Here is a 55222-nt window from a genome sequence, read left to right as displayed (position 1 = left end):
ACGGCTTGCGCGTGTTGCCCGGCCACAGCCGCTAGCACGGCGTTCGTGTCGTAGGCCTTATCGGCCACCACAGCGCCGGGCTTTTCGGGCAGGGCGGCCAGCAGTTCCGGTAGCACGGTGCAATCGGCTTGTTCACCTGGGGTGAGCTTCAGGATCAGACAGTTGCCCAGCGCGTCAACCACGGCATGCATCTTCGTCGAGAAGCCGCCCCGGCTCCGGCCTAAGCTTTCGGCCGCGGCCGTACTTTTTTTTGGCCGGCGGCGGCTTTGTGGGCTTTGACCGTGGTCGAGTCGACCAGCACCCAAGCATAATCCGGCTCCTGCACCGCCTGGAACAGGCCCTCCCAGACCCCAGCCAGCGCCCAGCGGCGAAAGCGTCGGGCTACCGTGTTCCAAGGGCCAAACCGTTCGGGCAGGTCGCGCCAGGCGCAGCCCGTGCGCACCCGGTAGACCACGGCGTTGACAAAATGGCGGTTGTTGCGGCCTGTGCCGCCTGCCGTACCGGCCTGCCCAAGTGTGTGCGGCTGAATCAGTTCCCATTCACGCTCAGTAAGTTCGTGGCGTCGCATCCCGCAAATTTAAACATGACTGTCCACACACTCTAGTAAAGCGCCACCGAAGCGTCTACCCGCCGGCTCCAGGCATCAATTCCGCCGCGCAGGTTTAGCAGATTGGTGTGCTCGTGGCGGTGCTGCAGGAACGCCAGCGCCTGCATCGAGCGCACGCCGTGGTGGCAGATGAGCACCACGGGCCGGTCGTCGGGTACTTCGTCGGCGCGGCGGGCCAGTTCGCCCAGCGGAATCAGTAAGCTGCCTTCGATGCGGCAGAATGCGTACTCCTCGGGCTGGCGCACGTCGATGAGGTGGAGGTTTTCGCCGCTTTGCAGGCGGGCGTGCAGGGCTTCGGGCGTGAGTTCGGGCAGCATCAATGGATAGGTAAAAAACCGGATCAACCGTAAAATTACCCCGCTGCTGGTTAGCTTTGGTCAATTGGCCCCAGGAGGGGCCGGCGCAATTCAGTCTTAACCATCAACTTGGAACAACTGCTCAGGTTCTGGACCGAAGCGGCCGGCAGCGGCCCGCTCGAATGGATAGCCGTGCTCACGGGCTTCGCCTGCGTGTGGCTGGCGGCCCGCGAGTCGCTCTGGAATTTCCCGGTGGCCATCGTCAGTTGCGGGCTCTACGTGTTCGTCTACCGGCAGAGCACGCTGTACGCCGATATGGGCTTGCAGGTAGTCTTTATAATACTGGCTTTGTACGGCTGGTACCAGTGGCTGCACGGTGGGCAAAACCGCGCCGAACTGCCTGTTTCGCGCACCACCCGGCAGGAGTGGGTTGGGTGCGCGGTTTTTGTGGCCGTCTTTACGCTGGCCGTCGGCTACTACCTGCAGCACCACACCGATGCCGCGCTGCCCCACTGGGATGCCTTCACGACGGCCGGCAGCCTGGCCGGGCAGTTTCTGCTCATCCGTAAGCGCCTCGAAAACTGGTTTATCTGGATAGTGGTTGACATTATCTACGTGCCCATTCTCTGGTACAAACAGCTCTACCCTACCAGCGCCCTGTATGCGCTCTACCTCGCCCTGGCGGTGTACGGCTACGTGGAGTGGCGCCGGGCGCTGCGCAAAAACGCTACTCGCTCTGTTCCTCTCTCTGCCTGACTTGCTATGAACCAGCCTTTCCGCCTTTTGCCAACCGATTTTCCGTTTTTCGGAGTAGTCCGCTGATGTTGCGCGTTGCCCTGACCGGTCCCGAATCGACGGGCAAAACCACCCTGAGCCGGCTGCTGGCCGAGCACTACCGCACGGCCTGGGCGCCGGAGTATGCCCGCGCCTACCTCACCGAGCGCGGCCCGCACTACAGCCTGGCCGACCTGGAGGACATTGCCCGCGGCCAGCTGCAGGCCGAGGAGCAGGCCGTGGCCGAAGCCCAACGCCAGGGCCGGCCGCTGGTATTCTGCGACACCGATTTGCTAGTAATAAAAATCTGGGCCGAGCATTCGTTCGGCTACTGCCCCGACTGGATTCTGCGCCGCATGGAGCAGCAGCACTACGCCCTGGTACTGTTGCTGAACGTGGACCTGCCCTGGGAACCCGACCCGCTACGCGAGCATCCGCAGCACCGTAGCCATTTTTATACCCTCTACCAGCGCGAACTCCACGGCCAGCTGTCGAACTTTACCGAAGTAAGCGGCCAGCCCGCCCAGCGCTTCGAGCAGGCCTGCTTCCACGTCGATGAGTTGCTTGGTCGGCAGCCCCGGCCTGGGCACATTCTGGAATAACTTTCTGGAGCGGCTGCCGTTTTGCCCGGTAGTGTATAGGTTTGCGTTCGGCAACGTCGCAATTAACTATATGATTATCAGGCAATAAATTATATGTTGAAATGATGCACACCCTCGAAAACAAGCACTGCCGCGTTCAGATAAACGCCCGCGGAGCCGAGTTGACCAGCTTTGTGCGCCTCGATGCGGCCGGCGAGCTGGAGTACCTCTGGCAGGCCGACCCCGCCCATTGGGGTCGCCACGCGCCGGTGCTGTTTCCGATAGTAGGTCGCCTGCCCGACAACCAGTACCTGCACCAAGGCCAGACCTACGCGATGGGGCAGCACGGCTTCGCCCGCGACCGGGAGTTCACGCTACTGCACCGCAGCGAGTTTGAACTGACGTTTGAGCTGCGCGATGATGCCGTCAGCCGGGTTAATTATCCGTTTGGGTTTGCGCTGCGCATTAGCTACCGGCTGGCCGGCGCCACGCTCACGGTGGGCTGGGAGGTCGAAAACCCGGATTCCGCCGAGCTGCTGTTCAGCATCGGGGCGCACCCGGCCTTCCGCTGTCCGCTGCTGCCCGGCGAAACGCTTGCCGACTACGATTTCGTCTTCGACCACCCCGTCAGCCTCGACCGGTACCTGCTGCAAAGCGGCCTGTTCAGTGGCGAAACCGAGCCGCTGCTGCGCCACGAAACCGTGCTGCCGCTCAGCTACGAGCTGTTTGCCCAGGACGCGCTGGTCTTTCAGCACTTCGATTTTACCAGCCTCACGCTGCGCAGCCGGCGCTCGGGCCACAGCGTGCGGGCCCGCTTCGACGGTTTTCCTTACCTGGGCCTCTGGACGGCGGGGCCGGGCGCCGGGTTCGTTTGCATCGAGCCCTGGCACGGGCTGGCGGGCCGTGTGGGTGGCCCCATCGAGCTGGCCGATAAACAGGGCATTATGAGCCTGGATACCGGTCAGCAGTTTATCACTTCTTACAGTCTCACCGTTGCCTGATATCACCACTTCCGACATTACCATCCGGGCCATTTCGGCGGCCGATACCTACGAGTTGCGCCACCAAGTGCTGTGGCCCAACGAGCCGGTTACCTACATCCAACTCGGCAACGACGCGGTTGGGTTGCACTTTGGCGCCTTTCGCCACGGCCAGCTGGTATCGGTTATTTCGTTGTTTATTGATGGCAGCGTGGCCCGGTTCCGCAAGTTCGCCACCCGCCCCGACTGCCAGGGCCAAGGCATCGGCTCGCAGCTACTGCGCCACGTCATCAACGAGGCCCGCCGCCACGGCGCCCGCCGCTTATGGTGCGACGCCCGCGCCCGTAACGAGGCCTTTTACCGCGCCTTCAAGCTGGAGCCTGAAGGCAACCGCTTCTACCGCGGAACCGAACCCTATATCCTGATGGCCAGGGATTTATAATGAATAGAGAACAGTGAATAGTGAATAGTGAATAGTGGGAAACGAGCCCAGCTGTCATCCTGACGAAGGAAGAACCTTGCCATGCTGAACGAGTCGTTTTACGGTTGTTCATAAGTAAAAAAGTCCTTACTTCGTCAGGATGATAGCCGGTTCCGTTTCCGCACTATTCACTATTCACTGGCCGACGGCAGTTGTAATCGGGCTCCCAGTCGTTGATGGGGCGGGAGATACCGGGGGGCAGGTCGAAATCGGGCAGGCCGTCGTCGAGCGGCTCACCACCGCCCTCATCGTCGTTGCCGGGGGCCGGGGGCTGGCGCAAGCGGCGGCCGGGCATCAGTAACACAAAGGCGGCGAAAATAAGCGCGACGAGCATATACAGGAGGCTGGGAACAGACATGGCGCGGGGGTGAAGAGGAACGGAGTTCCGAAACCGGACGGGCTACTGATTGCAACGGGTAGCCGCCCCACCTTGTTTTTGCCGGGTCCGGCTTTTTGGCTGGGCCGCCGCAATGGGCGGGCCATATTTCTAAGATAGCTGATTGCCAATAGAAAACGAAGCCGCTGGCCCTTTTTGCATTGGTTGGATGCGCCAGGCGGGCCGAAACCATATTTAGCGGCGTACCTTCGCCGTACAGTTTAGGGGTGCCCCAGGCTACGCGAGTAGCAATAAGGCTGAGATCATACCCATTGAACCTGATCCGGGTAATGCCGGCGAAGGGAACAAACGATCCGCGAACGAAACACCCGTGGGGGCCGACCCCTGGCCCTGGGTACGTTCCATTTTTCCATTTTTCACTTTTGAAAACTGTATTGACCACCGGACTGGCCCTGTTAGGGCTGTCTGGCGCGGCATGGGCCCAAGGGCCCGTAGCCGGCACCATCACCGACGCCCGCACCGGCCAGCCGCTGCCCGGTGCCACCATCCTGCTCGACGGCAGGCCCAGCAGCAGCACCGATGCGGCCGGCAGTTTCAATCTGGCCACTGTGCCGGCCGGCCGGCACGAGCTGCGCATCACGTTTGTGGGCTATGAAACCCTCGTGCAGACGTTGCAAGGACAGGCGCAAGCCCAGCGCGTAAGCGCCGGACTGCAACCCGGCGGCGTACTCACCGGCGACGCGCTCGTAACGGCCCAGCGGGCTTCCGACCGCACGGCCACGGCCTATACCAACCTGGGCAAGCAGGATATCGCCAAGCGCAATTTCGGTCAGGATTTGCCCTATCTGCTCGATCAGACCCCCTCGGTTGTCGTCACGTCGGATGCCGGGGCGGGCGTGGGCTACACCGATATCCGCATTCGGGGCACCAGCAACACGGGCATCAACATGACCATCAACGGCATCCCGCTCAACGATGCCGAGTCGCACGGCTCGTTTCTGGTGAACCTGCCCGATCTGGCTTCATCTATCAGCAGCCTACAGGTGCAGCGCGGGGTGGGCACGAGCCAGAATGGCGGGGCCGCTTTCGGGGCCAGCCTCAACATTTCTACCCTCGACAACCGCCGCGAGGCCTACGGCGAAACCAGCAACTCCTACGGCTCCTTTAATACCTGGAAAAATACTGTGCAGTTTGGTACGGGCCTGCTGGGCGAGCATTTCACGGTCGACGGCCGCCTCTCGCGCATCAGCACCGACGGCTACATGAACCGGGCGGCTTCCGATTTGAAGTCGTATTACCTGGCCGCCGGCTACCAGGCCAACAATACGCTGGTGAAGTTCATCACGTTTTCGGGCCGCGAGAAAACCTATCAGGCCTGGAACGGGGTGCCCGAGCCGGCTCTTACCGGCGACGCAGGCCTGCTGCAGCAGTTTATTGATAACGGCGAACTGAGTGCCGCCGACGCTGAACGGGTGCGCCGGGAAGGCCGCCGCTACAGCTATTACACCTACGACAACCAGACCGACAACTACCTGCAGAACCACTATCAGCTGCACCTTTCGCAGCAGCTGGGGCCCGACTGGAACCTCGGCGCGGCCCTGCACCTGACGCGTGGCCTGGGCTACTACGAGAGCTTCCGGGCCAACCGCAAGCTGGCCAATTACCAGCTGCCCAACATCACGCTCGGCGACACCACCATCAAGCGGACCGACCTGATCGACCGCAAGTACCTCGACAACTACTTCTACGGGGGCACTTTCGCGCTCAATTACCAGCCCAAGAACAACGACCGGCTCCAGGCGACGGTAGGCGGCGCCTGGAACCGCTTCATCAACGACCACTACGGCGAAATTATCTGGGCCCGGTATGCTTCCACGGGTAATATCCGTCAGCGCTACTATTTCAACGACGCCACCAAAACCGACTATAACGCCTACGCCCGCGCCACCTGGCAGCTGCTGCCCAGGCTGGGCGTGTACGGCGACGTGCAGGTGCGCCACATCGGGTACGGAATTGATGGCGTGGAACACAGTCCTGACGACCCGCGCGCCGTGAAGGGCGTGGTGGATGTAACTACCCGCGCCCGCTACACCTTCGTCAACCCCAAAGCCGGCGCCACGTTTGCGGTGGCCAAAGGGCAGCAGCTCTACGCCAGTTTCGCGGTGGGCCAGCGCGAGCCGGTGCGCTCCGATTTCACTGACCGCCCCGCCGGCGACGCGGGCGCCCAGGCCGAGCGTCTGCACGACTTCGAGGGCGGCTACCGCTTTACCCAGCCCAATACCAACCTGCTGGGACCCAATACGTCGTTGCGCTTCGAGGCCAACTACTTCTACATGAACTACCGCAACCAACTGGTATCGATTGGGCAACTCAATGATGTGGGCACGCCGTTGCGTACCAACGTAGCGCGCAGCTACCGTCGGGGCCTGGAGCTAACGGGTTTCGTGTCGGCCAACGACAAAATCAGCCTCAGCAGCACGATTACGCTGAGCCAGAACCGCATCCGGGACTACCAGGAAGCCACCACCGACAGCACGTTTATGCTGCGTACCAGTACTATTTCTTACTCGCCCTCGGTTGTGTCGGCGCACACGCTGGAGGTGCAGCCGCTGCGGGGCCTGCGGGCGGCGGTGCTCTATAAAACAGTGAGCCGCCAGTACCTCGACAATTCTACGAGCGAAGACCGCCGCATTCAACCCTACCAGGTGCTCGATTTTCGGCTACGTTACACCATCCGGCCCGTGTTCATGAAGGAAATCGAGCTGGGCCTGCTGGTGAATAACGTGCTCAACCGCCGCTACGCCGCCAACGGCTACACCTACGGCTACCCCGGCGCCGATGGCCGCCAGCAAACATTTAACTGGTATTTCCCGCAGGCTACCCGCAACTTCCTGCTTTCAGTAGGCGCAAAATTCTGACCACGGGTTAGCGCTAAAAGCAAAAGCCACCTCAGTTGAGGTGGCTTTTTTTGTCGGCTACAAAATCCGTGAAATCCGCTAAAATTCGCGCTAATCCGTGGTCAGATGATCAGGCGTACCCCGCCCAGCTCGGATATCTGGTAGGGGAACCGGTCGCCGGGCGAACCGATGAACATGAAGTTCTTGGGTACTTTCCACTCAGCCGACAGGCGGTCGATGAGCTCGGGACCGAAGTGACCGGGCATGGCCACGAAGTCGATGCGGATTTCCTCGTAAGCCCGGTCAAGCACCTCAATATCCTTGACCAGTTCCTGGGAGTAAGTTTCGCCCTCGCGAAGTAAGGTGACGATCTTGAGACGGTTGGTAAACTCGTTTTCCACCACGTAGGCCATTACTTTGTTCAGGTTCGAAACGTTGTCGCCCTTCGTGAAAAACACGAACTCCTGCTGGTGCAGCTCGCGGGTGGCCTTCTGCACCTGCAAACGGCTAAAGCGCGACACGCCGGGGTATTTGTCGGCAAACGACTTGGCAGCAACCAGAATCAGCTCCAGAATGGAGGCCCGGTTGAGCATGATGTACACAATGGCCATCGAGGGCAGGAAGTACTGCAGAAAGACGATCAGAAACTTGGGGTTCAGCTGCACGTTGCCGTACAGGGCCACCAGTACCCCGATGAGGGCTACCGTAACCGTTAAAATACCCGCGTACACCGGGCGCGGCAGGTTGGGACGCTTGCTCTTGAGCAGGAAGTTGCCAATCGCAAACAGCGCCATCACCGACAGAAACGAAATGGTGTACACGCCCGCCAGCGGCTTGATGTCGCCATTGGTGATAAAGAGCACTGAAGTACACAGCAGGAAAAAGGTAATCAGGATGACGTAGTTGCTCTGGCGGGCGTTTTCTTTGAGGAAAAACTGGGGCAGAATCCGGTCCAGGGCCATGCGTTTCATCAGGCCGCTCACGCCCACGAAGCTCGTGAGCACGGCTCCGCTGAGCACGGCCACGGCATCGACCGAGATGAGCGTACCCAGCCACTGGCCCCCGGCCACCGTACCGAGATACGAAAGTACTGTTTCGGCGTGCTCTTCTACCTGAATGATAGGCAGCGCGGCAATGGCCAGAAAGGCGATAACCGGGTTAAAGAAGCTCACCACTATCCACATGTTGCGCAGGGTTTTGGCAAACACGCCGGGGGCCTGCTCCTCCACAAAGTTGGCCGAGCTTTCGAAGCCCGAAATACCCAGCATGGCCGCACTGAAACCGAAGAACAAGGCGGTAACCAGGCTGCCACCGGGAATGGGGGCCGAGAAGTTGAGCGAAAGCGTGCTCAGGTCGTGGGTGAACAGGAACCAGATAACCGTGCCCACCAGCACCGTGAGCGAAACCAAGTGAGTCAGGAAAATGGCCACGGCCACTTTCGCCGACTCGGAGATGCCCAGAATGGTGAGCGCCAAAAACAGCCCCAGCAGCCCCAGCGTACCCAGGTTGATGTTGAACCCAGCCCAGAGCGTGTGCAGGTAGTGCATGGCCTCGGCCGCCGAAATAACGGCCGTAGCCATATACGAGAGGATGGTCAGGCAGGCGGCCATGGCGGCGTTGCGCTTGCTGGTGGTGTTGAGCAGTACGTTGTAGGCACCGCCATTAAGGGGCAGCGCGCCTACCACCTCACCATATATCTTGCGGAATAAAAACAGCACCGCCGCCACAATCAGCAGCGCTACGAAGGCGTACTGGCCGGCGTAGGCAATGGCCAGGGCCGATACGTAGAGGCAGGAAGAGGAAATATCGTTGCCGCAAATAGCGGTAGCTTCCAATTCGGTTAGCTTTTTGTGCTCACTCATGGGGAGGGTAAAACGTGTTTCGGTAGAGGTAGTGCAGAGTGGTACGGGGAAATTCCGGTTTGAAACGTATACGAGCCCAAGATACAGCTTTTCCTGCCTGACCAACCTGGTAATGCGGGCGTATCGGGTCGGCTTCGGCCCATCGAACCATCGGCCCGGCCAGACGGTTCCCCTTACTGAAAACCCTACCTTTACACCTGATTCCCACTTTATAAACGCACTCTGTATGTCTTCTGAAGCTGACGTTCTTTCGCCCCAGGCCAAAGCCCACTCCGCCCAGCGCGGCTCCACCAACGCGGCCGGTTTTACCGATTACTTCGACCTCGACGGCCTGCTGACCGAGGAGCACAAGCTCATCCGCCAGAGCATCCGCGACTTTGTGAAGAAGGAAATCAGCCCCAACATCGAGAAGTGGGCCCAGCAGGCGCATTTCCCGAGCGAAATCGTGCGCAAGTTCGGCGACGTGGGCGCGTTCGGCCCTACTATCCCTACCGAGTACGGCGGCGGCGGCCTCGACTACATCAGCTACGGCCTTATTATGCAGGAAATTGAGCGCGGCGACTCCGGCATGCGCTCTACGGCCTCAGTGCAGGGCTCGCTCGTGATGTTCCCCATCTACGCCTACGGCTCGGAGGAGCAGCGCCGCAAGTTCCTGCCCAAGCTGGCCAGCGGCGAGTGGCTCGGCTGCTTCGGCCTGACGGAGCCCGACCACGGCTCGAACCCCGGCGGCATGACCACGAACATCAAGGACATGGGCGACTATTACCTGCTTAACGGCGCCAAGCTCTGGATTTCCAACTCGCCCGAGTGCCAGGTAGCCGTAGTGTGGGCCAAAAACGAGGAAGGCCGCATCAAGGGCATCATCGTGGAACGCGGCATGGAAGGCTTCACGACCCCCGAAATCCACAACAAATGGAGCCTGCGCGCCAGCACCACCGGCGAGCTGGTGTTCGACAACGTGAAGGTGCCCAAGGAAAACCTGTTGCCCGGCATCGACGGCCTCAAAGGCCCCCTAAGCTGCCTCGACTCGGCCCGCTTCGGCATTGCCTGGGGCGCCATCGGCGTGGCTATCGACTGCTACGAGTCGGCCCTGAAATACAGCCTGGAGCGCGAGCAGTTCGGTAAGCCCATCGGCGGCTTCCAGCTCCAGCAGAAGAAGCTGGCCGAAATGATTACCGAAATCACCAAGGCCCAGCTGATGGTGTGGCGCCTCGGAGTGCTCAAAAACGAAGGCAAAGCCACCAGCGCCCAGATTTCAATGGCCAAGCGCAACTCCGTCGAAATTGCCCTGCACATTGCCCGCGAGGCCCGCCAGATTCATGGCGGCATGGGCATCACCGGCGAGTACCCCATCATGCGCCACATGATGAACCTCGAATCGGTCATCACCTACGAAGGCACCCACGACATCCACCTGCTGATTACGGGCGCCGATATTACCGGCATACAGGCGTTCAAGTAAGCCAATTTCAGTTGCCGCCAGAAAAAGGGCACTTTACGCGAGTAAAGTGCCCTTTTGGGCTTGCTATGAAGCAGCAAACTAACAATCTTTACGAGGCTGCGGGGGCTGCGAACCTACTTTTCCAGCACGTATATGGTCTCGTTGATAGTGCCCGCGCCCACGCTTATCTGCGTCGAGTTAACGACCCGCCAGCCATTTTGCCGTAGCTCGTTCAGCTTCTTGAGCTCTTCGAGGTGCATCAGGTCGAAGGAGTTAGCCACTTTCTTGATTGTGCCGCTTTTAGCATCGGTTTCCTGCACTTGCACCTCGCCGTTGGGCATGATGATGGACAGCGTGTTTTTGGCATTCAGGGCCGAGCCCGAAAAGCGGCTGATGACCATTGCATAGCCAGTCGGCTCGGCGGGCTTGGGGTAAAATGCCCAAGAGCAAGCGGCAGCCAGCAGTAAACCGGCGAAGGGAATAATCTTTTTCATGTGGGTTGATAGGTAAGCGTTGTTTGGATATCCTGGAGCAATATCACGCAAATCTCCCTACAGTTGACTTATTAGGTGCACAATTCTGCCAGTTCTACCGCAATTCATCAAACGCGTACTGCCCCGTGCTCCAGAACTCATCCAACGCCACCAGCCGGGGCTTGAAGAAGGGGATGAGCCGGGCCCAGTCGTCGCGCGAGAACAGGTTGGCGGGGCGCAGCTCCTGGTAGATGCGGGCCAGGGGCTGGCCGCTTTCGTTGATGGCGGCCGGCTCCCAGGTCCAGGTTTCGCCGGTCGCCTCTTCCAGCATGGGCCGCAGCTCCCGGAACTGCTCGAAAAACAGCTCGCGCAGCCCTTCGTCGGGGTGCGTGATTTCGATGCCGATAGTGGCGTGGCGGTTGTCGGCGTGCAGGCGGAAATACACGTGCTTGAGGCCGGTTTTGTAGTTCATCCAGTTCACCGGCCCGCCATCGGCCGACGGCACGGGCTGCATGTACTGGCCCAGCGTGGTCCAGAAGGCCTGGCGGAGCTGGGTGGCTTCGGTCTTGCTATACATAAGGGGCAAAGGTAGCGGCCGGCCGAAAAAGGCGGCCCAAACCCGGCCCGCAACTGCCCGCGCCGGCAGATTGACCGGGCTGCTACGGCATAAACCCATTTGCTGCGTAGTTTAGGGCTTCACTACGCCTCCCTGCCCATGTCCGATTATACCTCCGACAAGTCCCTGGTGCTACTTGAATGCCTCGTGGCCGGCACCACCCACCGCCCCGGCCTGCGCGAGTTCGAACCTACGCTGCAACCCGGCCAGCCGCTGGCCCTGGCCCGCGAAGCCGACAGCTCCTACGACGACTGGGCTGTGCGCGTGCTCACCAGCGGCCCCGGCGAGGCGTTCTGGCTAGGCTACCTGCCCGAAGGCCGCAACGAAACCGTGGCCCGTCTGCTCGATGCCGGCTACCCGCTCTCGGCCCGCCTCACCCACAAAGCCTGGGAAGACGAGTGGCTGCACTTGGAAATTGAAGTGCTGCTGGCGCAGTAGAATGAATCAGCAGCTGTCATGCTGAGCGGCGCGAAGAACCTCGGTTATACCAGTCAGAACGTCATGCTGAGCGCAGCCGAAGCATCTCTACCGCTCCTCTGCCATTGCAACGGAACGTTATGCTTCGGCTGCGCTCAGCATAACGTTCCGTTGACTTTCTGAACAGTTTTATACTAGCCCTTGACAGCAGGGGTAGCACGGCACGCGAGATTCTTCGCGCCGCTCAGAACGACATTTTTTGTACAGTTCAGCGCTTACAGCTTATCAGCCAGTGCCAGCACCTGCTGCCGGGCCTGCGCTATTTCGGGGTTGTCGGGGAAGTTTTGCTGCACCCACTGCGTGAAGCCGCTAACGATGCTACCCACGGCTTCGCGGTTGCTGGCCGGGGCCGGCTCGGTGGCCCGGCGCTCCTCATCGGATATGGTCGGGAAGGCGTCTTCCAGCCCGATCTGGCTCATCAAATCCGACACGAATACCATGCCGCACACCTGCAGGGCCTGGTAAAGCTGCACCACTTCGGGCATGTTGAGGGTCAGTGGCTCGTGCGCCTGCGCCTGGCCGAGCCGGGTAATGAGCGGCTCCAGGGCACCGGGCTGCAGGTGGGGCAGCGCCTGCACGGCCTGCGCAAACGGGTGGTCAGTATCCTGCGGCAGGCTGACGGCTAGCAGTAGTGCCAGACGCATGATGTGCAGCTGCGGCGGCAGCGGGCGCAGATGGGCCACCGGCTGCTCTATGGCCGGTTGGCTTGCCAGGAACTCCGCAAATGCCTCTTCTACTGCCAGCCGGTGCAAACCTAGTGAAGCCGTATCTGCCGGGGCCGCCACGTGCTCTTCCAGCAGCCCCAGTACCATCGCGCTTGCCTGATGGCAGTAGGCGAGCACCTGGTTGAGCTGAGCTGCGGTGATGTCCTGCATCGATTGCCGCACAAAAGCCAGCACTGGTGCCGCCTGGCTGGTTTCCAGCACCAAACGGCCCAGTAGCAGCAGGTCGTACAGCGCCAGAGGCTCCTGCCGGAGCATCGTCAGCAACTGAGGCTGATTTTCGATGGTATTGAGGCGCTGCACGGTGGCCACATCGAGGGTGATGAGCTGGCGCAGCCGGGCAGTGGCGGGCGTGGCAGGCCGGCTCAGCAGCTCCAGCGCGGCCATGCCGTGCAGGTTCAGCGTGTCGGCCAGCTGGTCGTAAAAATCTACCGGCAGGGTATCGAGCCAGGAGTCGGAAGCAGGCATAGAAAGCGTGGCGGGTTGAAGTGGCAAGTTACGGCCCTGGGGCATTGATTGGGTAAGGTGGGGAGCATAAAACAAGATTTGCGGCTAGCACGGGAGTTTTGATTGCTAATGCAGTTAGCTGAATTTAGATGGCTAAGTATTTTTTGCTAAAAAAGGCACCAAGGCCCGTGGCAAAGTGTTACCTTTCGACACGCTGAATTATTGCCAGACTTATGCGCGAACCGCTCCTGACGGGTGACACTGAACATTACGATGCCACCGATAAAGACATTGACAAGGCCCTTCGCCCCCTTTCCTTCGACGATTTTGCCGGCCAGGAAAAGGTAGTAGAAAACCTGAAGGTGTTTGTGGCCGCCGCTAGGCGCCGCGGCGACGCCCTCGACCATGTGCTGCTCCACGGCCCTCCCGGCCTGGGCAAAACCACGCTCTCCCACATCATCGCCAACGAGCTGGAAGCGGGCATCAAGATGACCTCGGGCCCGGTGCTCGACAAGCCCTCTGATCTGGCCGGCCTGCTTACCAACCTCGAGCCGCACGATGTCCTGTTCATCGACGAGATTCACCGCCTCAACCCGGTAGTAGAGGAGTATCTGTACTCGGCTATGGAAGACTACCGCATCGATATCATGCTCGATTCGGGTCCGAACGCCCGCTCGATACAGATTTCCCTTTCGCCCTTCACGCTCATCGGGGCCACTACGCGTTCAGGTATGCTCACGGCTCCATTACGGGCCCGTTTCGGCATCAGTTCCCGCCTCGAGTACTACGATGCCAAGCTGCTGACCAGCATCGTGGGCCGCTCGGCCGAAATCCTGGCCACGCCCATTGATGATGAGGCGGCCTACGAAATCGCCCGTCGTTCGCGTGGTACTCCGCGCATCGCCAACAACCTGTTGCGCCGCACCCGCGACTTTGCCCAGATCAAAGGCAACGGTACCATTACCCAGGACATTGCCCAGTTTGCCCTGCATGCCCTCGACGTGGACGCCCGCGGCCTCGACGACATGGACAAGCGCATCCTGACCACCATCATCGACAAGTTTAAGGGTGGCCCGGTGGGCATCAGCACCATTGCCACGGCCTGCGGCGAGGAAGGCGAAACCATCGAGGAGGTCTACGAGCCCTTCCTGATTCAGGAAGGCTACCTGAAGCGCACCAGCCGCGGCCGTGAGGCCACCGAGGCCGCCTACGAGCACCTGGGCCGGCCCATGCCCCAGCACCTGCGCGGCAACTCTGCCACGGGTGAGCTGTTTTCCTAAAGGTTCTGCCAAACGTTTAAAGCCGGGCAGTGGCTGCTTTCTACCAGAGAAAGTAGCGCCACTGACCGGCTTTTTGGCGTGCGGGGCTTGTGGGCAAGTGCGGCCGAACCGATACCTTCGTGCCGGTTCGGCCGGTGGCCTTTATAGCTTGAGCAGTGTATGATGAAGAAATGGCAGCAAAAAGTAATTGTCCAGAAGACAATTTCCTATTTACCATTTAGCCATAAAATCAATTATATATTTCAGAAATACGTCACGAAAGGCGTGCAGCTGTCAGACGAGTATTTCTACGACCGGTTGGGCCATGCGCGCGACCATATCAGTAGTTATCAGCACTATTCAAACCGGCCTATTCCGAACAGCAGCCTCGAAATAGGAACGGGTTGGTATCCGATTGTGCCGATTAGTTTATTCCTGTTGGGAGTCGAGAAAATATATTCAGTTGATATTTCCTTTCTTACCTCCAAGCCGCGCCTGCTAACTACGCTACAGCAATTTGCCGCCTGCGCTAAAGCCGGGCGTTTGCGCGAATTTGTCGATTTTCAGGATACCAAGCTGGCCGAGCTGCACGAGTTGCTGGCCCAGTATGAGCAATTGTCGCTGGAGCAAATTCTAGCCAAGCTGCACATTATCTACCTCATTGAAGATGCCCGGCATTTGTCATTAGCTGATAATTCTATCGACTTAGTGAATTCCAATAATACGTTTGAGCATATATACTTGAGCTTGCTTGAGCCTATTCTGCTCGATTTTAAGCGGGTAGTCAACAAGGAGCATGGTGTGATGTCGCATTTTATTGATATGTCGGATCATTTCGCGCATTTCGATAAAACGATTTCAACGTATAATTTCCTGCAGTTTTCGCCCCGGCAGTGGCGCTGGATTGACAATAACATTCAGCCCCAGAGCCGGGCCCGCATTTACGATTACCGGCGGTTGTATGCCGAACTGAGCATCCCGATTACCGCCGAATCGTATCGGCCGGGCAGCGTAGAAGAGCTAAGCCAAATCAAACTGGACGCCGAGTATGCAGCCCACCCGGCCGAAGAAGTAGCCAAAACGCACTGCCACTTCGTTTCGGCTATGAATACGGCGGTGCAGCCCACCCGTTAATTTACTTTTGGAACAAGCCCACCTGCTCGGGCGTTGCGGCTTCTGCAACCTCTGTTCCTGAACCGAAGCTCTCTACCATCGCCCGATGCTGCCCACTGCCCACTACACTGCTTTTATCAAACGCCGGGCGGCGGAGCTGGGCTTTATGTACTGCGGTATTTCGGAGGCTGGCTTTCTGGAAGAAGAAGCGCCGCGCCTCGAAAACTGGCTGAACAAGAACATGCACGGCCAGATGGCCTATATGGCCAACCATTTTGATAAGCGCCTCGACCCCCGCCTGCTCGTGGACGGAGCCAGATCGGTGATTTCGCTGCTGCTCAACTACTACCCGCCCGCGGAAACCCAGCAGCCCGACGACACGCTCAAAGTCAGCAAATACGCCTACGGTCGCGACTACCACTTCGTCATCAAGGATAAGCTCAAGGAGTTGCTCCACGATATGCAGGCGGAAATCGGGGAGGTGGGCGGCCGTTGCTTCGTCGATTCGGCCCCGGTGATGGATAAGGCCTGGGCCAAAAAGAGCGGCCTGGGCTGGGTGGGTAAGAACTCCAACCTCATTACGCCCGGCGTGGGCTCGTTCTACTTCATTGCCGAACTCATCGTGGACGTGCCCCTCGACTACGACGGACCCATCAAGGACTACTGCGGCACCTGCACCAAATGCGTGGACGCCTGTCCCACCCAGGCCATCACCGAGCCCTACGTGGTAGACGGCAGCAAGTGTATCAGCTACTTCACCATCGAGCTCAAAGACCAGATTCCGCGCGAGGTGGAGGGCAAGTTCGGCAACTGGGTATTCGGCTGCGACATCTGTCAGGATGTCTGCCCCTGGAACCGCTTCGCCAAGCCTCACCAGGAGCCCCAGTTTTCGCCCCACCCAGCCCTAAAAGACCTCACCCGCGGCGACTGGCAGGAAATCACGCACGAATTGTTTTCGGAGCTGTTTCGGCAATCGGCTGTGAAGCGCACCGGCTACGCGGGGCTACAGCGCAACATCCGCTTTATAACCGACGAGCCGCAGACGTAAAAAGCCACTGGCAACGCAAGGGCCGGGCAGCGCCACCAAATAGGTGCGGTGCCCGGCCCTTGCGTTGCCAGTGGCTTGTGTTGTGATGGGGTAAAGAGATTAACCTAGGGCAGGCTGACCGAATACACGGTTCAGAAGACGGTGATAGATTTTGGAAAACTGTTGATAGCACCAAGCTTTAAGCTCCGATAAATCGGCGGGCAACAGGTTCCGCAGGGCTTTGCGCAATTCCTTCTCAAAAAGGATTTTGTCAAAGCTGACTTTCAGCAGAATGGTTTTAGCGTATTCCAACATAGCGTTGAATAATTTGGGGTGGGAAGGGTGGGAAAGAAGGACGGAATAAGGGGTGGAAGAATGATTTTGAGCCAGCAGTTGCCCCTTGTACGGCAACTGCAAAAAAAGGCTAAGTACTGCTTGGGACCAGTATCAACCTTTCTTGAAAGATACAAAAAAATGCCGGACGGATGCAAGCTGTCAAACCGGTAGTACCACCAGCCCATTAGGCTAAATGCAGCAGGAGGAGCGTGAAAATCACGCTCCTCCTGAAAAAGCAATTGCTTTCCGGCTGTTCAGCCGCAATCAATATGTGAACAGGGCCGCTACATTCGTGGCTACAACAGCCTCGGCAGGTTCGTCGAAAGCTTCGGCAACCTTGCGCAGAATGGCTTCCGGGCTCAGTGGTGGGGTAGCCACGTTGATGGGTAAGGTCGAATCGAAGGGCACGGAAACCAGCGCACCCAACTGGCCATTAGCGTCGCTGATGTTGTAGGTCTGGATGCTGCTCGATTCTCCCTCGTACACGCGGGTTATGGCCGCACTGGTGGCTGGCACCGCCGCGTCGTCGGGGCTGACCCAGCTTTTGACCACAACCCCGCGCTGCCGCCGCAACGTCCGCAGGTGTGCGGCATGGCGGGCTTCGGCCGAGTGGGTCCGCAGCAGCGTTTCGGTCAGGTAGATATCGGAACGCACAAAATCAACCTGGCTCTTATAAACCCGCACGGCTGCATCCTTAATGACCTGCGCCACGAGCAGATAAGCGTCGGGGTTGGTTTGAATGTTGGGGTAAAGCGCGGCCTGCGTGCCGTTCTTGCTGCCCGTAAAATCGTAGCGCGGCGTTGCCGGCAGTGTGGCTCCGCCGTCGACGATCAGCTGCGAAAACAGGGCAATACGCTGTACTTCCTGCTGCTGAATAACCTGGATACCGGCTTTTTCGGTGGCCGTGAGGGGCAGCGCGGGGTAGCCAGGAACCAGGCCCAGGGCCCGCGAGTGCAACTCGTTGTCGAGCGCGGCTAATTGGCGTACCAATAGCAGTACATCGAGGCGGGTGCGGGTGTCGAGAGTGCCAGCGGTGGCCGGTTGGCCAAGGGCGCTGAGCAGCAGGCCCGGCAGCAGGGCTGTACTGGCCTGGCCAAGCTGGCCAAGGGCAGCGCGACGTGGGGCGGCCGGTTGGGGCGCGGCAGAAGTCGAATCGAGGTCGGCCAACCGGGCCAGCAGGTTCAGAAAGTCCATGAGAAAGAAAAAGCGGAGCCTAGAGCAGCATCAGGTTGTCGGCCACCAGCACCACGGGTACCAGTGATGCCAGCGACTTGGCCACTTCAACGGGCGTTTTTATGGTATCGAGCCCGGCCTGGTTGCCGGTCTGCGTTATGACATCGGAGCCGGCAAAGGAATCGGGTTCGGCCTGGTCGCGCACAAAGGCAGCGTGCCGGGCCTTTACAGAGGTTATTTTGAGCAGCAGGCGCAGATAAGAGCCGTTGCGCAGCCGCCGGCCCAGCCCGTTGTAGGCACCCACCCCAATATCTTCGAGGGTACGGGCTGCGGCGTACACGCCGGCCCGGGTGGTGAGGGTATAAGGCGTAAAGTTGAACTCCAGTGCTGTCGCCAGGCCGTTGTCGTAAGCTCCGGTTTGTGGATTTGGACCCAGCACGGATTTGTATAGTTCGCGGTAGATGACTTCATGGTCGCGCATATCTACACACGCAGCCGTATCGGCCGCAGTAAAGTCGGCCGGTGGCGTAGTCACTACCTTCTGATAAAAAGAGGCACTTATCTGCGCCAGCAGGTAGGTCAGATTTAAAATACCCGTGTCGTTGGCTGCAAAAACCAGCGTTCCGGTTCCCACATCCGTCACGGTCGGGTCATCGTCTTTACCGCAGCCGGCCAGTACAAGTGCCGAAGAAGCGGCCGTAGCACCAGCCACCCGCAGGAAAGTGCGCCGGTGCAGGGCCCGGCCCGAAAATGAAGTGTCTGCCAAATCAGCCATACGCGAAAATAAACCCGACAGGCGCAACCCAACGCAGGTTGCGAATTACCGGAATGTAAAGGTACTTCTTTGAACCGGGATGCGCTACGGCCATGATACCGATAAAGATCGTAAGGTTGCGTGGCCGTTCGGATGAGTCCGAACCGCCACGACGGCGTACCGTAGCCACACGCACAGATAGCAATAAACAAAAACAGGCTACTCCTTGCGGAACAGCCTGTTTTTAGAATTAAGCAAGAATGCTACAGCAGTTTAGGCTACTAGTCCACCGGCGCGCGAAGCGTCGAGTACCTCCGCCATCGTTAGTATTTCGTCGAACGAAGCAGCGGCTTCGTTGGCCGTGTAGGGCGTGCCCAAATCAGTAGTGATATTGACTTTGGACTGCACAACGTTGTCCTCGCGGATGTTACCGGTATACACCGGTCCAAGCGGGGCAGGCAGGCTCGAAGCCGAAGCCGGAATCCACGCTGTCTGTCCGCGCATGGTACGAATATGAGCCGCGTGGCGAGCTTCCACCGAATGAATCTGAAGGGCTACCTGAAGCAACGCACTATTGCTCATCAGGTTACCAGCCTGGCCCTTGTAGGCCCGCACACCAGTATCTTCCAGCGCCTGGGCTACAACTAGCTGCGTCTCGTAGTCAGCGGGGAAAGCCGACTGCTTGAACTTCACGTCTTTAACAGGCGTGCCTTTCAGATCAGAAATAGTTTTGGTCAGCAGGGCCACGTGGGCCGTCTCGTGCTTCAGGATGAGTGCAATAGCACCAGCCGGAGCACCGGCAGGCACTTTACCAGCGGCGGTCATCTTCTTGTAGAAGTCTTCTTCCAGCAGTTCCAGCGTCAGTGCGTAGTTGAGCACCTCGATTATGCTGGGGCCAGCGGCCTGACCGTAAGCTTTCGAAAACAAAGAAGCGACGAAGACCGGGGCGGCGGCCAGTGCGCCTTTTTTGGCCGTAGAGCCTAAGCCTTTGAATACTGCCCGACGGGAGTCGAAGCGGCCTAGAACGTCGGCGTCTACTTCCGACAGTTGCTCAATGATGCGAAGTATGTTCATGATGGGGTGTCGTTAGGGGAGGGAAGGATTACTTGCCGACGTTCGAGGCGTCGAGCTTCACTTTGATAAACGGCTGTGCTGCCGCGATAACATCTACCGGCTCCATTGCCTTATCGAGGCCCGTAGCAGGGTCGATGATGCTGTCGTCGGCAAATGAGCCATTGGAAATCAGGTCGCGCACATAAGCAGCGTGACGAGCTTCCACCGAAACGATCTGACCGGCAATTACCAGGTAAGCAGGCGTTTTGAGGTATTTACCCGCACCGTTGTAAGCGGCTACACCCAAGTCTTCAAATGTTTTGGCAGTAGCCAGTACAGAAGCCCGCTTGGTGAAGTCAATAGAGGTGAAGTTCAGATCAGCGGCACCCAGCGTTGGGATAATTTTGCCGGGAGCGTCGCGGTTGATGGCAGCCTTGAAGAAGTCACGGTGGATAGCTTCGTGGGCAGCTACTTGGCTGAAGTAATCTTTTTCTACAGCTGAGAAATCGGCAGCTGGCGTGGCCTTTACCTGCGCGTAAAAAGCTGCTTCGAGCTGCTCCAGCGCGTAAGCGTAGTTAAGTACGCCAACATCGCCAGAACCCAGGCTCACTGTGCCGTTAGGTACTACGTTGTCGTTATCGTCGTCGCAGCCCGAGAGCAGCAGGGCCGTAGCCCCGGCCGTAGCGCCAGCGTACATGAAGAAGGAACGGCGCTTGATGGGCGTGTAAAGCGGCTTGGCGAATTCCGCCTCTTCGCTGGCATTTTGCTTGATGTTGGACATTGGGGGAAAAGTTTGGGTGAGAAAAGGCAATAAACGTATAACTGCGCTGGAGCAGTAAATTGTAGACCAGTGGCTTCTGCTAAAATCAGCCGAAGAATACTTGTTGGCATGAGGTACGGCACTAGCGGGGCCATGGATTGAGAAATGCCGGAATTCTGTAACATGCTACTTGTAATGCGCTGACAGATAGGGTATCCTTTTTCCGGGTGATAGACGGGTGTATCCAAGGTGGCCCGATTGGAGAGGGTTGATATTCAGACTTCTGCATTAAAGCCGGGTAATTGGCAGCAGGCCGTAGGCGGGGCGGCCCAAGCGGTTTTTCGTAGCTTTGAAATCCACCCGCTCAACTTGGGCCTCATGCGTTTAGTACTGGTCGTGTTTTGCTGGATGCGGCTGTTGCTGCTGTTGCTGCTAGCCCCCAGCGCCCGCGCGCAGCCGGCCCCGGCTTCGGGCGCCGCCGATATTGAATTGGGCCTGGGTACGTTTCCACTCAACGAGTACTACACCATCAGCTTTCGGCTGCGCGGTGCCCCGCTGGAGCGCTACTCGGCTTTCCCCGACCTGGAAGGCTTCAAGAAAAGCGGCAAGTCGAGCACCACTACCACGCGCATCGTGGGTGGGCAGAGCTTCACGGAGCTGATCATCACGCAGCGCTACGCCGCCTTCGCCGAGGGCGAGTATGAAATCAAGCCCTTCAGTATGAAGGTGAACGGGCTGACGCTGGAATCGGCGGGAGCCAAACTGAAAGTGGGGCCGCAGCAGGCCCCGGCCACGCCTGCGCCCGGTGGCACGGCCCCGCTGCAGGGCCTGGGCCTGCTCGACCAGCTGTTTGGTAAGCCCAAGCCGCAGGACTACGTGGAGACCCGCGACCAGGCTTTCCTGGCCCTTACCCCTGATAAGGCCCGGGTGTTTGTGGGCGAGGGCCTGCACGTGGCGCTGTACTTCTACCTGCGGCCCGAAGACCAGGCGGTGCTCGATTTTTACGATTTTGCGGGTCAGCTACCGGCTATTATCCGGCAGTTGCACCTGCGCACGGTGTGGGAGGAGAGCTTCGATGAGCAGGAAGTGGTGCCCGAAAACGTAACAGTGGGCGACCAGCCGTTTCTGCGCTACCGCCTCTGGGAGGCCGAACTCTACCCGCTCAATGCCGAGCCGCTCACCTTTCCGGCCGTCGAGCTGAAGATGCGCAAGTATAAAGTGGCCAAGAAGCCCGCCGAGGGCCTCGACAACCGGCTCGAAGGCTACAAAACCTACCGCTCGGCCCCGCTCACGGTGCCGGTGGTGCCCCTGCCACCCCACCCGTTGCGCGACCAGGTGCCGGTAGGCAACTACGAGCTGAAGGAGTTCTTCGACCGCACCACGTTCCGTACCGGCCGCACATTTGCCTACACCTTTGGGGTTGAGGGCGAAGGCAACCTGGCCACCGTGAACCTGCCCGCTCCCGTGCCCCCGGCTGGCCTGGAGCTCTACGGCCCCGAAGTGCAACAGGCCCTTACCCGCCAGAACGGTCGGGTAGGGGGGCGCAAGAGCTTCCGTTTCCGCCTGGTGGCCCGCCAGCCGGGGGCCATCAACCTCGACACGCTGTTCCAACTCATCGTTTTCAACCCAGCCACGGCCCGCTACGACACGCTGCGCCCGAAACTACAACCTATAGTGGCGGGCCCTGAGCGCCCCGCCAGCGTGCTACGCCCTATTCCCACCGACCCATTTTACCGTCAGGCCCTGGCCGACGCCAACGCCACTGTTCGTCCCCGTGGCATCTACCGCGACGTGCGCCGCTACGCCAACCTGTTTCTGGGCGTGCTACTGGTTTTTGCGCTTTGGGGCTGGTGGCAAGCGCGGCGGTGAAGTGGTGTGGGACTATCTTTGCAGAATCACTTAGTCACTATCTCACCGCATGAATACTTTCGGCCACTTGTTTCGTATTACTACATTTGGCGAGTCGCACGGGCCGGGAATTGGGGTAGTGATTGACGGCTGCCCGGCAGGACTGGCCGTAACCGACGAGCAGATTCAGGTGGCGCTGGACCGGCGGCGGCCGGGGCAGTCGGACCTGACGACGCCGCGCGCCGAGGCCGACCGGGTGGAGGTGCAGTCGGGTATCTTTCGGGGGCAGACCACGGGCACGCCCATTAGCCTGTACATCCGCAACCAGGACCAGCACAGCCACGACTACTCGCACATCGAGCACGCCTACCGCCCCTCGCACGCCGATTACACCTATGACCAGAAATACGGCCGGCGCGACTTCCGGGGCGGCGGCCGCAGTTCGGCCCGCGAAACAGCCGCCCGCGTAGCCGCCGGCGCCGTGGCCCAGCAGCTGCTCAACCAGCATAGCATCCAAGTGAACAGCTACGTGTCGCAGGTGGGGGCGGTGGCCGTGCCGGGCGGCTATGAAACGCTCGACTTGGGCCTGATTGACTCGAACCCCGTACGCTGCCCGCACCCCGAAACGGCCGAGCGCATGGCCGCGCTCATCCGCCAGACCCGCGACCGGCACGATACGGTGGGCGGCCTGGTAACGGGCGTAGTGCAGGGGCTGCCCGCGGGCCTGGGCGAACCGGTATTCGACAAGTTGCACGCCGAATTGGGCCGGGCCATGCTGGGCATCAACGCTGTAAAGGGCTTCGAGTACGGCTCGGGCTTTGCCGGTACACTGCTTTTCGGCTCCGAGCACAACGATGAATTTTACACCGACGAAACGGGCCGGGTACGCACCCGCACCAACCACTCGGGCGGCATCCAGGGCGGCATCAGCAACGGGCAGGATGTGTATTTCCGGGTCGCTTTCAAGCCAGTCGCCACCATCCTGCAGCCCCAGGCCACCATCAACGACCAGGGCGAGGAAATCAGCCTGGCTGGCCGCGGCCGCCATGACCCCTGCGTGCTGCCCCGCGCCGTGCCCATCGTGGATGCCATGACCAGCCTTGTGCTGGCCGACCTGCTGCTGCGAGCCAGAGCAAACCGTCTTTGAGCTGTTAGCTGAGAGCTATTAGCTGTCAGCTTTTTCGTTGAGCGGAAGCTAACAGCTAATAGCTCTCAGCTAACAGCTTAAACAAGCTACCTTTGCAACTATTGCTGCTCCGTGCGGTTTTATGGTATTAGGGCCGACCAAAACGGCCCGTTTTTTTTCTTCCGCTTGTCTCCAAGTCTTTCAAACATGGCTGAACAACTCACCGCCCCCGCCGGCCCGGTATCTATTTACGCCGAAGCCTCGCCCAACCCCGAATCCATGAAATTTGTGCTCAACGCCCAGCTGCTGGCTGATGGTGTGAGCGTGGATTATCCGAACCTGGAAGCCGCCGGCAATTCGCCGCTGGCCCAGGAGCTGTTTAACTTCGATTATGTGGGCCGCGTGTTCATCGCCCAGAACTTCGTCACCATTACCAAAACCACGGAGCACCAGTGGGCCCAACTGATTCCGGAGCTGCGCACGTTCCTTAAGTCGTACATCGAAGCCAGCGGTCCCATTTTCACCGTTGACCCCGCCGCCGAGCAGGCCGCTGCCCAGCAGGCCGCCGCTACGCCCGCCAACGCCTCGGAGGCCGATCAGGCCACGAGCCAGAAAATCATCGACCTGCTCGATAACTACGTGCGCCCCGCCGTGGAGCAGGACGGCGGCAACATCACCTTCAAAAGCTTCAACGACGGCATCGTGACCGTGAACCTGCAGGGCTCGTGCTCCGGCTGCCCCTCGGCCACCGTCACGCTGAAATCCGGCATCGAAAACCTGCTCAAGCGCATGGTGCCCGAGGTGCAGAGCGTCGTAGCCGAAGGCATTACCATTTAAATCACAGATGGTGCGGATGCTGCAGATGCAGGCGTCCGCGTTCTGGAAAATCAGAAGAGCCCGGCCAATTGGCCGGGCTCTTCTGATTTGGTGGGTACCACTACCGCACTGCTGAACGGTTTCCGGACGGATATTCCCCTATGCCGCCCATTCTTCTCCGGCAAGGAGCGTCTGAACAGCCGTAGGGCGAAGCTTTTGCTTTGCGCTATACCTTTCCCTGCTAACGCAAAAGAGCCCGGCCAATTGGCCGGGCTCTTTTGCGTTAGCAGGGCTGTTCTGCGTTAGAAAGATATATCTGCGGCAGCTGCGCCAGCCGCGGCATCTTTGCTGTCTATGGTTCCGGTGTACTCAGCTTTGGAGCGTGGGCGTGGGTTTTGTTGCTCATGCCCTGTGTTCAGTTTAGGCGCGTCGCCGTCGGTGTTCATGCGCTCCTTTTCCTTTTTGCCGTAGGTGTCGAGAATCAGCGGAGCCGCAATGAACAGCGACGAGTAGGTGCCGAAGATTACGCCGAGCAGCATGGCGAAGGAGAAGGAGCGCAGTGTTTCACCGCCGAAGATGTAGAGCACGAGCATCACCAGGAACACGGTCGTGAACGTAATCATGGTGCGCGAGAACGTGCTGTTGAGAGCCGGGTTGACCACCTGCGCAAAGGTGAGGTTCTTGTTCTCCTGCAGATACTCCCTGATCCGGTCGTAAATCACGATGGTGTCGTTCATCGAGAAGCCGATGGTGGTCAGGATGGCGGCTACGAATACCTGGTCCATCTCGTAGTTGAGGCCGAACGCCCGGGCAATCGGGAAGGAGGCAATAACGATGAGCGCATCGTGGAACAGCGCCACTACGGCGGCCATCGAATACTGCCACTTCTCGAAGCGGAAGAGTACATACACGAAGATGGCCAGCAGCGTCAGGCCCAGGCTCAGCACCGAGGTGCGCTTGATATCGTCGGCAATAGTGGCGCCCACTTTGGCGGTGCTTTCGATGTTGGGCTTGAGGGCGCCGTACTTGGCATTGAGGCCAGCCAGCAGCGCGGTTTTTACTTTGTCGTCAGCCGCTGTGCTCTCGTCGTCGGCCAGGTAGCCGGTCGTGATGCGCAGGCGGTTATCAGTACCGAAGGTTTTGGCCTCGGTGCCAGCGCCGGCAAAGTTGTTTTTGGTGAGGTAGTCGCGGGCATCGGAGGCTACTACGGGCTTATCGAAGCTCACTACGTAGGCCCGGCCGCCACGGAAATCGACGCCCAGGTTGGGGCCGCCCTGCAGGTACATCAGCCCGAAGCCGATCAGGATGAAGACCGTTGAGAATATGTAGGCCAGCTTACGCTTGCCCACGATATCGAAATTGATGTTTTTGAACAGGTTGCGCGAGAGGAAGGTGCTGAAGGTCAGCGAAGTCGTTTCCTTGCCCTTCACCATCTGCTCGATAATCAGACGCGAGATGTACACGGCCGACAGGAACGAAGTGAACACGCCAATCAGCAGCGTGATGGCGAAGTTCTGCACCGGACCCGTACCGAAGATGAACAGGATAGAGGCAATGATGAGCGTGGTGACGTTGGCATCGAAAATAGCCGAGAACGCCCGCGAGTAGCCTTTGTTGATGGCGTCTTTGGTTTGCAGGCCGTGGTCCATTTCCTCCCGGATTCGCTCAAAAATCAGTACGTTGGCATCTACGGAGGCCGCAATAACGAGCAGCAGACCGGCAATGCCGGGCAGCGTGAGGGCGAAGCTGAACTGGGCCAGAATGCCCATAATCAGGAACAGGTTGAACAACAGTACCACGTCGGCCACAATGCCGGCGCGGCCGTAGTAGGCCGCCATGAAGGCCATAATAATCAGCAGGCCGCCGAGCGTAGAGTACAGGCCCTGGTTGGTGGCTTCCTGGCCCAGCGAGGGGCCTACCACGGCTTCTTCCACAATGCGGGTAGGAGCGGGCAGCTTACCGGCTTTCAGTACGCTGGCTAAGTCCTGGGCTTCCTCAATGGTAAAGTTGCCCGAAATGCTGGAGTTGCCACCGGCAATTTCGGCCTGCACTACGGGGGCCGAGTACACGTAATCGTCGAGCACGATGGCTACCTGGCGGCCGATATTGGCGGCCGTCAGGCGCTCCCACTTGCGGGCACCGCTGGGGTTCATCTGCATTGATACCTCGGCCCCACCGCCCTGCTGGCTGAAGTCGCCGCGGGCGTCGCTGATAACCTCGCCGCCAATGGGCGCTTCGGCGTCGCGGCTCTTGCGGATGGCATAGAGCTGCAGGTACTCCTGGCCATCAATCAGGTCGGGCTTCACGCCCCACATCAGGGTCAGGTTGGAGGGCAGTACGGCGCGGGTGTCGGCGCTGTGCAGCACGGCATTCACGCGGGCCGTGTCGCGGATGTTAGCGCCCAGCGTGCCGGGCATCGTGAACAGGCTGCCCAGTACGTTTTTCTGGGCCAGGGCCGCCGTGTCGGTTTTGGCAGCGGCGGTGTTTTTCTGGGCCAGCTGGCGGGCCAGGGCCGAGGTGTCGCCGGGGGCGGCAGTAGCGGTGGCCGTAGTAGCGGCGGCCGCGGCCGGGGCGGCGGCGGCTTCCTTGGCGCTCAGCACCTGGTTGAGCTGGTTGAGGTAGGGCGCAAACTCATCCTGGCGCCATACTTCCCAGAACTCCAGCTTGGCCTGGCCCTGCACGAGCTTGCGCACGCGGTCGGGGTTATCCACGCCGGGCAGCTCAATCTGGATGCGGCCGGTGCCTTTCACGCGCTGAATGCTGGGCTGGCTGGTGCCGAACTTGTCGATGCGGGTGCGCAGGATGTTGAACGAGCGGTCGATGGCGTCTTCGAGCTGCTTGTTGATTTCGCCGATAACCTGCTGGTCGGTCGAGTTGATATCAATGGCGCCCTTGTTGATGGTGTTGGCGAAGATGCGCGCCAGCTTATCGTTGGGCGCTACCTGCCGGAAAGACTGGGCAAACAGCGTAGTGAAGGGCGTAGAGGGGTTGGTGCGCTGCAACTGCTGCGCCTGCGCCATGGCCTTGTTGAAGTTAGCGTCCTTGCTTTTGCCACTCATGGCCCGCACAATTTCCACCGGCGATACTTCCAGCGTCAGGTGCATGCCGCCGTTCAGGTCCAGGCCCAGGCCCAGCTCCGACTGCCGCACTTCCTTGTACGTAAGCGGCCCGAATACGGGCGCGCGCCACACCGAGTCGAGGTAGTGCTGACGCTGTTTTTCCACGAGCCGTCCGCCTTGGGTGGCGTAGCGCTCGGCATCCCGCTGCACTCCCCGCGAAATGAGGGTCAGCGAGAGGAAGTAGATGCACAACGCCGACAGAATGACTGTCAGCGTAATAATGAGTCCTTTATTACGCATTGATTTTATGGAGCTGTTAGCTACTAGCGGTTAGCCGTTAGCTACTGTTCTGGAAAGCAGTTATACGGGAAGGGAAAAGGCGAAGAATGGAAGCCGGAGCAGTGTAGGAAAGCACTAGGGCTTTCGCAGGCAGGGCGCTTTACAAGGCAGGTGTTAGTCGGTTTTCACCCGCGCTTCGTTACGCCCGTTCTTCGCCTTAGGCGCTACTAGGGAGCCTGGGGCGAGAGGGCTACGCGCAGCAGCCGGGCCCGGGAAAAGGCCACTGGCTGGCCAGAATAAGGAAAAACAGTGAATTGCGTGGCAGCCAACCATTGGGACCGGGCCGGGAGCAGCAGCGGCGGCGCGGGCAGCCAGGTATCGGCCACGGCGGGCAGCTCGGCCACCAGAATAGGCGTTGCTTCCAGGTTTACCCGCTCCTTCACTACGGCTATGCGGCTGGCCACCGCGGCGCGGGCCGGGGCTCCGGCAACTGGCAGCACCCGCAACGTCGCCACCGATTGGTGGTTGAGGCCCAGCACCATCAGCACCGTTAAGGTGAGAAAGGCGAGGCGCAGACGCGGTAAAAAGGCGGTGAGCAGCAGCACGGAACAGATGTAAGAACTACAAATATAGGTTTTTGCCTGCGCGGCTGCAACGCCCCGGCCCGCCGCTGGCTTAAATCCACGAAAAAGCCCCCGAAAATTTCGGGGGCTGCGCGCGAAAGAAGGCTGTTCCGGCTACCCGGCCCGGCTGGCTACCACTTTGCCGCGCAGGTAGGCTACCAGCACCTCAAGGCCCTTGTCGAAGCGGTGGTTGTTCGGAATAATCAGGTCGGCGTCCTGCTGGAAGGGCTTGATGTACTTCTCGTAAGTGGGTGCTACGTGGTGGGTGTAGCGGTACAGTACGTCCTCCAGGTCGTAGCCCCGCTCGTCCCGGTCGCGGATGATGCGGCGCTGCAGCTTTACGTGCTCCTGGGCATCAATAAACACCTTCAGGTCGAGCAGGCGGGCCACGGCTTCAAAGTAGAACACGAAAATGCCTTCTACAACTACAATGGGTGCGGGCCGGAATACCAGCTCGGCCGCCACCACGTTGGGGTTGTTGAAGGTGTACTCGGGCCGGCGCACCTCTTTGCCCTGGCTGATGCGCAACACATCGGCCGCGTAGGCCGCCGAGTCGATGGAGGTGGGCAGGTCGAAATTGGTGACGCCCTGGGCATCGACCAACTGGTTTTCGCGCGGATGGTAATAGTTGTCCTGCGAAATCAGGCAAATATCCTCTTCGGGAAACGAGGCCAGCAGCCGGCGCAGAAAAGTGGTTTTGCCCGAGGCGCTACCGCCCGTGATACCGACGATGAAAGGTTGTTGCATAAGGGAATTTGAGGCCCGTACCGGCAGGGCCAACCCTGCAAAAGTAGTGATTATTAGAAGTGAGAAGGGGGAAGTGAGAAAAGAACGTCATGCTGAGCCTGCCGAAGAATCTCTGCCGCATCAGCGTAACAGCGTCTCAACGAAGCAATAGAGATTCTTCGGCAGGCTCAGCATGACGTTCTTTTTACGCCTGGTTCGCGCACTGTTTCTCACGCCTCCCCCAAAAACGCCACCAGCCCGGCTACGGCGCGGCTGCGGTGGCTGAGGCCGTTCTTTTCGGCCAGCGGCATTTGGGCAAACGTGCGGCCGTCGCCTTCAACGGGCACAAATACCGGGTCGTAGCCGAAGCCGCCGGTTCCGTGCAGCTCCTCGCTGATGCGGCCCTCCACGGCGCCGGCAAACTCGCGCACAGTGCCATCGGGCAGCACCAGCGCCACTACCGTCCGGAACCGGGCCGTGCGGTCGGTTTTATCGTGCAGTTCGTGCAGCAGCTTAGCCACATTGTCTTCGGCCAGGCGCTGGGGGCCGGCATAGCGGGCCGAATACACGCCGGGCGCCCCGTCCAGCGCCGTTACTTCGAGGCCCGTATCATCGGCGAAGCAGGCCACACCAAAGTGGTCCCACACATACTGGGCTTTCTGGCGGGCATTGCCTTCGAGCGTGTCCTGGGTTTCGGGCAACTCCTCGTGGCAGCCGATATCGGCCAGGCTCAGGAGCTGCACGGCAGCCGGCAGCAACGGCCGGATTTCGTCGAGCTTATGGGCGTTGTTGGAGGCGAAGCAGAGACGCATGGTGGCGAGAGGTCAGGTGAAAAAAGGAAGGAGGCCCCAAAAGTACGGGCATAAAAAAGCCGGCCCGGGGCCGGCTCTGCAGTGCTCAGCGGAACATTTGCTTGATCAGGTCCCAGGAGCGGCCCAGCAGGTCGTCGGTAGTCGGCGAGCTTAGGTAGGAGCGGGTGCCGGAGGTTGTGTGCACCGTGAGACGGTAGGTTACCGCGCCCCCCGAGGCGGCTACAGGGCGGGTATCCCGGTCGAAATAAGAATAGCGCGACTGGGCGCAGGCCGTCAGGCTGGTCAGGTGGTCGAATTCGTCATTGGGGCCATCCTGCCGGTCTACGCCATAGCTGACGATGCCGGGTTCGTTGGCCGCGGCCCACTCGAGTTGCACCCCACCCGGCAGGGCCTGGGTGCGAAACAGCAGCAGCGTAGCGCCCGACGCCAACCCGGAGAACAGCAAGATTAATAGGAGTAGGGAAAGTAAACGGTTCATAGCATAGAGAATGGCAGGGTAGAAGGTAGTGCAAGTATAATTGGTTTCGGCCAGAAAGAAAGAGCTGCTACTAAGTGCTTTCAGCAGAATCTGAACAATAGAATGGCCTTGCCAACCCTATCAGGTAGCAGAGAAGGTTGGCTGGTGCCGGCTGCCAGCCCTGGCCGCCGTCTGGGTAGGCCGAGGAAAAAAACGCCCGTAGTTTTTAAAATCCGGACCTAACATGTACTTTTGCAGTCCCTTCCGCAAAATCGGCAGGCACTCAGGTACAAACGGCCCTACGACCATGAAAAAAGACATTCATCCCGAGTATCGCGAAGTGGTATTCCAGGACACTTCCAGCGACTTCAAGTTCGTGACCCGCTCCACGATGAGCTCCAACGAGACCATCACCATGGAAGACGGCAAGACTTACCCCGTTATCAAGGTGGAAGTTAGCTCGGCGTCGCACCCCTTCTACACCGGCAAAAACGTGTTCATCGACACCGCCGGTCGCGTGGAGAAATTCCGCACCCGTTACAGCAAGAAGGTTCAGCAGAGCGAAACCGAATAAGCTTCAAGCTACAGGCTGTAAGCTTTTCTTATTGAAAATCCCGTTGGCCGACCCGCCAACGGGATTTTCTGTTTCCGCTCTCTTGGCCACATCTACATTGCGCTACTTTGTTCTATCCGCCTGCAGCTTGTAGCTTGCGGCTTGAAGCCTACAACTCCCCATGCACGTTCTGCTCTTCGACGACCCGGATATCCGGCCCCGGCTGCTGCCGCTCACCTTCACCCGGCCCGTGGCGGCATTGCGCTGCGGTATTCTCACGCTGGCCGAAAAGTGGCAGCACCGCCTCGGCGTAGCGCAGGTAGGCTACCTCACCGAAGGCTACCTGCAGGCCAAGTTTCCAGCCGGCGAAACGCAGGGGCCGGCCCTGGTCATTAACGGTGCCGTGTGCCCCGACGAGTTGCTGGCCAAGCAGGTGCAGGCCCTGGAGCCCGGTAGCGCCCTTTTTGATGGTGAGCTGCTGGTGGCCGCCCACCTGGCCGACGCCACCCAGGTGGCCGAACTGATTCAGGAAGGCTTCCGCAACACCCACGAAGTAGCCGAGCCGGTTACCGTAATAAAGGAGCTCTGGCACCTGTTTCTGCGCAACGGCACCGAACTCCGCCTCGATTTTGAGCTGCTGACGGCCGGCCGCGAGTCGGCCCCGGTGGGCGACCCGCATACCATCGTGTACGCCCCGGAAAACATCTTCATCGAGCCGGGCGTGAAAATCAGGGCCGCCATTCTCAATGCCGAAAATGGCCCCATTTACCTGGGCCGTAACTCGCAGGTGCATGAGGGCGCCATCATCAGCGGGCCGCTGGCGCTGGGCGAAGGCAGCCACATCAACCCCGGCGCCAAAATGCGCGGCGACAACACCGTGGGCCCCTACTGCAAGGTGGGCGGCGAGGTGGGCAACAGCATCATCATGGGCTACTCCAACAAGGGCCACGACGGCTACCTGGGCAACTCGATTATCGGCGAATGGTGCAACCTGGGGGCCGATACCAACACGAGCAACCTCAAAAACAACTACGCCCCCGTCAAAATCTGGAGCCACGCGGCCGGCCGGTTCGTGAGCACCCACCAGACCTTCTGCGGCCTGATTATGGGCGACCATAGCAAGTGCGGCATCAATACGATGTTCAACACGGGCACGGTGGTGGGCGTGGCGGCCAACATTTTCGGGGCCGGCTTCCCCCGTACCTTCATCCCGAGCTTCAGCTGGGGCGGTCCGGCGGGCTTCGAAACCTTCCGCCTACCCAAGGCAGGCGAGGTAGCCGAGCGCGTAATGGCCCGCCGGCAGCTGAGCTACAACGCCGACGAGCAGGAAATTATGCGCCACGTGTACGAGGCTACAGCCAAGGACCGGGTGTGGGAGAAAGCCGTTCCACCGGTCTCAATTGCCGGCACAGAGTAGTAACTTGAAAGCCAGCCAAGCCACAGGACTGGTGATACTTAGTAGCTCGATAAGCTGATGCAACTTTCTGACGAACACAGGAGCACCTTCTTATTGACGGTCAACCAGTTGATTGAGGAATACGCTGTAGCATATGCCGACGATTTGCTGGAAGGCCGTGTGGTTGATCTGTCTTACCCTCCGAACGGAGGACTGAATTCAGCGGAATCAGAAGCCATTCAGCAGCTTCGTGGTAAACTGGTGCTACACGCTGCTGTGCGCAAAGTTTTGGCAGGGTGCGCTGCTGATGTGGTTTTTGATCTGCTGAATTTGATAGATGGTACTACGGAGCCGATGCATGGCCACTGGCGAGGAGTGCAGCTGGTTGACACTGCCGATTCAAACGCCCAGAATCTTCTCCACGACGGGTTTATGGAGGCTTACTGGGACTGGCGCAAATACAGAGGTGCCGCCGATTGGCATCTGGATTCATTACCCGAATAGCTCATGCGTTTTTCGACCATCCCCGGGCTAGTAAAGGTGAAGCAGATGCTGCTGGGCGGCGTGCGGCGCAGCCATGTGGCGCATGCCCAGCTGTTTCGCGGGGCCGAGGGCTCGGCGGCGCTGGCGCTGGCGTTGGCCTACGCGGCGTTTCTGAACTGCGAGAACCGCCCGCCCGAGGCCGAGGATTCGTGCGGGGCCTGCCCGAGCTGCCAGAAAATCGACAAGCTCATCCATCCCGACCTCAACTTCATCGTGCCCGTAACTACCACCAAAGCGGTGGCTAAGGACGCTACGAGCAGCAAGTTCGGGGCCGAGTGGCGGGCATTCGTGCTGGAAAACCCCTTCCAGGGCCTCAACGACTGGATGCAGCACATCGGAGCCGAGAACAAGCAGGGCAGCATCTCCAAGGATGAAAGCGTGCAGCTGCTGCGGCTGGTGAGCCTCAAAGCGTTTGAGGCGCGGTTCAAAGTCGTTATTATCTGGCTGCCCGAACTGATGCACCCGGCGGCGGCCAACGCCGTGCTCAAGCTGCTGGAAGAGCCGCCGCCGGCCACCGTGTTTCTGCTGGTGAGTTTTGCGCCCGAGCAGCTGCTGCCCACTATCATCAGCCGGGTGCAGCCGGTGGTGGTGCGCGCCCCCGCCGAGGAGGAGTTGGCCGCCTGGCTGCACGAAACTCACCACGTGCCCGAGGCCAAAGCCCGGCAACTGGCCCAACTCACCGACGGCAACGTGGGCGCGGCGCTGGCCGCCGGCAGCGCCACCGCCGACGCCGGCCCCGACTACTACGAGCTATTTGTGGGCTGGATGCGTACCTGCTACGGCAACAAGGTGGCCGATATGCTGAGCAAGAGCGACGAGTTTCAGAAGCTGGGCCGCGAAAACCAGAAGGAGTTTTTTCAATACGCGCTGGCCCTGCTGCGCAAGGTGCTGCTCTTCGGCCTCGACCCGCAGCTGGTGCCCCACCTGCCGGCCCAGGAGCAGGCCTTCATCAAAGGCTTCAGTCCCTTTGTAACGCCCCGCAACGCCGATGCGCTAACCCAGGAAATCAACGAGGCCCACTACCACATCGAGCGCAATGCCAATCCGCGCATGGTGTTTATCGATGCCTCCCTGCGGCTGGCCGAGCTGCTGCGGCCGTAATTTGATAGCTTGCCTGGATTGCGGACGTCGTAGGGGCGGGGCTTGTCCCCGCCCGCCATTAAACGGGTTCGCCTGGTGATGTTCAACTGGCTTCGTTCAGCGGCGGGTGGGGACAAGCCCCGCCCCTACTTCGCCCGCCGCAACTGAAGCGAAATAGGTAATGAAAATACGTTTTCTGGCTTTCAGAGGCACTAAATATGGCTTGCTAATTTGCTATAGCTAGTGTTAAAACCACTATAGGCTCGTTTCTTCAATTGCCGGAGCAGTACCTTTGGCAGGGGCTGAGAACGGGCTTCCAGACCCCAAGCTTTCTGTTTTCTGACGTTAATTCCTAGTGAAAAAACATATTCGCATCGGCACCCGGGGCAGCAAGCTGGCCTTGTGGCAGGCCCACCACGTAGCCGACCGGCTGACGGCCGCCGGGCTGGAGCCGGAAATCGTCATCATCACCACCAAGGGCGACATCGTGCTGGACCGGGCCCTGGATAAAATTGGCTCGAAGGGCGTGTTTACCGAGGAGCTGGAGCAGGGCCTGCGTACCGGCCACATCGACATAGCCGTGCACAGCGCCAAAGACGTGCAGAGCAGCATCCCCGACGACTTGGAGCTGCTGGCCTTTATGGAGCGCGAAAAGGTGAACGACGTGGTGCTGAGCTTTGACGCCGACCTCGATCTGAACCGGCCCGACCTCGTGCTGGGGACCAGCAGCACCCGTCGCCGGGCCATGCTGCGCCGGTTTCTGCCCCACGCCACCGCCGCCGACGTACGCGGCAACCTGCAAACCCGCCTGCGCAAGCTCGAAGAGGGCCATTACCACGGCCTCGTGCTGGCCTATGCCGGCGTGCACCGCATGGAATACGACGGTCTGATTCGGCACGTGCTGCCCGAAACCCGGTACGTGCCGGCCACCGGCCAGGGCAGCGTAGCCATAGAGTGCGCCCGCAACTTGGAGCCGTTGCTTAAAGCCGAACTGCATCGCCTGCTCGACCACGCCGCCACCCATGTCTGCCTGCGGGCCGAGCGCGCCTATTTGCGCGCCATGGAAGGCGGCTGCAGCATCCCCAGCTTCGCACTGGCTACGCTCTCCGCCGATAGCCAGACCGTACAGCTGCACGCCGGTCTCATCAGCCTCGATGGCGCCCAGCTACTCGAAGAAATCCGCACGGCTCCCGCCACCGCCGCCACCCAGCTCGGCACCGAAATAGCCGAAAACATTCTGGGTCGTGGCGGCCGTGAAATTCTGGAAGACATCCGGCAGGGCCGGGGCGAGTGAGTTGGTGGATGCGTATCATGTTGAGTAAAGGCACAGCCGCAACCGCTCACTCACTCACTCACTCACACACTCACTCACCAATTCATCCCTGCGCCGGCGGCCGAACAGGGCGTACAGCACCAGCGCGAAAATGGCTCCGCTGGTGTCGGCCAGCATATCTTTCTGGGCATCCCAGATGTCGCCCTGGCTGCCCAGGAAGGCCGCGCCACTGTCGCCGCCGGCCAGCTCGGCGTACACCCACTCGATTAGCTCGTAGCTCATGGCCACCGTGCCGATGACGCAGAGCGGATAGAGGTAGCTGATTGCCCGGCTGCGGATGAGCTGGCGCGAATCGGTGTACTCGATGAGGGCGTAGGCGTAGAAGCCCACCGAGAAGTGCGCCACTCGGTCGTACATGTTGCGCTGAAAGCCGAACAGGTCGTTAAACCAATCGAACGGTACTTTCTCGAAGGTGTAGTGCCCGCCCACGGTATGCAGGAAAACGAGCACGCTCATCAGGGCGTAGGCAAGGTTGGAAAAGCGCACACCCCGCCGGTAAAGCGCCACCAACAGGCCCACCAGCAGCATAATGGGCACGTTTTCGGCCCACCAGGTGGTGCGGTCGGTGGGGTGCAGGCCCAAGGCTACAAACTCGATGAGGTAGGCCGCCAGTAGCAGGGCGGGAAACCAGTGGAAACGACGTGCCGGAGCTGGAACGGAGCGCATAACGAAGCAGAAAAAAGCAAAAATACGCGGCAACCTACGCAAAATGGGCTGTACCGTAGTGCGCTGATGGATGCTGCCCAAATGTCTGGGTTCCCAGATCCGGCCAACGCTGCCGTTAGGTATGCAAGCCACAATACTGGCCATTCGCCCACTACCTGCCGGCCTGGCCGGCTGAAGGCCTGATACGCCTTGGCTTCTGCGGTGGCGACCGAACCGTGAGCTGTTGTGTCGTGAGCGAGCTGAGCGGAGCAGACTTTTCTGCACTGCCCCGCAAAGAAACCGCGTAAATTAGGGCCGTAATCCGCTTTATATTTCTTGCCCGCTTACCCCATATGAAAAACTTCTTTCGCCGCACGCTGCTGCTGGGCCTGATGCTGACGCTGGCCATACCTGCCGTGCAGGCGGCCAAAAAGCCCCGCAAAAGCAAAAAAGACGAACTCGTGACTATCAGTACTTCGCTAGGCGACATCCGGCTGGTGCTGTTCGAACTGACGCCGGTGCACCGGGCGAATTTTCTGAAGCTGGCCCGCAGTGGTTTCTACGACGGCACCACGTTTCACCGCGTCATCCTCAACTTCATGATTCAGGGCGGCGACCCGAACTCGAAAGACGCTGACCCCACCAACGACGGCCAGGGTTCGGCTGATGAGCAGACGCTACCGGCCGAAATCCGCCCCGAACTGACCCACAGGCGCGGGGCCGTAGCCGCCGCCCGCTCCGCCGACTTTGTGAACCCCGAGCGCCGTAGCAGCGCCTCGCAGTTCTATATCGTGCAAAACCCTACGGGCACGCCCCACCTCAACGGCCAGTATACCGTGTTCGGGCAGGTTATCAGCGGCCAGGAAGTGGTAGACAAAATTGCCCAGCAGCCCACCGGCCAGGCCAACCGCCCCCTCACCGACCTTAAGATGACGGTGAAAGTGGAGAAGTTGAAGAAGAAGAAGATTGCCAAGGGTTTCGGGTATCAGTATTGAGGAGTGAATGACGTTCCCATTACCTCCCATTTCTCGCCAATGAAAATCCTCGTTACCGGCTCCAACGGCTTGCTGGGGCAGAAACTGGTGGCGCTGCTGAGTCGGCAGCCAGGCGTGGCGCTGGTGGCTACTTCGCGCGGCCCCAACAAGCTGGCGGAGCTGTATCCGGAGGTGCGCTTCGTGCCGCTCGACGTAACCGACGGCGCCCAGGTGGCGCGGGTAATGGAAGCCGAAAAGCCCACCCACCTCATCCATACCGCGGCCCTGACCAATGTGGATGAGTGCGAGTTGAACCAGGACGCCTGCTGGGACCAGAACGTGACGGCGGTGGCGCATCTGGTAGCCGCCTGCGAGCAGCACCAGGTGCGACTGGTACACCTGAGCACCGATTTTATCTTCAGCGGCGAAGCCGGGCCGCTGGCCGAGGAGGCCGCGCCGGGGCCAGTGAATTTCTATGGCGAAAGCAAACTGGCCGCCGAGCAGTTGGTGCAGCACAGCCGCGGCCCCTGGGCCATTGTGCGCACAGTACTCGTGTACGGCGTGGCCCACGACTACGGCCGCACCAACCTGGTGCTGTGGGTGCGCGACGCGCTACTGGCCGGCCGGCCCATAAAAGTGGTCGATGACCAGCTGCGTACCCCCACGCTGGCCGAAGACCTGGCCCAGGGCTGCTGGCTGGTAGCCCACCACAATGCTACCGGCATCTATCACATCAGCGGGGCCGAGTTATGCACGCCCTATCAACTGGCGCTGCAGGTCGCCGATTATTTTCAGCTTGATGCCAGCCTGATCAGCCGGGTAGATGCCGCCACGTTTTCGCAGCCGGCCCGCCGGCCGTTGCGCACGGGCTTCGTGGTTGACAAAGCAGTGCGCGAGCTGGGCTACCGGCCCCACTCGCTGGCCGAAGGCATTGCCCTCGTGGCCGCGCAAGCCGAGCCAGCCATTTAGCTTAGTGCCGGATGGTGCCAATGATGGGCGTTGCCGGGCGCACTGGCGCTTTGGTGCGTGATGTGGCGGTGGCTGGCCGGGCCGGAGCCGTGGCTGGCCGCCGGGCCACCGGAGCTTTTTCGACGGTTGGCGCCGTTGCCGGCACCGCTACCGGGCTCGTTGTGGGTCCGGGTTGCCGGACGATGGCCACGGTGGCGGGCAGCGTGTTAGGGGCAGCGGCCAGCAGCCGCTCGAACTGGGCGGGGCTGAGGGTAGTGCTCAACTGCGTGGTGTACTCGCGCCCGATGGCCGTCAGTTTATTCTGGAGCATGGCAGGGTCGTCGGCATACTGCGTGCGCACTTCGGCCTCCTGGCTCAGGCGCAACTGCACCAGGCGGCGCACGGGCAGTTGGCGGGCATCATCAAGCGAAACGAAGGCGGCCAGCGTGCGCGTGGCGGCAGTGGCCTGCTCGCGCAGGGCGGGGACAGTTTCCTGGGCGCGGGCCGCGGCGGGCAGCAGCAGCAGCAGGTTCAGCAGGGCCAGGTATAGGGTTTTCATAAGCGGCAACTAAGCAGGAGGGATGCCGACAGTGTGCCGGGTGGCCGAAGGTAGCCTACCCATTCGGGCCCGGCAGCCGTTTCCGGCCGGGCCCGGGCAAAGCCGCGACCAAGGGCCCAAAAGTCTCGTTGGGCGGCGCGCTTAGGGCAGCACCACAACGGTGCGGCTTACGCAGTGGCTGTCGGGGCAAGCGCCGGGGCCGTTGGCGCGCAGCGCCATGCGCACGGCGTAGGTGCCGGGCCGGCGGAAGCGGTGCTCGGCCCGCGGGCCGGTGCTGGTGGCTCCGTCGCGGAAGTCCCAGATAACCACCATATTCTCGCAGGCCGGCAGCTGCGAGTCGAGGGCATCGAAGGCTACTGGCTGGCCCACCCGCACCGTGTCGGCGGCCCGGAAGTTGACCACGATTTGCTGAGTGAAATCAACGTCGAGTAGCTTTTCGGCCGGCCGCACTTCGCCGCTGGCTTCGTCTACCACATCCAGGCGCACGGTGTAGCGGCGGCGCTCGGCGTAGCAGTGGGCCACGGTGGGACCGGTGAGCCGGGTGCCGTCGCCCATATCCCAGCGGAAAGTGAGGGGGCCGGCGGCGGGGTCAACGGCCTGGCGGGCGTCGAGCTCCACGCACAGCCGGGGCACGCGTGGCGGCGGGCAGGCTACGCTGGTTGTGTCGCCGGCGTTCTGAGCCATCACTGACCGGGCTGGCAGCAACAGCAACAGTGGTAGCAGTAGTAGTGGCAGCAGTAGCAGCAGGCGCCCGGGGCAGAATACGCGAAGCAGCACAGTAGCGAGCGAAAGGAGGATAAGAAAAGAAGGAGTTAACCGAAAAAGACTGCTAAAACCGGTTCAGGCGCTGGAAAACCTCTTTATGATAGGTCTGGCCGATGGGCACAAGCTTATCGGCCAGCAGAATGGAGTTGTCTTCGATGGTCTGGATCTGGCGGATGCTCACAATAAACGAGCGGTGCACCCGCACAAACAATGCCGCCGGAAATTTCTCCTCAATGGCCCGTAGCGTGCTGTACACGATGAGCTTGCTGCGCTTGGTCACGATGTGCACGTAGTCGCCCAGGGCTTCCACGAACAGCACCTCGTCGAATTGCACCTTCACTAGCTTGCTGTCCACCTTTACAAAAGTGAAGGCCGCATCGGCCGCGGCCGGCTGAATGCGGCCCGCCAGCGCCTCGCGGGCCTGCTGGGCCGCCTGCAGAAAGCGGGCGTAGCTGATGGGCTTTACCAGGTAATCGAGCACGGCGTACTCGAAGGCTTCCACAGCGTAGCCCTTGTTGCTGGTGATGAGCACGACCAGCGGCGGGTGCCGGAGCGTGCGCAGCAGGTCGAGGCCCGACATCAGGGGCATCTCCACATCGAGAAACAGCAAGTCGACGGGTTGCTCGCGTAGCACTTCGGCCGCCGCCAGGGCGCTGGTGCAGCTGCCGGCGTGCGTCAGGAAGGGCGTGTTAGCCAGGCAGTTTTCAACAATCTGCACAGCCAGCGGGTCGTCGTCGACTACCAGGCAGCGGAGGGAATCGGGGTTTTCGGCCATGCCTGCAAAGCTACAGTCTTTCTTCGCAGAATTCCATCAACGGCTCAGGTTGCCCGCCGCTGCTCCAGCAGCGGGTACAGGGCCTGCAGGCGGCGCTCTATTTCGGCTAGTTGAGCAGGCAGAGCCGGGGACGGGGGCACCTGGCGGGCCGCGGCCTCCACCTGTTCCAGCAGCTGGCAAAGCTGCGGCAGACCAAAATACGCCGCCTGGCCCCGCAGCTTGTGCGCCGCCTCGGCCAGCGCCGGCCCCGGCAGCTGGGGCAGCTGCCGGGCCAGCGGCGGAACCTGCGCCAGGAAGGTGCGCACAATCTGGCCCACAAAAGCCGCGCTGCCCCCGGCCAGCTCCTCCAGCAGCGTCCAGTCGGGTGGTTCGGGGGCGGTTGCTTCGGTGGGCCAGAGAAGTCCGGCCGGCGCGGCGGGCTCAGTGGCGGGCTCAGTGGCGGGCTCAGTGGCGGCCTCAACGGCGGGAGTGCGGCCGGTGTAGTAGGCGAGGCGGGCGTAGAGCACGGCCGGGTCGAAGGGCTTGGCCAGCGTGTCGTTCATGCCGGCGGCCAGGGCCAGCACCCGGTCTTCGGGCAGGGCCGAGGCCGTGAGGCCGATGAGCGGCAGGCGGGCCGGGTCGGGAAACAGCTGGCGCAGTTGGCGGGCGGCCTCGTAGCCGTCCATTTCGGGCATCTGCACATCGAGCAGCACGGCGTCGAAGGGCTGCTGGCGGGCGGCTTCCACGGCCAGCCGGCCGTTGTCGGCCACCGTCACCCGCACGTTCCAGGCTTCGAGGGTGCGGCGGGCCACGAGCTGGTTGAGCAGGTTGTCTTCGGCCACCAGCACTCGCAGCGGGGGCTCGAAGGGCGGCAGCACGGCCGCGGCCTCGGGCAGGATGGCGGCCACATCGGCCGGCCGGGCCGGAATTTCAAACCAGAAGGTGCTGCCCTGGCCCTCGGCGCTTTCCACCCACAGCTGCCCGCCGTGCAGCCGCACCAGGTTGCGGGCGATGCTCAGGCCCAGCCCGGTGCCGCCGTACTGGCGGGTGGTGCTGGTGTTGGCCTGCGAGAAATCCTCGAAAATAGCTTCCTGCTGCTCGGGCGCAATGCCGATGCCCGTATCGCGCACTCCAAACCGCAGCACCTGCTCGTCGGGCGCGTCGGCAGCCGGACCGGTTTCGAGCAGCAGCGTGATGCCGCCGTGGGCCGTGAATTTGAGCGCGTTGCCCACCAGGTTCACCAGCACCTGCTGCAGGCGCACCGGGTCGCCGGTAATGGCCGTGGGCACCTGGGGGCCGGTTTCGGTGCGCAGGTACAGGCCTTTGGCATCGAGGGCGAAGCGGAACATGGCCTGCACCCGCGCCAGCAGCGCGGGCAGCCGGAACGGCACCTGCTCCAGCGTGAGCTTGCCGGCTTCCATCTTCGAGGAGTCGAGGATGTCGTTGAGAATAACCAGCAGGTTCTGCGACGACGACTGAATGGCCTCCAGGTACTCCTGCTGCCCGGCATCGACGCGGGTGCCGCGCAGCAGGTGCGTGAGGCCGATAACGGCGTTGAGCGGCGTGCGGATTTCGTGGCTCATGTTGGCCAGAAACTGCGCCTTGGCCCGCTGCGAGGCCTCGGCCGCGTCGCGGGCCACCAGCAAATCGGCGTTTACCAGCTCGGTGGCTTCCTTCTGGCGGCGCAGCTCGGTGGTGCGCTCCTGCACCGTGGTTTCGAGCTGCAGCTTCTGGTGGCGCAGCGCGGCGGTACGTATCCTCAGCAGCCCCCAGATGCCGCCCACCACCGCCGCCACACTCAGCAGCGCAAACCAGCCGGTTTGCCAGAAGGGCGTGGCGACTCCGAACCGGGCTGTGGTGGCGGGCCCCCAGGGGCCTTCGGAACCGCGGCGGGCGCGCACCTCGAAGGTGTAGCTGCCGGGGCCGAGGCGGGGAAAATCGGCCTCGGTAAAGCCGCTGGCACGGCTCCAGGTGGGCTGGTAGCCGCGCAGCCGGTACTGGTACTGCCAGGTGCCGGCCGGGGCCAGGCTGGCGGTGCGGAAAAACCAGGTGAGATGGTGCGGCCCCACCGGCAGTTCGGCCAGCGAGCCGGGCCGGCGCGAGGTTCCGTTCACCTCCACCGCCACCAGCGACACCCGCGGCCGAGCCGGGGCCGGCAGCCTGGGCAGCCCCACGCGCAGCAAGCCGGCCCGACTAGCCAGCAGCACGGCCGGGGCGGGGCCGGCCAGCAGCCCGGCGGCGTTGGGCAGCAGCTGCCGCACCAGCGGGTTGCCGGGTGCAGTGAGCGGACTAAAACCCGTCCCCCGGCCCAGACTCAGGGCTTCGGCGTGCTGCACCACCAGGCCGGCAGGCGTGGGCAGCAGCCCGTAGCAGTAGTTGCTGGCCAGCCCGCTGTTGCGGGCAGTGAACTGCCGAAAATGGCCGTTTTCAAAGGCGAACAGCCCGTCGCCCTCGGTGCCAATCCACACCCGGCCGGCGGCATCCTGGCAGAGGGCCGAAGCCTCAATGCCGCCGGCCAGCACGCGGTACACCCGGAATGTACCGGCTTCAAATACGGCCAACCCGGTGCCGTGCGTGGCGAACCACACCCGGCCCTGCCGGTCGGGCAGGATGGCGTAAATGTCGTTGTGGAGCAGGCCGGTGGCGGTGGTGTAGTGGCGGAGTTGGCCCTGGTGCAGATAAAAAGCCCCTTCGCCTACGGTGCCCACCCACAGCCCACCGGCCGCATCCTGGGCCAGCGCCGTTACGGTCAGCCCGGCCGGCAGCTGCTCCAGCGCGAGCCGGTTCGCTTCGGTTTTGGCATTGAGCAGCAGCCGTAGTTTCGACTGCCACGCGGCCGCCGCTTCGGTTCCGGCCACGGCCCAGCCTGCGCCATCGGGCGCTACCGGGGCGCCGGGGCCGGGCGGCAACGGCTGCGGGCTGATGCTGCCATCGGGCGCGGGCGCCAGCCGCAGCACCTGCCCGGCGCGGGTGGTGGCCAGCAGCCCCGACCCACGCCCGACCAGCGAAACCAGACCGGGTAAAGGCAGCAGCGAAACGTGCGGGTCGGTGAGCCGCCACAGGCCCTGCCCGGCCGTCGCCAGCAAGTAGCTGCCTTCCGCGTCGCGCAGCACATCGGTCAATACCAGGTCGGGGGGCAGGGCCAGCTGGTAGCGGCGGCGCAGCTGGCCGAGGCGGGCGGTGTCGGGGGGCGGCAGGCCCTTGGTGGCCCGTAAGCCGGTTTCGGTGGCCGTGGCTGGGCGGAAGCCGGTGCCCTGTTCAACAGAAAGCCCGCCCTGAAAATGCTGCACGGCCAGCCGGCCGGTGCCCGGGGCCAGGCTCAGTTGGGTTACAAAGTCCTCGGCCAGCCCTTCGCGGGTGGTAAAGGTGCGGAACGTGGTGCCGTCGAAGCGCACCAGCCCTTCGGCCGTGCCCAGCCAGAGGTAGCCGGCCCGGTCTTGCACCAGCGCATAGATAAACGGCTGTGGCAGCCCCTCGGCCGCTCCGAACTGCTTGAGCGCCTGCCGGGCCGGCAGGCGCTGGGCGGCGGCAAATTGGGTGAGTAGCAGGAGAAAAACGAGCAGGCGGCGCATCAGGCAGGCAAGATACATGCAGTGGCGGCCCGCTGGCGGCTTCGGCGTTCAGCCACCACCTTTTCTCGGCGAAACAGGGCCGGCAGGCGTTTACTTGCCCGTCACCTTGAACTCGGTGCGGCGGTTGAGCTGGCGGTTGGCTTTGGTGGTGTTGGGGGCCACGGGCTGGGTGTCGCCGTAGCCGGCGAAGGTCAGGCGACCCTTCTCCACGCCCTTGCCCACGAGGTAATCGACCACGGCTTTGGCACGGCGCTGCGAGAGGTCCTTGTTGTAGGCATCGGCGCCCACGTTGTCGGTGTGGCCCGAAATTTCGAGGCGCAGGGCGGGCGTTTCGGTCAGCAGCTTGAGCAGGCGCTCCAGCTCGCCGGTGCTTTCCTTGCGCAGCGTCGCCTTGTCGAAATCGAAGAAAATGTTGTTGAGCACCACCTTCACGCCCAGGTCGAGCTTCTTGAGGGCAATGTCCTTTACGACTTCCGAGTAGGCTGCACCGGCCGGCAAATCGAAGTTCTCGGAGTGGAACAGGTAGCCATCCTTGCGCACTACAATGCCGTAGTTCACGCCCGAAGGCAACGACACCAGGTAGCGCCCCGACTTCTCGTTCGACTGAAACGAGGCAATGACCTGATTGAGCGAGTTGTCGATAACGTCGATGGTGGCTTCCAGGGGCTGGCGGCTGGCTTCTTCGCTCACTACGCCCTTGAGAATGGTTACCTGGGCCGCCACAATGGCCACCGGCGGGGCCAGCAGCGTTTCCTTCACCGGCTGCACCCGGCTGGCCAGCAGCTGGTCTTCTTGGCTGAGCACGGGCGGTTTTTCGGCCCCCAGAAACGTAATCTGGTAGATGTCTTTGCCGCCCAATCCGTCTTCGCGCACCGAGGAGTAGTAGCCGTGCCGGCCCGAGGCGGAAATCACGAAAAACACGTCGTCGTCGGGTGTGTTGATGGGCCAGCCCAGGTTCTCGGGCTTGCTCCACTTGCCGTTCTCCAGCACCGATTTAAAGATGTCGTAGCCACCCATAGCGTCGTGGCCCTCCGAGCTGAAGTACATGGTTTTGCCGTCGGGGTGCAGAAACACGCCTTCCTCGCCGTACTGCGTGTTGATGACCGGGCCCAGGTTCTGAGCCGGCCCGCGGCCCTCTAGTTCGATGCGGTAGATGTCGCGCGAGCCCAGGCCGCCCTCTTTATCGCTTACAAAAAACAGGTTGCGACCGTCGGGCGTGTAGGAGGCCGACGACTCGTGGGCCTTGGAGTTGATGCGCGAGCCCAGCTTTTGGGGCTTGCGCCACTCGGTGCCGCGCAGCTCGGCCTGGTTCAGGTCGCCGCCGTTGTCTTCGAGGTATACCAGCAGCCGCTGGCCGTCGGGGGCGAGCCCCACGGTGGCGTCGTGGCCGTCGGTGTTAAGGGTCTCGCCCAAGTTGCGGGCCGCGCTCCAGCCATCCTTGCCCTCGCGGGTGCTCTGGTAAATATCCTCGAAATAGCCGCCCAGCTCGGGGTCGGTTTTGCCGCCCGTTGAGCCCTCGCGGCGCGAGGTGAACAGGATAACCGACTCGTCGGCCGTGATAACGGGGCCGTAGTCGGGGTAGGGCGAGTTTACGCCTGGTCCGGCGTTATCAATAAACACGCGGGTGGGTTTGGCGGCCAGCCGGCGGCCGTTTTCGCACTCCTTTATTTTCTTTTGAATATCGAGTACCAGCCCGCCCGTATTTTTGGTGCCGCTGGCCGGAACAGCCCGCTTGTACTCGGCAATGGCCGCGTCCCATTTGGCATTCAGGTGCAGGCCCCGGCCCAGCAGGTAATGAATGCGCGGGCTCACATCGGGGTTGAGTTGGTAGGCGCGCTGCAGGTACTCCAGCGCCCGCGGCTTAAAGCCCGAATGCAGGTAACAGTCGCCTATTTTAAGGTTGAGCTGGTCGTTGTTGGGGTTGAATTGCTGGGCTTTGAGGTAGAACATCAGCGCCTGCTCGTAGCGCGCCGGGTCCGAATCGTAAAACGCGTCGCCGGCCTTCAGGTCTTTCTGGGCCGCCTTCAGGCCGTCCTTGTCGTTGCCGAACCGGTCTTTGCTGAACTCCACACTCTGGGCCGAAGCCGTGGCGCAGGCCGTGAGCAGCAGAAAAGTGAGCAGGTACTTGTGCATAAGAAGCAGCAGAAGGGCGTAGCGTGGCTGCGCCCCCGGTTGAAAATAGATGAGGCCCCGGCTGGGGCAAAGCAGCGGCGCGCGCTGCTAGGGGCAGCCCGAGTTGGCAGCGTGCGTGCTGCCTACCTCCAGGCCCAGCTCGGCGGCGCGACGCCAGTCCTGGCAGGCGGCATCGGGCTGGCGGAGCATTTCGCGGGCGTGGCCCCGGTTGAGGTAGGCATCGGCGTAGTCCTTGTTCAGGCTGAGGGCCTTGGTGGCGTCGGCTTCCGCTTTTTTGTAGTCTTCGAGCTTGAGGTAGGCGGCGGCGCGGTTGTTCCAGGCAAAGGCGTAGCCGGCATCGAGGGCTACGGCCCGCCCAAAATCCTCAATGGCGCCCTTGTAGTCGGCCTGCTCGTAGCGGGTGGCGCCGCGGTTGGTATAGGCCAGCGCATTATCCTGCTTCTTGCCCAGATACGCGTCGTAGTCCTGCAAAGCGCCTTTCAGGTCGGCGGCGCGGCGGCGGGTACCGGCCCGGTTCAGCAGGGCCGGCAATAGCTCGGGCTGCAGCGTGAGGGCCTGGGTGTAGTCCTGAATGGCGGCGGGCAGGTTGCCGAGTCGGCGCTGGGCGCTGCCCCGGTCGTGCCAGGCGTAAGCGTAAGCGGGGTCGGCCTTGATGGCGGCGTCGAAATCAGTCTTGGCCGCCGCGTAATCGGCCTTTTCGAAGCGCAGGGCCCCACGGTAGTACCAGGCCGGGGCGTAGTCGGCCTGCAGCTCGGCTGCCCGGCCGTAGTCGCGCTCGGCCTCGGCGGGCTGCTGCAGAGCCTCTTCGGCCCGGGCCCGCCCGAAGTAGGGGGCAAAGGTGCTGGGTTCGAGCTTGATGGCCTGGTCGTAGTCCTGCACGGCGGGTTGGTAGTCTTTCAGCTCGTAGCGGGCGGCGGCGCGGTTGGTGTAGGCGCGGGCAAAATCGGGCTTCACGGCCAGGGCCTTGTCGAAATCGAGTACGGCGGCGCGGTAGCTTTGCTGCTTGAACTTGGCCAGCCCGCTGTTGTAGAGTCGCTCAGCCTGCTGGTCGGGCGGCAGGGTAGAGGCTCTTACGCTATCCACCTGGGCCCGGGCTGCAGCCGCGCTCAACAGCAAACCCAGTAGTAAAACAGAAATTTTCCGCATCGTATCCCGCCGATTTCAAAAGCGTGGGATAAATGTAATTTTTTCTGCTGAATATGGCTAATGAGGCGGCTTAATTACTTGGATATTGATTTTTATCAAGATGTAATAGTGCTGTAAAAGTTGGAGTGGGCTGAAATACGGTAGCAGCCCACTCAGGCAGGCAGCTGGGTTTTTACTATTTCCTGCCATTCGTGGCGCAGCGAGCCATCAAACTCAGCGCGGCCGGCACGGCGGTACCAGTAGGCCGCATTATTAAAATCACCCTGCTGGCGGTGCAGAAACGCGTGGAGCCAATCGAAAAGCGGGGCATCTTCGTGCTGCTGGGCAATGGCGTGGGCCTTGTGCCACTCGTCGCGGCCGGCGTGCCAGAGGGCTTCGAGCAGGGGTGAAAGGCCGGATGGCACTGCGTGTTGAGTCTGGGAATTGAGGAAGTTTTGGTAAGTCATATGGCCGAGTTGAGCGATACAGAAAGGTATCGGATAGTAAACTTCTGCGGACCGGCCGGGGTTTTAGCTACCGGCGACGGCCGTGCAGCAGTAGTTGCGTAATTTTACGTCGCCGCCGGACAACGTGTCCGCCGAGAAGTACATTTTCTAACGCCTAGCTTTCACCTATGGCCACCTATCCAGAATACATGGTTGCGCCCATCCGCCAGGACCTCACCGAGGCCGGCTTCGAGCAGCTCATGACCCCCGAAGAAGTTGATAACGCCCTGTCGGCCGACAGCGGCACCGTACTGGTTGCCGTGAACTCGGTGTGTGGCTGCGCCGCTGCTAAAGCCCGTCCGGCTCTCAAAATGGCCGTTTCCAGCTCCGATAAGAAGCCCGCCAAGCTGGTTACCGTGTTTGCCGGTATGGAGTCGGAAGCCGTGGCCCAGGCCCGCCAGCACATGCTGCCCTACCCGCCCAGCAGCCCCTGCATCGCCCTGTTCAAAGATGGCGAGCTGGTGCACATGATTGAGCGCTACCACATCGAAGGCAACGACCTGATGCGCATTGTGAATAACCTGCAGGGCGCTTTCGAAGAGTACTGCTAGGTTTCAATGCCTCGTGCTTAGGAGCAGAGCCAACTAACCTGAGTGCAAAATATCCGCAATAAAGCCCGTGGCCGCCCGCTACGGGCTTTGTTGTTTTCACTGTAGTCGGCGCCATACGCACCCCCAAACCGGGCTGATAATTACCAGTCGTTAACTTCGCCCTTATGCTCGACTACTCGGTGGTGGTGCCCGTGTACCAGGGCCAGGATACGCTGGTGACTCTCACGGCACAGCTCCACGCTTTTTTTATCGGCACCAACCGCTCGTTCGAAATCATTTTCGTCTACGACTGCGGGCCCGAGGGCTCCTGGGCCGTTATCCGGGCATTGCAGGCGCAGTACGGGCCGGCGCTGGTACGGGCGGTGCACCTGACGCGCAATTTTGGGCAACACAATGCTTTGCTGTGCGGCTTTGGCGAGGCGCAGGGGCGCTTTATCATCACGCTGGATGAAGATTTACAGCACCGCCCCGCCGATATTGAGCAGCTGATTGCCCGGCAGCAACAAGGTAACTTTGATGTGGTGTACGGCGTGCCGCAGGAGTTGCGGCATTCGCCCTTCCGCAACTTTGCCTCGCGGGCCATGCGCCAACTGCTGCGGGCCGGCATCCCCGACCTGCATCCGCACTTCTCGGCCTTCCGGCTGCTGAAGGCCGATATTGCCCGCGCCTGCCTCGACATGCGCAATTCCCACACCTTCCTCGACGGCTACCTGACCTGGCTGACGACCCACGTGGCCAGCGTGCCGATAACGCACCAGCCGCGGGCGGCGGGCCGTAGTGGCTACACGTTGGGCAAGTTGCTGGCCTATTCACTCAACATCTTCGTCACCTTCTCCAACCTGCCCATCCGCCTGCTCACGGCGCTTTCGGTGCTTGTATTTCTGGTTACCAGCGCCTACTCGGCCTACGTGCTGGGACGTAAGCTGCTCTACAACGATTACCTGCTCGGCTTCCCCTCGCTCATTATCTCCATCGGCTTTGGCGTAGGCCTCATTATGCTAGGGCTGGGTATTGTGGGCGAGTATATCTACCGCATCAACCTCAAAACCACCCGCCGCCCCAACTTCGTGAAGCGGACGATGGAGGACTAGAACGGCAACGCGAAGCGGTAATCAAGCAAAAGCTAAGGGCCTTACTCCACTGGAGTAAGGCCCTTAGCTTTTGCTTGATTACCAGCATCTGAACGTCAAGCTAACAGCTGTCAGCTCAGACATTAATTCGCTACTTCGCTCAGAAACTTGATCCGCATCAGGCGCAGATCCTCCTCGGTGTAGTCGTCGGTGCCTAGTTCTTTCAGGGCCACGGCAATGTTGTCGGTGCTGGCCGACATGAAATAGTCGTAGATGTCCTCCTGGCGGCTCTGGTCGAGCACGCCGTTGATGTAATAGCCCAAGTTGAGCTTGGTACCGGAGTAGCAGATGTGCTCAATTTCCTCCATCAGCTCGCGCATGTCGAGGCCCTTGGAAGAGGCAATTTCCTCCAGGTCCATCTTCTTGTCGATCTGCTGGATGATGTAAATCTTGATTTTCGACTTGTTGACGGCCGATTTCACCACCACATCGGCGGCCGTCGTGATGTCGTTGTCCTCCACGTACTGCTTGATGAGCGTGAGGAAGGGCTCCCCGAATTTCTGGGCCTTGCCCTGCCCCACGCCCGATACGTGGGCCAACTCCTCCTGCCTGGTAGGGAAGGTGGTGGCCATTTCCTTCAGCGAAGGGTCCTGGAACAGCACGTAGGGCGGCAGGTTCTTCTGGTTGGCTACCTTCTTGCGCAGCGCCTTCAGCATGTCGAACAGCGCCTCGTCGTGGCCAGCAGCCAGCTGCACGTCTTCCTGCTGCTGCTCCTCCTTCACTTCCTCGTCGTAGTTGTGGTCTTTGGTGAGCTTCATAGAATGCGGGTTTTCGATGAAATCCAGCCCTTTCTGGGTAATCCGAATTACGCCAAAATTTTCCACATCCTTGGCCAGCAGTCCACTAAGCATGCTCTGCCGCAGCAACGAGTGCCAAAACTGCGCATCGTGGGCCTTGCCCTGGCCATAAATCGGCAGCTGGTTGTGGGCATAGCTGATGACGTGCGGGTTCGACATACCCATGAGCACCGTGCCGATGTGGTCGAGGCCGAACCGCTCGTTGGTCTGCACTACCGCCTTCAGGGCCAGTAGCACCTCATCGCGCGCCTCAAACCGCTCGCGCGGGTGGCGGCAGTTGTCGCAGAAGCCGCAGTCGGTGGCGTACACCTCGCCGAAATAATGTAGCAGCTGCTTGCGCCGACAAACGGCCGAATCGGCGTAGTTGGCCATTTCCTGCAGCAGCTGCTTGCCGTTGTCGCGCTCGGTTACGGGCTTGTCCTTGTTGAACTTCTCCAGCTTCACGATGTCGTCGTAGCTGTAGAACATCAGGCAGTCGCCATCCATGCCGTCGCGGCCGCCGCGGCCGGTTTCCTGGTAGTAGCCCTCGATGCTTTTGGGGGTGTCGTAATGAATCACGAAGCGCACGTCGGGCTTGTCGATGCCCATGCCGAAGGCGATGGTGGCCACAATCACGTCGCACTCTTCGTGCAGAAATGCGTCCTGATTGGCCATGCGCACGTGCGGGTCGAGGCCGGCGTGGTAGGGGCGGGCGCGCACATCGTTTACGCGCAGCAACTCGGCAATTTCCTCCACCTTCTTGCGGCTCAGGCAATACACAATGCCCGCCTGGTCCTTGTGCTGCTTCACGTACTGGATGAGCTGCTTCTTGGTGTTGTGCTTGGGCCGCACCTCATAGTACAGGTTGGTGCGGTTGAAGCTCGTCTTGAACACCGAGGCATCATCCATCTGAAGGTTCTTCTGGATGTCCTGCTGCACTTTGGGCGTGGCCGTGGCCGTGAGGGCAATAATGGGCACGCCGGAACCCAGGTTGTCGATAATGCCACGGATTTTGCGGTACTCGGGCCGGAAATCGTGGCCCCACTCCGAAATGCAGTGGGCCTCATCAATGGCCACGAAGCTGATGGTCGCTTTATTGAGAAACTCGATGGTTTCGTCTTTGGTCAGGCTTTCGGGGGCTACATACAGCAGCCGCACCTCGCCGCTAATCACGTCGCGCTTCACCCGGTTCATCTCCGATTTGCTCAGCGTCGAGTTCAGAAACTGAGCATTCACGCCGAACGCGTTGAGCTGGTCGACCTGATTTTTCATCAGGGCGATGAGCGGCGAGATGACGATAGCCGTGCCCGGCAGCACCAGCGCCGGCAATTGGTAGCACAGGCTTTTACCGGCCCCGGTGGGCATAATAACGAACGTATTGTGCCCGGCAATTACGTTGTTGATAATATCCTCCTGCACGCCGCGGAACTGCCCGTAGCCGAAAACTTCCTTTAACTTGCCCTTCAAATCAGCTGGTTGCTGGACTTCGGGGGTTTCCACTGACATCGACATCCGCACTACACTTGTTTAGTTGATAGACTGATAAAGCGGCTACTTCGGGCCGCTTCCTCAATCTAAGGATTTTACCGGGATTTGAGGCCGGGCAGGCGAAACGGCGGGGCCGGCCGCGGCCAGATAGTCCCCTTCGCTTCGGCCCCGATTTTCGAACCGCACTATCAAATTTAGATTGAAACTGCCAACCGAACTCCATCGCATCGCAAAAAAAGTGCTTCTGCTCGAAGCAGAAGCCATCCAGGGCGTCGCCGCGGCCCTCGACGAACGCCCAGATTTTGCACAATGCGTAGAAGCAATTCTGGCCCGCCGCGGCCGCGTAGTGGTCACGGGCATCGGCAAGAGCGCCCACATTGCGGGCAAAATGGTGGCCACCTTCAACTCTACCGGCACGCCCGCGCTGTTCATGCACGCCGCCGACGCCATCCACGGCGACCTGGGCATGATTCAGGCCGATGATTTCGTCATTGCCATCAGCAAATCGGGCGACACGCCCGAAATAAAGGTGCTCGTGCCGCTGCTCAAGCGCAAGGGCGTGCCGCTGGCCGCGCTGGTCAGCAACGCCGATTCCTACCTAGCCCAGCAAGCCGACTTCATTCTGCACGCGCCAGTAACCCGCGAGGCCTGCCCCCACAACCTGGCGCCCACTACCAGCACCACCGCCGCCCTGGCCCTGGGCGACGCGCTGGCCGTGTGCCTGCTGGAAAGCCGCGACTTCTCGCGCCACGACTTTGCCAACCTGCACCCCGGCGGCACGCTGGGCAAGCAACTCTACCTAAAGGTCGGCGACCTGAGCCGGCAGAACCAGCAGCCCCAGGTAGCCGAATCGGCCCCGCTGCACGACATCATTCTCGAAATTTCGGGCAAGCGCCTCGGCGCCACCGCTGTGCTGGCCGACGATGGCGGTGCGCTGGTGGGCATCATCACCGACGGCGACCTGCGCCGCATGCTGACCGACCACGCCGGCCGCCTCGACGCCGTGCGGGCCCGCGACATCCTCACGCCCAGCCCCGTTACGGTCGATGTAGACGATTTCGCCGTGGAGGCCCTGGCCCGGATGCAGGCCCGCAACATTACCCAACTGCTGGTAACCGAGCAGGGCCGCTTCAGCGGCTTCATTCATCTGCACGATTTGCTGCGCGAGGGGCTGGTGTAGGTATGGCCATGAATGTCAGTTGAAGTATAATTACCCAGCGGTGCATACGTTAGGGCCAGCAACCTTCAACACGGCTAAAATGCTACAGCTATGTAATTTCAGGAAGTCATATAAAAATCACCTTATTCTTCAGGTAGATGCGCTCGATATTGCGCCGGGTGTGTATTGGGTGCAGGGTGCTAATGGCTCGGGTAAGAGTACTTTTTTAAAGGCATTGGCTGGCATAACGCCTTTTGAGGGCAATGTTATCTTAAACCAGGAAACGGATAGCAAGAAGCAATCAGTGGCTTACCGAAGCGCGGTGAACTTCGCGGAAGCTGAGCCAATATTCCCCGATTTTTTGACTGGCATTGAGTTAATCAAGCTATTTAAATCTGCCAAGCAGGGCCCCGAAAAGCAGGAGGAATTCTATCTGGAAACTATGCAGATGAGCTCTTACGTGCATGACCCGATAAGCACTTATTCGAGCGGAATGCTCAAGAAACTGTCGTTGGTTCTGGCCTTTATCGGCCGGCCTGAATGTATTCTGCTGGATGAACCACTCAATGCGCTCGATGCCGATGCGCTACCCGTTTTGTACTCGTGGATTGCCACGCAGCAGCAAGAGCAGGGAACAATGTTTCTGCTCTCCTCGCATCAAGTATTCAGCCAAGGTGTTTTGCCGGCCTTATCAGTGCTTTCGGTTGAGAATAATACGGTGAAGCATAGCACATGAGTAGGTCATTGACTCGCCCCCTGATAAAAATATTTGCCAGTGGGTTCTACCGGGAGAATACTGGTTTACTCCTTACGCTCTTTATCCTGATATTTATCAATTTTTTTTATACAAACGTTTTAAATCAGACGCATCTTACGCACGAGGAGCTTATTCAAAACGCCTTAAAGCTAGTAATTAGCTCAGTTAGTGAGCCTTTAGGCGTTATACTACTTCTCAGTGTATTTTTCATCTATAGCCTAAAGAGCTGGCAATATGTAGGCAAACGCTTGGGTAATATGGATGTACAGTTTTTGTTTTATAGCATCAACTCAGCACCCTGGAACCGACAGCTGCAATCATGGTTTGTTACTCAATTTATTATATCGATACCAATCCTGATTATCGGACTTTACGCGGTAATAGTTGGGGTTGTCTTCGGCTATTGGCTCACCCCTTTTTTAATCATAATATATTTAACAGGTATTATTACTTATGGCGCTTACCACTATACTACGTCAGTAAGCAAAGTGCTGGCTGAGTCGTTTGAAACAGGTAATATAACTTGGCTGGGGAACTGGCATAAGCCTCTCTTTAGTTTGTTCCTATACGAAATAGTAGCCAGAAAGCGCTTCGCCTACCTTGTAACCAAGCTGGTATCATTCGCTGGTGTCGTGTTGTTATTTAGTGTATTCAACGAATTACATACTGATGTCAGAATTTTTGGGGTAATAGCTTTATGGGTTGCGCTATCGCACGTGATCTTGCTCTATCAAGAGAATAAATTCGATATGCAATTCATGCGCTTCGCCCGCAACTTTCCTCAGAGGCAATATCGGTTGCACATACAAAAAATGATTTTATGGATAATTGTTCTGCTACCGGAACTGCTATGGTTTCTAGTAGTGGGTGGATTAAATAACGGATTGACTGGTATTTTATTGACTATGAGTTTACTGCTCTTATTCGGTACTGTCCTTAAGATTATTGGTCAACGCATGTACTATTATCTGAGGCTGACATTCGGACTTTCTATCAGCTTTCTCCTCATCAACCTGTTTGGGCTTACATTACCGCTTGCTATGACTAACATTATAGCCGCCTGGGCTTTACTATACCTTTATCGTAACCGATTGGTGATGGAGGAGGCATAAAGTAGTTGGCTTGCTGCAGTCATCCTCCCGATGGCAGCCCTCGCGCTCAACTATGTTATAACTTGCCCGCTACTACCGGGCTTCTTACCGGAAAACGAGCTTGACTACATGGACCAACATACCTATTTAGTGGTGATGGCCGGCGGCATTGGCAGCCGTTTCTGGCCCTTCAGTCGTACCCACCACCCCAAGCAGTTCCACGATGTACTGGGCCTGGGCCGCTCCATGCTGCAGCTCACCGTGGACCGCTTTGCAGGTATCTGCCCGCCCGAAAATATATTTGTGGTTACTAACCGCGACTATATCGAACTGGTGCAGCAGCACCTGCCCGAGTTGGCTGCCAACCAGATTCTGGGTGAGCCCATCGGCCGCAACACGGCTCCCTGCATCGCCTACGCCAGCTACCGCATCGCCCGCCTCGACCCCGAGGCCGTGATTGTGGTGACGCCCGCCGACCACGCCGTGATGCACGAAGAGAAGTTTCGCACGACCATCCGCACGGCGCTGGTTGGGGCCCGCAGCCACAATGTGCTCATCACGCTCGGCATTCAGCCCTCACGCCCCGATACGGGGTACGGCTACATTCAGTTTATTGATGACGAAGTACCGGCCCGGGATGTGCGCACGCTGCCGGGCCAGGAGGCCGGCTCCTTTCCCAAGGCACTGCGCCGGGTGAAAACCTTCACCGAAAAACCCAACGCCGAGCTGGCCCAGATGTTCGTCAGCAGTGGAGAGTTTCTCTGGAATTCGGGCCTTTTCGTGTGGCGGGCCGATGCCATCGTGCAGGCCTTCCACCAGTACCTGAGCGACATTGCTGAAGTCTTCGACGAGGGCAGTGCGCAACTCGGTACGCCAGCCGAGGAGGAGTTCATCACCCGCGCCTACAGCCTCTGCCGCAACATCAGCATCGATTACGGCGTGATGGAAAAGGCCGACAACGTGTACGTGCTGCCCGCCGACTTCGGCTGGAGCGACCTCGGCACCTGGGATTCGCTGCATCGCATGGGCCAGCACGACGCCGATGACAACGTAGTCGACGGCAACGCCCTGCTCTACGACACCCGCGAGTGCGTCATCAAAACCCCTCCCGAGCGCCTAGTGGTCGTGCAGGGCCTCGAAGGCTACATTGTGGCCGAGTACGACAACGTGCT

General features: G+C 60.4%; 53 protein-coding genes and 1 riboswitch (1 of these 54 only partly in view). Of the genes, 26 read left to right on the top strand and 27 right to left on the bottom strand.

The genetic code is table 11. The features are described 5' to 3' along the window. The 3 genes from BLW21_RS17475 to BLW21_RS17465 form a co-directional block, all read right to left on the bottom strand. Positions 1–191, bottom strand: a 191-nt coding sequence (locus tag BLW21_RS17475; protein WP_139255289.1) for a transposase, incomplete at its 3' end; no start/stop codon positions are given. A 29-nt stretch (positions 192–220) separates the two neighbouring features. Further along, positions 221–568 (bottom strand): IS5 family transposase, encoded by a 348-nt coding sequence (locus BLW21_RS17470; RefSeq protein ID WP_092742610.1) that lies wholly within the window; start codon positions 566–568, stop codon positions 221–223. A gap of 32 nt (positions 569–600) precedes the next feature. After that, a complete protein-coding gene (locus BLW21_RS17465; protein WP_092742608.1) occupies positions 601–924 on the bottom strand; it encodes a rhodanese-like domain-containing protein in 324 nt (107 codons plus the stop codon). Positions 925–1032: 108 nt separating this feature from the next. Between BLW21_RS17465 and pnuC the strand changes: the two genes are divergently transcribed. The 4 genes from pnuC to BLW21_RS17445 all read left to right on the top strand — a co-directional run bounded on the left by pnuC (position 1033) and on the right by BLW21_RS17445 (position 3680). Continuing rightward, entirely contained in the window at positions 1033–1659 is a 627-nt protein-coding gene (gene pnuC / locus BLW21_RS17460) for a nicotinamide riboside transporter PnuC (RefSeq protein ID WP_175471028.1), read from the top strand. Between the two features lie 65 nt (positions 1660–1724). After that, positions 1725–2279 carry an AAA family ATPase gene (locus BLW21_RS17455; protein ID WP_092742604.1) on the top strand — a complete coding sequence of 185 codons (555 nt, stop codon included), beginning with the start codon at positions 1725–1727 and terminating at the stop codon, positions 2277–2279. 101 nt (positions 2280–2380) lie between these two features. Continuing rightward, a complete protein-coding gene (locus BLW21_RS17450) occupies positions 2381–3259 on the top strand; it encodes an aldose 1-epimerase family protein (RefSeq protein WP_092742602.1) in 879 nt (292 codons plus the stop codon). After that, the gene (locus BLW21_RS17445) at positions 3252–3680 is read left to right on the top strand and encodes a GNAT family N-acetyltransferase (protein WP_092742600.1); all 429 of its coding nucleotides are present in this window, start codon (positions 3252–3254) and stop codon (positions 3678–3680) included. Before BLW21_RS17450 ends, BLW21_RS17445 begins: the two co-directional genes overlap by 8 nt. 163 nt (positions 3681–3843) lie before the next feature. On the opposite strand, the gene BLW21_RS17440 is transcribed toward BLW21_RS17445, so the two are convergent. Further along, on the bottom strand, positions 3844–4077 hold the full coding sequence (locus tag BLW21_RS17440) for a hypothetical protein (protein WP_139255287.1): 234 nt from the start codon (positions 4075–4077) through the stop codon (positions 3844–3846). A gap of 231 nt (positions 4078–4308) precedes the next feature. Continuing rightward, positions 4309–4419, top strand: a riboswitch (TPP riboswitch). 59 nt (positions 4420–4478) lie between these two features. Between BLW21_RS17440 and BLW21_RS17435 the strand changes: the two genes are divergently transcribed. Then, positions 4479–6974, top strand: coding sequence for a TonB-dependent receptor (locus tag BLW21_RS17435; RefSeq protein WP_092742577.1), 2496 nt, complete (start codon positions 4479–4481; stop codon positions 6972–6974). Between the two features lie 101 nt (positions 6975–7075). Here BLW21_RS17435 and BLW21_RS17430 read toward each other — a convergent pair whose 3' ends face one another. Continuing rightward, a complete protein-coding gene (locus tag BLW21_RS17430) occupies positions 7076–8815 on the bottom strand; it encodes an APC family permease (RefSeq protein WP_092742575.1) in 1740 nt (579 codons plus the stop codon). Between the two features lie 226 nt (positions 8816–9041). On the opposite strand from BLW21_RS17430, the gene BLW21_RS17425 reads away from it, so the two are divergent. After that, complete coding sequence (locus BLW21_RS17425) at positions 9042–10277, top strand: acyl-CoA dehydrogenase family protein (RefSeq protein WP_245711947.1); 1236 nt, start codon at positions 9042–9044, stop codon at positions 10275–10277. A gap of 113 nt (positions 10278–10390) precedes the next feature. Here the strand turns inward: BLW21_RS17425 and BLW21_RS17420 are convergent, their stop codons facing one another. Further along, positions 10391–10750, bottom strand: coding sequence for a hypothetical protein (locus BLW21_RS17420; RefSeq protein ID WP_092742563.1), 360 nt, complete (start codon positions 10748–10750; stop codon positions 10391–10393). A gap of 94 nt (positions 10751–10844) precedes the next feature. Continuing rightward, positions 10845–11306 carry a DUF4268 domain-containing protein gene (locus tag BLW21_RS17415; RefSeq protein WP_092742560.1) on the bottom strand — a complete coding sequence of 154 codons (462 nt, stop codon included), beginning with the start codon at positions 11304–11306 and terminating at the stop codon, positions 10845–10847. A gap of 138 nt (positions 11307–11444) precedes the next feature. Here BLW21_RS17415 and BLW21_RS17410 point away from each other — a divergent pair, with 138 nt between their 5' ends. Continuing rightward, positions 11445–11783, top strand: a complete 339-nt coding sequence (locus BLW21_RS17410; protein WP_092742552.1) for an HIRAN domain-containing protein — start codon at positions 11445–11447, stop codon at positions 11781–11783. 254 nt (positions 11784–12037) lie between these two features. On the opposite strand, the gene BLW21_RS17405 is transcribed toward BLW21_RS17410, so the two are convergent. After that, positions 12038–13012: a hypothetical protein gene (locus BLW21_RS17405; RefSeq protein WP_092742550.1), complete on the bottom strand. Its 975-nt coding sequence runs from the start codon at positions 13010–13012 to the stop codon at positions 12038–12040. A gap of 212 nt (positions 13013–13224) precedes the next feature. Here BLW21_RS17405 and ruvB point away from each other — a divergent pair, with 212 nt between their 5' ends. From ruvB to queG, 3 genes are all read left to right on the top strand, one after another. Further along, positions 13225–14271, top strand: coding sequence for a Holliday junction branch migration DNA helicase RuvB (gene ruvB, locus BLW21_RS17400; protein ID WP_092742549.1), 1047 nt, complete (start codon positions 13225–13227; stop codon positions 14269–14271). A gap of 159 nt (positions 14272–14430) precedes the next feature. After that, complete coding sequence (locus BLW21_RS17395) at positions 14431–15384, top strand: methyltransferase domain-containing protein (RefSeq protein ID WP_092742548.1); 954 nt, start codon at positions 14431–14433, stop codon at positions 15382–15384. Positions 15385–15469: 85 nt separating this feature from the next. Next, positions 15470–16411, top strand: a complete 942-nt coding sequence (gene queG / locus BLW21_RS17390; protein WP_092742547.1) for a tRNA epoxyqueuosine(34) reductase QueG — start codon at positions 15470–15472, stop codon at positions 16409–16411. Between the two features lie 99 nt (positions 16412–16510). Here the strand turns inward: queG and BLW21_RS17385 are convergent, their stop codons facing one another. The 5 genes from BLW21_RS17385 to BLW21_RS17365 form a co-directional block, all read right to left on the bottom strand. Further along, a complete protein-coding gene (locus BLW21_RS17385; RefSeq protein WP_092742546.1) occupies positions 16511–16705 on the bottom strand; it encodes a hypothetical protein in 195 nt (64 codons plus the stop codon). A gap of 285 nt (positions 16706–16990) precedes the next feature. Beyond that, on the bottom strand, positions 16991–17920 hold the full coding sequence (locus tag BLW21_RS17380; protein ID WP_092742545.1) for a ferritin-like domain-containing protein: 930 nt from the start codon (positions 17918–17920) through the stop codon (positions 16991–16993). Between the two features lie 19 nt (positions 17921–17939). Further along, complete coding sequence (locus BLW21_RS17375; RefSeq protein WP_092742544.1) at positions 17940–18674, bottom strand: ferritin-like domain-containing protein; 735 nt, start codon at positions 18672–18674, stop codon at positions 17940–17942. A 252-nt stretch (positions 18675–18926) separates the two neighbouring features. Next, a complete protein-coding gene (locus BLW21_RS17370; RefSeq protein ID WP_092742543.1) occupies positions 18927–19727 on the bottom strand; it encodes a ferritin-like domain-containing protein in 801 nt (266 codons plus the stop codon). Positions 19728–19755: 28 nt separating this feature from the next. Then, positions 19756–20487, bottom strand: a complete 732-nt coding sequence (locus tag BLW21_RS17365) for a ferritin-like domain-containing protein (RefSeq protein ID WP_092742540.1) — start codon at positions 20485–20487, stop codon at positions 19756–19758. A 357-nt stretch (positions 20488–20844) separates the two neighbouring features. On the opposite strand from BLW21_RS17365, the gene BLW21_RS17360 reads away from it, so the two are divergent. From BLW21_RS17360 to BLW21_RS17350, 3 genes are all read left to right on the top strand, one after another. Continuing rightward, positions 20845–22335: a BatD family protein gene (locus BLW21_RS17360; protein WP_092742538.1), complete on the top strand. Its 1491-nt coding sequence runs from the start codon at positions 20845–20847 to the stop codon at positions 22333–22335. A gap of 49 nt (positions 22336–22384) precedes the next feature. Then, complete coding sequence (aroC, locus tag BLW21_RS17355; RefSeq protein ID WP_092742536.1) at positions 22385–23461, top strand: chorismate synthase; 1077 nt, start codon at positions 22385–22387, stop codon at positions 23459–23461. A gap of 186 nt (positions 23462–23647) precedes the next feature. Then, positions 23648–24277 (top strand): NifU family protein, encoded by a 630-nt coding sequence (locus tag BLW21_RS17350; protein ID WP_092742534.1) that lies wholly within the window; start codon positions 23648–23650, stop codon positions 24275–24277. Positions 24278–24558: 281 nt separating this feature from the next. On the opposite strand, the gene secDF is transcribed toward BLW21_RS17350, so the two are convergent. From secDF to BLW21_RS17325, 5 genes are all read right to left on the bottom strand, one after another. After that, entirely contained in the window at positions 24559–27615 is a 3057-nt protein-coding gene (gene secDF / locus BLW21_RS17345; RefSeq protein ID WP_245711946.1) for a protein translocase subunit SecDF, read from the bottom strand. A 206-nt stretch (positions 27616–27821) separates the two neighbouring features. After that, on the bottom strand, positions 27822–28199 hold the full coding sequence (locus BLW21_RS17340; protein WP_092742532.1) for a hypothetical protein: 378 nt from the start codon (positions 28197–28199) through the stop codon (positions 27822–27824). 132 nt (positions 28200–28331) lie between these two features. Continuing rightward, positions 28332–28964: a uridine kinase family protein gene (locus BLW21_RS17335; protein WP_092742531.1), complete on the bottom strand. Its 633-nt coding sequence runs from the start codon at positions 28962–28964 to the stop codon at positions 28332–28334. A gap of 209 nt (positions 28965–29173) precedes the next feature. Beyond that, positions 29174–29755, bottom strand: coding sequence for an RdgB/HAM1 family non-canonical purine NTP pyrophosphatase (gene rdgB / locus BLW21_RS17330; protein WP_092742523.1), 582 nt, complete (start codon positions 29753–29755; stop codon positions 29174–29176). A gap of 85 nt (positions 29756–29840) precedes the next feature. Next, entirely contained in the window at positions 29841–30200 is a 360-nt protein-coding gene (locus BLW21_RS17325; RefSeq protein ID WP_092742521.1) for a hypothetical protein, read from the bottom strand. A 319-nt stretch (positions 30201–30519) separates the two neighbouring features. On the opposite strand from BLW21_RS17325, the gene BLW21_RS17320 reads away from it, so the two are divergent. From BLW21_RS17320 to hemC, 5 genes are all read left to right on the top strand, one after another. Beyond that, entirely contained in the window at positions 30520–30786 is a 267-nt protein-coding gene (locus tag BLW21_RS17320; protein WP_092742518.1) for a type B 50S ribosomal protein L31, read from the top strand. 160 nt (positions 30787–30946) lie between these two features. Then, positions 30947–32182 (top strand): GlmU family protein, encoded by a 1236-nt coding sequence (locus BLW21_RS17315; RefSeq protein WP_092742515.1) that lies wholly within the window; start codon positions 30947–30949, stop codon positions 32180–32182. Positions 32183–32239: 57 nt separating this feature from the next. After that, the gene (locus BLW21_RS17310) at positions 32240–32665 is read left to right on the top strand and encodes a hypothetical protein (protein WP_092742505.1); all 426 of its coding nucleotides are present in this window, start codon (positions 32240–32242) and stop codon (positions 32663–32665) included. A gap of 3 nt (positions 32666–32668) precedes the next feature. After that, complete coding sequence (locus BLW21_RS17305) at positions 32669–33805, top strand: DNA polymerase III subunit (RefSeq protein WP_092742495.1); 1137 nt, start codon at positions 32669–32671, stop codon at positions 33803–33805. Positions 33806–34139: 334 nt separating this feature from the next. Then, the gene (gene hemC, locus BLW21_RS17300; protein WP_092742487.1) at positions 34140–35078 is read left to right on the top strand and encodes a hydroxymethylbilane synthase; all 939 of its coding nucleotides are present in this window, start codon (positions 34140–34142) and stop codon (positions 35076–35078) included. Between the two features lie 54 nt (positions 35079–35132). Here the strand turns inward: hemC and BLW21_RS17295 are convergent, their stop codons facing one another. Beyond that, positions 35133–35783: a DUF2238 domain-containing protein gene (locus BLW21_RS17295; protein ID WP_092742485.1), complete on the bottom strand. Its 651-nt coding sequence runs from the start codon at positions 35781–35783 to the stop codon at positions 35133–35135. Positions 35784–36115: 332 nt separating this feature from the next. On the opposite strand from BLW21_RS17295, the gene BLW21_RS17290 reads away from it, so the two are divergent. Both BLW21_RS17290 and BLW21_RS17285 read left to right on the top strand, forming a co-directional pair. Next, the gene (locus BLW21_RS17290; protein ID WP_092742483.1) at positions 36116–36757 is read left to right on the top strand and encodes a peptidylprolyl isomerase; all 642 of its coding nucleotides are present in this window, start codon (positions 36116–36118) and stop codon (positions 36755–36757) included. 39 nt (positions 36758–36796) lie between these two features. Then, complete coding sequence (locus BLW21_RS17285; protein ID WP_092742481.1) at positions 36797–37705, top strand: SDR family oxidoreductase; 909 nt, start codon at positions 36797–36799, stop codon at positions 37703–37705. Between the two features lies 1 nt (position 37706). On the opposite strand, the gene BLW21_RS17280 is transcribed toward BLW21_RS17285, so the two are convergent. The 7 genes from BLW21_RS17280 to BLW21_RS17250 all read right to left on the bottom strand — a co-directional run bounded on the left by BLW21_RS17280 (position 37707) and on the right by BLW21_RS17250 (position 47059). Next, on the bottom strand, positions 37707–38243 hold the full coding sequence (locus BLW21_RS17280; RefSeq protein ID WP_092742478.1) for a hypothetical protein: 537 nt from the start codon (positions 38241–38243) through the stop codon (positions 37707–37709). A gap of 141 nt (positions 38244–38384) precedes the next feature. Further along, a complete protein-coding gene (locus tag BLW21_RS17275) occupies positions 38385–38927 on the bottom strand; it encodes a PKD domain-containing protein (protein ID WP_139255286.1) in 543 nt (180 codons plus the stop codon). A 145-nt stretch (positions 38928–39072) separates the two neighbouring features. After that, complete coding sequence (locus tag BLW21_RS17270) at positions 39073–39783, bottom strand: LytR/AlgR family response regulator transcription factor (protein ID WP_092742472.1); 711 nt, start codon at positions 39781–39783, stop codon at positions 39073–39075. Between the two features lie 44 nt (positions 39784–39827). Then, complete coding sequence (locus BLW21_RS17265; RefSeq protein WP_175471027.1) at positions 39828–43334, bottom strand: hybrid sensor histidine kinase/response regulator; 3507 nt, start codon at positions 43332–43334, stop codon at positions 39828–39830. 90 nt (positions 43335–43424) lie between these two features. Then, positions 43425–45467, bottom strand: a complete 2043-nt coding sequence (locus BLW21_RS17260; RefSeq protein ID WP_092742465.1) for an OmpA family protein — start codon at positions 45465–45467, stop codon at positions 43425–43427. 87 nt (positions 45468–45554) lie between these two features. After that, entirely contained in the window at positions 45555–46550 is a 996-nt protein-coding gene (locus BLW21_RS17255) for a tetratricopeptide repeat protein (protein ID WP_175471026.1), read from the bottom strand. 215 nt (positions 46551–46765) lie between these two features. Continuing rightward, the gene (locus tag BLW21_RS17250) at positions 46766–47059 is read right to left on the bottom strand and encodes a hypothetical protein (protein WP_092742461.1); all 294 of its coding nucleotides are present in this window, start codon (positions 47057–47059) and stop codon (positions 46766–46768) included. A gap of 167 nt (positions 47060–47226) precedes the next feature. Between BLW21_RS17250 and BLW21_RS17245 the strand changes: the two genes are divergently transcribed. Together BLW21_RS17245 and BLW21_RS17240 are read left to right on the top strand one after the other, a co-directional pair. Beyond that, positions 47227–47649 carry a BrxA/BrxB family bacilliredoxin gene (locus tag BLW21_RS17245; RefSeq protein WP_092742458.1) on the top strand — a complete coding sequence of 141 codons (423 nt, stop codon included), beginning with the start codon at positions 47227–47229 and terminating at the stop codon, positions 47647–47649. 164 nt (positions 47650–47813) lie between these two features. Beyond that, complete coding sequence (locus BLW21_RS17240; protein ID WP_092742455.1) at positions 47814–48740, top strand: glycosyltransferase family 2 protein; 927 nt, start codon at positions 47814–47816, stop codon at positions 48738–48740. A 122-nt stretch (positions 48741–48862) separates the two neighbouring features. Here the strand turns inward: BLW21_RS17240 and recQ are convergent, their stop codons facing one another. Next, positions 48863–51061, bottom strand: a complete 2199-nt coding sequence (gene recQ, locus BLW21_RS17235; protein WP_092742444.1) for a DNA helicase RecQ — start codon at positions 51059–51061, stop codon at positions 48863–48865. A 181-nt stretch (positions 51062–51242) separates the two neighbouring features. Here recQ and BLW21_RS17230 point away from each other — a divergent pair, with 181 nt between their 5' ends. The 4 genes from BLW21_RS17230 to BLW21_RS17215 all read left to right on the top strand — a co-directional run. Continuing rightward, complete coding sequence (locus BLW21_RS17230) at positions 51243–52223, top strand: KpsF/GutQ family sugar-phosphate isomerase (protein ID WP_394331659.1); 981 nt, start codon at positions 51243–51245, stop codon at positions 52221–52223. 79 nt (positions 52224–52302) lie between these two features. Next, on the top strand, positions 52303–52938 hold the full coding sequence (locus BLW21_RS17225) for an ABC transporter ATP-binding protein (protein ID WP_092742442.1): 636 nt from the start codon (positions 52303–52305) through the stop codon (positions 52936–52938). Between the two features lie 8 nt (positions 52939–52946). Next, a complete protein-coding gene (locus BLW21_RS17220) occupies positions 52947–54071 on the top strand; it encodes a hypothetical protein (protein ID WP_139255284.1) in 1125 nt (374 codons plus the stop codon). A 108-nt stretch (positions 54072–54179) separates the two neighbouring features. Then, positions 54180–55222, top strand: partial view of a mannose-1-phosphate guanylyltransferase gene (locus tag BLW21_RS17215; RefSeq protein ID WP_092742438.1) — the 5' portion only. Its footprint extends 85 nt past the window's final position; the window shows 1043 of its 1128 coding nt (coding positions 1–1043); its start codon is at positions 54180–54182; its stop codon lies off the right edge, out of view.

Source organism: Hymenobacter psychrophilus (assembly GCF_900107135.1).
GTDB lineage: Bacteria > Bacteroidota > Bacteroidia > Cytophagales > Hymenobacteraceae > Hymenobacter > Hymenobacter psychrophilus.
Note: the sequence above shows the minus strand (reverse complement) of the source record. Positions and strands in the feature narration are given on the sequence as shown.

What these genes read in the sequence shown, in the direction of transcription:
- BLW21_RS17335 (WP_092742531.1), bottom strand. Translation starts at nt 28,964, where the DNA reads ATGCAACAACCTTTCATCGTCGGTATCACGGGCGGTAGCGCCTCGGGC.
- BLW21_RS17440 (WP_139255287.1), bottom strand. Translation starts at nt 4,077, where the DNA reads ATGTCTGTTCCCAGCCTCCTGTATATGCTCGTCGCGCTTATTTTCGCC.
- BLW21_RS17265 (WP_175471027.1), bottom strand. Translation starts at nt 43,334, where the DNA reads ATGCGCCGCCTGCTCGTTTTTCTCCTGCTACTCACCCAATTTGCCGCC.
- BLW21_RS17295 (WP_092742485.1), bottom strand. Translation starts at nt 35,783, where the DNA reads ATGCGCTCCGTTCCAGCTCCGGCACGTCGTTTCCACTGGTTTCCCGCC.
- BLW21_RS17365 (WP_092742540.1), bottom strand. Translation starts at nt 20,487, where the DNA reads ATGTCCAACATCAAGCAAAATGCCAGCGAAGAGGCGGAATTCGCCAAG.
- BLW21_RS17290 (WP_092742483.1), top strand. Translation starts at nt 36,116, where the DNA reads ATGAAAAACTTCTTTCGCCGCACGCTGCTGCTGGGCCTGATGCTGACG.
- BLW21_RS17350 (WP_092742534.1), top strand. Translation starts at nt 23,648, where the DNA reads ATGGCTGAACAACTCACCGCCCCCGCCGGCCCGGTATCTATTTACGCC.
- BLW21_RS17310 (WP_092742505.1), top strand. Translation starts at nt 32,240, where the DNA reads ATGCAACTTTCTGACGAACACAGGAGCACCTTCTTATTGACGGTCAAC.
- BLW21_RS17385 (WP_092742546.1), bottom strand. Translation starts at nt 16,705, where the DNA reads ATGTTGGAATACGCTAAAACCATTCTGCTGAAAGTCAGCTTTGACAAA.
- BLW21_RS17260 (WP_092742465.1), bottom strand. Translation starts at nt 45,467, where the DNA reads ATGCACAAGTACCTGCTCACTTTTCTGCTGCTCACGGCCTGCGCCACG.
- BLW21_RS17415 (WP_092742560.1), bottom strand. Translation starts at nt 11,306, where the DNA reads ATGTATAGCAAGACCGAAGCCACCCAGCTCCGCCAGGCCTTCTGGACC.
- BLW21_RS17370 (WP_092742543.1), bottom strand. Translation starts at nt 19,727, where the DNA reads ATGAACATACTTCGCATCATTGAGCAACTGTCGGAAGTAGACGCCGAC.
- BLW21_RS17225 (WP_092742442.1), top strand. Translation starts at nt 52,303, where the DNA reads ATGCTACAGCTATGTAATTTCAGGAAGTCATATAAAAATCACCTTATT.
- secDF (WP_245711946.1), bottom strand. Translation starts at nt 27,615, where the DNA reads ATGCGTAATAAAGGACTCATTATTACGCTGACAGTCATTCTGTCGGCG.
- BLW21_RS17305 (WP_092742495.1), top strand. Translation starts at nt 32,669, where the DNA reads ATGCGTTTTTCGACCATCCCCGGGCTAGTAAAGGTGAAGCAGATGCTG.
- BLW21_RS17420 (WP_092742563.1), bottom strand. Translation starts at nt 10,750, where the DNA reads ATGAAAAAGATTATTCCCTTCGCCGGTTTACTGCTGGCTGCCGCTTGC.
- BLW21_RS17405 (WP_092742550.1), bottom strand. Translation starts at nt 13,012, where the DNA reads ATGCCTGCTTCCGACTCCTGGCTCGATACCCTGCCGGTAGATTTTTAC.
- BLW21_RS17465 (WP_092742608.1), bottom strand. Translation starts at nt 924, where the DNA reads ATGCTGCCCGAACTCACGCCCGAAGCCCTGCACGCCCGCCTGCAAAGC.
- BLW21_RS17375 (WP_092742544.1), bottom strand. Translation starts at nt 18,674, where the DNA reads ATGGCTGATTTGGCAGACACTTCATTTTCGGGCCGGGCCCTGCACCGG.
- BLW21_RS17360 (WP_092742538.1), top strand. Translation starts at nt 20,845, where the DNA reads ATGCGTTTAGTACTGGTCGTGTTTTGCTGGATGCGGCTGTTGCTGCTG.
- BLW21_RS17285 (WP_092742481.1), top strand. Translation starts at nt 36,797, where the DNA reads ATGAAAATCCTCGTTACCGGCTCCAACGGCTTGCTGGGGCAGAAACTG.
- BLW21_RS17410 (WP_092742552.1), top strand. Translation starts at nt 11,445, where the DNA reads ATGTCCGATTATACCTCCGACAAGTCCCTGGTGCTACTTGAATGCCTC.
- BLW21_RS17245 (WP_092742458.1), top strand. Translation starts at nt 47,227, where the DNA reads ATGGCCACCTATCCAGAATACATGGTTGCGCCCATCCGCCAGGACCTC.
- BLW21_RS17250 (WP_092742461.1), bottom strand. Translation starts at nt 47,059, where the DNA reads ATGACTTACCAAAACTTCCTCAATTCCCAGACTCAACACGCAGTGCCA.
- BLW21_RS17380 (WP_092742545.1), bottom strand. Translation starts at nt 17,920, where the DNA reads ATGGACTTTCTGAACCTGCTGGCCCGGTTGGCCGACCTCGATTCGACT.
- rdgB (WP_092742523.1), bottom strand. Translation starts at nt 29,755, where the DNA reads ATGCGTCTCTGCTTCGCCTCCAACAACGCCCATAAGCTCGACGAAATC.
- BLW21_RS17270 (WP_092742472.1), bottom strand. Translation starts at nt 39,783, where the DNA reads ATGGCCGAAAACCCCGATTCCCTCCGCTGCCTGGTAGTCGACGACGAC.
- BLW21_RS17395 (WP_092742548.1), top strand. Translation starts at nt 14,431, where the DNA reads ATGATGAAGAAATGGCAGCAAAAAGTAATTGTCCAGAAGACAATTTCC.
- ruvB (WP_092742549.1), top strand. Translation starts at nt 13,225, where the DNA reads ATGCGCGAACCGCTCCTGACGGGTGACACTGAACATTACGATGCCACC.
- BLW21_RS17275 (WP_139255286.1), bottom strand. Translation starts at nt 38,927, where the DNA reads ATGGCTCAGAACGCCGGCGACACAACCAGCGTAGCCTGCCCGCCGCCA.
- BLW21_RS17455 (WP_092742604.1), top strand. Translation starts at nt 1,725, where the DNA reads ATGTTGCGCGTTGCCCTGACCGGTCCCGAATCGACGGGCAAAACCACC.
- BLW21_RS17240 (WP_092742455.1), top strand. Translation starts at nt 47,814, where the DNA reads ATGCTCGACTACTCGGTGGTGGTGCCCGTGTACCAGGGCCAGGATACG.
- BLW21_RS17320 (WP_092742518.1), top strand. Translation starts at nt 30,520, where the DNA reads ATGAAAAAAGACATTCATCCCGAGTATCGCGAAGTGGTATTCCAGGAC.
- BLW21_RS17430 (WP_092742575.1), bottom strand. Translation starts at nt 8,815, where the DNA reads ATGAGTGAGCACAAAAAGCTAACCGAATTGGAAGCTACCGCTATTTGC.
- aroC (WP_092742536.1), top strand. Translation starts at nt 22,385, where the DNA reads ATGAATACTTTCGGCCACTTGTTTCGTATTACTACATTTGGCGAGTCG.
- BLW21_RS17425 (WP_245711947.1), top strand. Translation starts at nt 9,042, where the DNA reads ATGTCTTCTGAAGCTGACGTTCTTTCGCCCCAGGCCAAAGCCCACTCC.
- BLW21_RS17315 (WP_092742515.1), top strand. Translation starts at nt 30,947, where the DNA reads ATGCACGTTCTGCTCTTCGACGACCCGGATATCCGGCCCCGGCTGCTG.
- BLW21_RS17450 (WP_092742602.1), top strand. Translation starts at nt 2,381, where the DNA reads ATGATGCACACCCTCGAAAACAAGCACTGCCGCGTTCAGATAAACGCC.
- BLW21_RS17470 (WP_092742610.1), bottom strand. Translation starts at nt 568, where the DNA reads ATGCGACGCCACGAACTTACTGAGCGTGAATGGGAACTGATTCAGCCG.
- BLW21_RS17280 (WP_092742478.1), bottom strand. Translation starts at nt 38,243, where the DNA reads ATGAAAACCCTATACCTGGCCCTGCTGAACCTGCTGCTGCTGCTGCCC.
- queG (WP_092742547.1), top strand. Translation starts at nt 15,470, where the DNA reads ATGCTGCCCACTGCCCACTACACTGCTTTTATCAAACGCCGGGCGGCG.
- recQ (WP_092742444.1), bottom strand. Translation starts at nt 51,061, where the DNA reads ATGTCAGTGGAAACCCCCGAAGTCCAGCAACCAGCTGATTTGAAGGGC.